Below are 57,437 nucleotides of genomic sequence, written 5' to 3'. Positions count from 1 at the left end.
AAGTATACCATTCAACAAAGATGACTAAATCAGAATGCATATTTAACGGAGGAAGATTGATACATTATCTTTGTCCGCATTGCGGTGCGATTTTTGGGGCCTCTTAAAGTATTAAAATATGAGCCAGCCTTAATTGGATCTGGAATATAGACAGTTTTTCTTTACTTAAAGCTAAGGTTCTCTTGAATGAGTTTTACACTTAAATCAACGAACTTTGGAAAGAACCGATAAATTTACTATGTAATCATACTTGCGTAGATTCCAATGTATTGCTATAGTTATCTTGAGGTGGTAATGGTGAAATTGGCTGATATCAAGGATCAGGAGTATGATTTAGTTGTTAGTCTTGGTTCGAATTGTCAAGTTACACATCAAATTAAGCGTGCTGGCTTGAGAACTTTCTCTGGACCATTGGATTGGTTCGTTTTTGGGGATATTCATGATCTGAATAAGGCAATAGCTAATAAATTTAATGATTTTATGCAATTAGAAAACCTTATTTTACAAGGAAGGCATGATTTCACATTTCTAGTCACTGATATTAAATACAACTGTCTCTCAGTTCATGATTTTCCATTAACTGCGGAAGACGATGAATGGTTGTCCTCTTACCCTGAATTCAATTCTAAGTTAAAACATCGCATAGATACTTTTTTTCAAAAGATAAAGGAAAGTAAATCAATTTTATTTGTTAGAAACGGAATAGACTATGAAGGAGTAGAAGAGCTAAAAAATATATTGAGTAATTGCACTAATGGTAATTTTAAGATTCTTGCGCTTAACTATGTTGAAGAATATTCTCGTCCTTTAGAGAAATATATAGATATAACAAATATCTGTTATGTTGAGATTGAAAATTTCAAGGAGCGCTGGGAAGGGCGAGATGAAGACTGGGATTATCTATTATCTGGAATAAAGTTAGCTAGGAGTAATGAGTTAATCTAGTATATAAATATAACCATGAGTAGATAGTATGCTCATGGTTATTTCGTAAGCGCTTAAAACAAAGTGCCTTATATAATAATCTGATCCATACGATAATAAACGTTAAACCTATTAAGTGTTTTAAATTAGACTCGAAAAACTCCAAGGAGGATAGTCTCGCTAAACAGAACCGCAAATCCAACATATTTTATCACGGTTGTATATCGAGCGAAGCGAAGGGAATGATCTATAAACATGAACAAAAAACTATTCACATCAGAATCCGTAACAGAAGGGCATCCCGATAAAATCTGTGACCAAATATCCGATGCTATCTTGGATGAAATTCTTAGACATGATCCCATGGCAAGGGTTGCTTGTGAAACCTCAGTAACTACCGGATTGGTTTTGGTAACCGGGGAGATTACGACGAATTGTTATGTAGACATTCCCAGTGTTGTGCGCAAGACGATCAAAGAGATTGGCTATACCAGAGCAAAGTATGGTTTTGACGCTGACACATGTGCCGTTTTAACGTCGGTCAGCGAGCAATCGGCCGATATTGCTCTTGGCGTGGACAAGTCTTTGGAAGCAAAAACTGGAGGAATGAGCGATGATGACATTGAGGCGATTGGGGCTGGAGACCAAGGAATGATGTTTGGTTATGCCACCAATGAGACTTCTAGCTTAATGCCCTTACCCATTGATTTGGCTCATCGATTGGCTCTCCAGCTAAGTTCGGTTCGTAAATCTGGACTTCTCGACTATCTTCGCCCGGATGGCAAGACTCAGGTTACTGTCGAGTATGTGGATGACAGACCTGTGCGGGTAGATACGATTGTGATCTCTACTCAGCATCATCCAGACGTAGCGCATGAACAGATTCGTAAGGATTTGCTTAAGCATGTGATCTATCCTGTGGTGGATTGTGAATTATTGGATGAGAAAACCCGATATTTTATTAACCCTACAGGTCGCTTTGTTATTGGTGGTCCCCAAGGGGATGCCGGTTTAACCGGGCGTAAAATCATCGTCGATACCTATGGTGGTATGGCTCGTCATGGGGGAGGGGCTTTCTCCGGAAAAGATGCGACAAAGGTTGACCGCTCAGGGGCCTATGCAGCGAGATATGTTGCCAAGAATATAGTGGCTGCTGGGATTGCTGACCGCTGTGAGATTCAATTAGCTTATGCTATCGGTGTAGCTCAGCCGATTTCGATTATGGTGGACACTTTTGGAACGGGGAAAATCCCCAATCATGATATTATTGCGTTGATCAGAGACCATTTTGATTTGCGGCCGGCAGGCATTATCAATAGTCTGGGCTTAAGGCGTCCCATCTATCGTCAAACAGCAGCCTATGGTCATTTTGGCCGGACAGATATTGAATTGCCTTGGGAAAATACAGATAAAGCGGAGGTGTTGTATGGAATCGTTAATTCGTGATATTTCTTTGGCTCCTAAGGGGCAAATGAAAATTGACTGGGTCGCGGCCCATATGCCGGTTTTAAATGCACTGAAAAAGGAGTTTGAAAGGGATCTGCCCTTTGCCAATCAACGGGTGGTCATTTGTTTGCATCTTGAAGCCAAGACAGCTTATTTGGCAAAGGTCATCCAAGCCGGAGGGGCTGAAGTAGCTGTGGTAGCCAGCAATCCTTTATCGACTCAGGATGATGTGGTAGCGGCTCTGGTTGCAGGTGGAATAAAGGCCTTTGCCTGGTATGGCGCCACGGATGAAGAATATCATCATCACCTGAATCAGGCACTGAATTTTGAACCGGACTTTATAATTGATGACGGTGGGGATCTTGTTTCGACCATTCACACTAAGCGCCGAGAATTATTAGGTAAGGTACGTGGTGGAGCAGAGGAGACAACCACTGGAATTTTACGCCTTCGGGCTATGGAAAGTGCTGGGGATTTAGGCTTTCCGATGATAGCTGTCAATGATGCTCAATGCAAATATTTGTTTGATAACCGCTATGGAACAGGGCAATCCGTATGGGATGGTATTATGCGGACCACTAATTTGGTGGTGGCAGGAAAGACCGTTGTGGTCGCGGGGTATGGCTGGTGCGGCAAAGGTGTAGCCATGCGTGCAAAAGGACTGGGAGCAAGAGTCATCGTTTGTGAGATTAATTCGATCAAGGCCAATGAAGCATGGATGGACGGATTTAAAGTGATGCCGATGGTCGAGGCAGCCCCTTATGGAGATGTTTTTATCACGGTAACTGGCAATAAAGATGTGATAGCAGAGGAACATTTTAAAGTGATGAAACCTGGGGCGATTATGTGTAATGCCGGTCACTTTGATGTGGAAATCAATAAAGTGCATCTGAACAGTTTGTCAAAGTCTGTCCAGGTCGTTCGGCCCAATATCGAGGAATTTACCTTAAAGGATGGGAAACGACTGTATTTGCTTGCCGAAGGAAGACTGGTTAACCTGGCGGCAGGGGATGGTCATCCGGCCGAGGTCATGGATATGACATTTGCTTTACAGGCCCTTTCGCTTAAATACGCAGCACAAAATGCGGACATATTGGAAAATGTCGTTCACAATGTTCCGGAAGAGATTGATCAAAGGGTAGCCGAGCTAAGGTTGGAATCCCTTGGACTTAAGATTGATCATTTATCTGAGGGGCAGAAGGCTTATTTGGAAGCTTGGTAGCATTAAATATCGGGTTAAGCTGACTGTTGGCTGCTTATGCTGGGAGACAGGGGAGTAACCCTTGTCTCCCCAAATTCGTTACAAGTTGGTTGGCTTAAAGTTTAAAATGATGCAAAATAGGGGCAGGAATTATCCTGGATTAGTCGAAGAGTATATAATAAATCAGCAAGTGACAAGAAAGCAAGGCATTTATCATATGATGTTAAGACAATAGAATATGAGGAGAGGTGCTATTGGTGTACAGGTTTATTGGAATTGAAGATTTAGCGGCCAATGCCTTGATTGAATTATTGGAAAAGGGCGATTGCCGGAGGGTGGACTTTGAAACGCTGGTGAAGTATGGACATGCAGTCATTAGTGTTTTGCGGGAAAATGGTGATGAAGCGACACTTTTGCTTTCGAAAGAATATAGGAATGAGCTAATCCGCAATTATTCTGATTTCTTCGAGATTATCCACAACGAACAAAAAAATGATGCCATTGTTTTAAGAGAAGGAAAGACGGTTGAAGACTTGCGGAATCGCTTCAGAGCCTTTTTGACTTTAGATTGTCTGCGTGCATTTACCAATAGTAAATCTCTTGCTGAATTGGGTGTTGCAGTTTGAGCTTTAAGCTTTTTAAGGATCCGATTTATGGATATGTTGAGATAGACTCTAAAATTGTGCGAAGTATTATTGATACAGCTTGCTTTCAGAGGTTAAGGAACATTCGGCAAACGAGTTATGCTCCTTTGTATCCGGCTTCATTTCATAACAGGTTTATTCATTCTATTGGTGTCTACCACTTAGGAAGAAAGGTGTTTAACACCGTACGTAATTCTGTAGATTGTCTTGAACAGATGTCTAATGAAGAGATGGATAATATTAAAAGGATTTTTGAACTGGCATGTTTACTTCATGATGTGGGACATGCGCCATTTTCACATACGGGAGAACGGTTTTTCTTAGAGGACGCGGCTAATTCGCCTGCAATCTATGCAAGTCTGAGAGAATTGGTTTCAGATGATGAGTTTAGCAATGATTTTGACTATTATTACAATAATGCGAAGGTTGCAGCTCCCCATGAAATTATGAGCTGTATCGTTGCCTTGAATGTTTTTAAGGGGCACTTTAAAGAGGCTTCTGAGCGAGCCTTTTTTTGCGATGTATAACGGGGTTTAAATATCGCAACATAGGGGAAAATTGTGATATTCTTAATTGCTTTATTGAGCTGCTTAACTCTCCAATTATTGATGTTGATAGGTTGGATTATATTATCAGGGATGCGAAAACTACAGGATTCCAAAGTGTATCTATTGATTATGAAAGACTTCTGGAAGGGGTCCGTATCATTGATAGTAATGGCTCCAAATGTTTAGCTTATCATAAAAGCGCTTTAAGTGTAATAGAAAATGTCGTTTATGCTCATGATGCCGAACGGAAATGGATTCAAAACCATCCGGTGATATTGTATGAGCATTTTTTGCTGCAGCATGCGATGCGAAATATAGATAGATATTTTGCTTTATCTAAAAATGGCTCAAGGTTTTTCGGTCTTGATTCATTGAGTCGGGATGGGGCGGATTTTGAAGATAAAGGAAAGATCTCTTTACTGTCTGATGAAGATGTGCTGTATGTAATGAAGAATGTTTATTCCGACGATTTGATAGATGAGTATTTTTTCAGAGGTTCCAGGCGTCATCCTCTTTGGAAGTCAGAGGCCGAGTATAGAGCGCTCTTTGATAACGAATTAGGCAAGAATAGGTTGGATGAATTTGAAATTGCGTTTAAGGATATGGAGAAATATATAATTGATAACTTTTCCATACCTGTTATTAACGAAAATGTTCTTGTAAGTATTGAAAGAAAAGAAAATGAAATCGAGGAAGAAAAGAATACGATTCCAGATAGAGATTATAAAAACTTAATGGATGGAATCAAAAAGATCAAGAAATGGATTAATTGCTTGAGCAAAATTGCCTTGGACAATGATATTCCCTTTGATTTTGTGATTATTGGTGCTAATAAGTTTAAAAGCGGGATTTTTGAAGGAGGACTTGGAAAACATCCTTATACTTTTTCCATCTTTACAATTGCGTCCTTCTATCAAAGAAGTATCGACGATTTTAACTGCCGAAAAGACAAGAGACAGCTTTTTCTATTTATTCTATAAAAATAAAGAAAGCGATGAAAGAGATAGAGAAGTGTCTATAAAGTCTATAGCTGAAGCGTTAGTGAGGGAACTATTTGTACCGTGAGAGGATAGTTTACCGAGTCATATTGACATGATTGAGAATCGATTGCAGGCAAGATTATGGTTGGCTTGCTTTAGGAAGGAGCGCAAAGCCGGGTAAGATTATCTTAACGGGCGGAGCATCCTTCCGGTTTATTTGTGCTGTAAATGATGAGCCTTGTTTAAATAAATTTATATCTCAATACAGAAGAGTACATATGAAGAATATACTAATTCAATACGTAAAGATGCACCGTTAGGGTTCTATAGGATGTCCGGCAAAAGCACCGATGATGTTTTTGTGTTCATCTAGGGTAACATTGAGAATGAACCTTAAGCCGGCCTGGCCGGCGGCATCCTCCATATCATTGTTAAAGATATTTCCGCCGATAATTCCGGATTGAGTATTGGGATGGTCGATGAAGTCTGCGGAATGGTTGACGAGAATTGTGTCCCGGCCGGAGATTCCAGGCATGATACTTTTGCGGCCACCGGAGTATCCAGCAAAGAAATGGGGTTCGATAAAGCCTTCGGCGATCAGCAGATCGGCTTCGACGGCCAGGCGATTGACCCAAAAAGGCGCTCCGGAAGGCAGGTCCTCAAGATGGACTAAGGTGGAATAGTCGTCAGCTTTGTGAATAACAAAGTTCTCCTGCTCCACAACATCGGCCCCGAATTTGGCGATCATCTCCTCAGGAGTAGGCGCATGATGCAGACCGGTGGCGACCAGAATTGTGATTTCGGTGGAAGGATTTCCTTGGTGGAGCTCTTTTAGGATGTAAGGTAGAGTGAGCTTACTGGGAAGAGGACGGGTATGGTCGCTGGTGACCACGACAATTTTTGGGCTGAACTTGCCAACTCATGAAGAGCAGAGCTGCCGATCGATTAGCCAGAGCAGCCTGAACAAGAGATATCCCATCTTTTCCAAGGCTAGAATACCAGCTAAGCGCTTCTCGGTCATGGCCGGATCATAGATGACTAAATCTGTCATGGCAATAGCTCCTGCCTTCTTAGAACTAATTCGACAACTTTCTACATGATAATGAATATAAAGGTGATATACTTGGCTTTATAAACAGCCAAGTTTTTTCAAAAGCCTTTTAAGCTGTACTAGTAAGCCTAATGAATAAAGGATAATATGTAATTATCTGCATGAAATAAGGAGGCGGGATTGGCAAATGGACTATTTTAATCTAAATTTTAAAAAAAAGCTAAGCGATTACCTTTTGACCAATTCTGCTCCTTTTCGAGCTATAAAGATATATGGGGATTTAGGCTGGGGTAAAACTTTCACTATAACCGAAGTATTACAAGAAAACAATCTAGCATACCAAACGATTGCTTTCTCGGAAGACAACGTATTCCCGTTCCACAAGCTTATAAAAAAGGAGTCAGAGGGCTCCGAAGAAGACCAAGTTTTAATAAGAGCATCAAAGCTCTTTCAAGAAGGATACATATTGTTTTTTCAGAACCTCGAAAAGTGTGGACAAGATCATTTACGTTTAATAGCTCGTCTTCTACAATACCATAAGCACTCAGGAGAAAAAGCAACAGCGATTTTGGAGTACAACACTATAAAAGAACCTTGCGATTGCTTGAGCATACTAGCGCAAGATTCCTTAATTGTAGAGCAGAACTCACACAAGGATTTCTTAGGCTATCTTTATGGTAATTTCGATAAAAATAAAAATAACGAACTACTCTTCAATAAGATACTAACAATTTCCAATAAGAATTTACAACTTTTTTTTATTACATTAAACATTCTCAAACAGGAAGAAATTATATGCGAGAAAAGCGGTAAGTTACATTATAATAAGCCGGAAGAACCTTTGCCAAATAATCTTCTTTCCCTTTATATCAGGATCTTTGATAAGTTAGATAGCTATATGCAACGTTCACTGCAAGCATCAGTTCCTTTTGCTCCTAATATTTATAGCGAGATATTAAAAATTATTATTCAGAATTACAGTAATTTCGAAAACTATCTTGATGAATTAAGTCGATTTGAGTCTCTAATAAAAATCAATAAAGATGGGAATGAGGACGAGACTAAACTCTTTCGCACCACATATGTTTTTACGACGAAGGCTGCCAGTGATGCTATATGTGACAAGCTATCTCCCAAAGATTTGGAAGACCTGATCAGAAGGTTTTATGACTACTTAGATAAAATCTACCACAATCGAAATGAATACGACCTTCTCCCCAAGTCTGATCAAATTCACCTCTTAATTAACTTGGCAAAAAACAGGAGGGGTTATCTTACTGTAAATCAAATTCCGTTGATCATAGATATCATGACCTATTACTCTTCTCATTTTATGTATTTTAGCGTAATAGAACATGGTGATAGGTTAATTAAAGCCGGTGTACTTAATCTAGGGCAAATAAACATGGAATTCCATAATTTTTTCTTGATTTACTTTCGCGCCCTTCTGTCTGTAGGTAATTATGATGACATAATTGCATATAAAAATCAGTTTTTGGATGAAGATCTGAATTATATAATAGCATTAGCCTTCTATAATGATGGGCAGCCTCATATTGCTTTGCAATTATTGGAAAATAGCAGGAAAGGCGGAAGGAAAAATAACTCCGGATACAAGGAGCTCTTAATGGCTTCCATCTATGATTGGATTGGCGATAGCAGTAAATCCTTTGAATATTTCAAACGCGCATTGAAAGCCTGCACAAATGAAAATCCTCTGAAATACCAGTTATATAAAAAATATAGTATGTATGTGGATTTCCGGTTACCAGAATGCAAATCCAAAATGAAGCAAGCTGTTGAGTTTTATGAACATCAAGATCTAAGGCAGTTTGCAGAATGTCTGCACAATTATGGAACTGGTTGTATAATGACGTTTGAATTTGAAGAAGCAAGAAAAAACCTTGAAAAAAGCAAAGGTATTCTAAGCAAAATCTGCAATGAAGAAGTATATTACCCCTTAAATTCCCTTGCTATTCTTTTTTGCTTTCAATTTCAAAATTTTGAGTCTGCCATTCAAATTTGGAATGCGGCATTGAGGCATTGTATTAAGATTGATTTTTGTATGCTTGCCCTTCGAAACAATCGCTTCAATGCCTATATCCATCAGAAAGACTGGTATTCAGCTCACAAGGAAAAAGTTGCTTTGGAGTTATTTTTTTACGAAATTTGCCCGACTGGGGACATAGCTGAAAAACTGAAAGAAGCACGTCCTGATTTACAGCATCAGCTTCGGCAATTTTATTACAATTGTGGAGTTTTTTATAAAGAAAAAAAGGACTACAAAGAATCCTTGAAATGTTTTCATAAAGCAAGAAAGTCCAGCAAATACAATTCAAGCATAATGTATACTATCTCACGAAATATAACGGAACTAGAAGATATTTTACGCCATAACAGCAGATGGATTCCTCGCTTAAAAAAGCCGCTTCCACAGCCAACCAAAATTGAAAAATTTATGTACGAGCATAATATGTACTTGTGCGAGGTTATGTTTTGGGGGTGACGATGTAATGCCTGAGTGGACTATGCAAGTAGTTTCGGCAGTGATTGCCGGTATGGCAATGGTTATTTCAGTTTTGTCTTACCTACTAAGTGAAAAAGTTAGAAAAGAGCAGGGACAGGCTTTTCTTGTTATTGATATGATGCAGATAGCATCTAGGTTGTATGTTGTGGTAAATAATACCGGGAGCACGGTTGCTTATGATGTTAAGATCCTGGTCTCAAAGCCATTTGTTAATCGTTTCTCTAACTTAAGGTTCATACAGTCCGGGGCGACGTACCGCTATCCTCTGCTTGATAGCCAAGAGGCTAGCCGTTATCCAGGGGAGGTTACTTTTTCAATTAGCTACCTTGATTGTTATTCGAAGGGAAGAGAGATTCAAAAAACATTCTGTTTTAAATTGGTAGACTATCTGAGCTATGATATAGTTTATAACCAGGAATTGGGTGGGTATGACATAAATAAAACATATTAACCATGCTGATGCTCTTTTTCCTGTTTAAACACTAGATTTGATACCTATCACGCGCAGCAGCTATAATCATTCCAATAACTTCATGATAATCCAACCCCATAGCCGCTCCACACTGCTCAAATGAACCTCCGCGGCATAGAGATGGCATAGAGTTGATCTCTAGGAAATAAATACTTCCATCTGAACGCACCCGGAAATCCATTCGGGAATAATCACGCAAATCAAAGAAACGATGTATATTGACGCTATACTCCATCAGCTTCTGTTTGATCTTGGCTCCAAACTTGAAATCCAATGTATTGATTACGTTATCCTCATACTTTAAAGAAGTATCATAGAGAGCTATGTTTGTTCCATCTTTGTTCAAAATTGAAACGACCCCTAAAGCTTGCGCGCGCTCTCGGTTGCCTATGATTGGAACAGTAACTTCAGTTCCATCGATATATTCTTCAGCTAACAAATCAAATCCTTGATCTTTAATGAGGGCAGTCGCATGTTTAATAAATTCTGTTTTAGTATGGATCAAAAATAGGCCCATACTCCCTCCTTCTGAATTTGGCTTTAGAATAAGCGGATACCCTATATGTTCGATATCATTAAGAACTGACTCGTCCAACTTTTCAAAATAGACTCCTCTAGGGACTGGAATTCCTTGAGATTGCACCAAAATTTTAGTATGGTGCTTGTTTAGATTGAGTGCCATTCCATAAGTATCCGAGGCTGTATGAGGTATCTTAAAAATCTCTAAAAGGCTCGGAATCCAAGCTTCTCTATTACGGGAACCGAATCCTTCGGCAATATTAAAAACAAGGTCGTAAGGGAAAATAGGGTTTTTTAGCATTTCTTTAAGCTTGTGGACATTTCCTATGTACTCTACTTCGTAACCGCAACGTTCCATTGCCTTACTAAGCTCAGAGATAGTATGAAGAGATACGAAATCTGTATATTCCAGGCTTTCTTCATCAATTCCATAATCGCTTTTTGTGTCGTAACATAATCCAATTTTCAATGTTATACCTCCCCCATAAATATAACCTTCCAAGCTGCTATTGGCTGATTATACATAAAGGATAATTACATATTATCCTTTATTGAGAGTAAACTTATTGCGGGGATGTTTAGTGGCCAAGATATCCTTTTGCTTAGCTGATGTGACATGGGTATAAATCTGGGTAGTGGTAATCGAACTGTGGCCCAATAGTTTTTGAATATATCGTATATCCACATCTTCTTCCAAGAGCAGGGTGGCAAAGGAGTGGCGGAACATATGTGGGGTGATATGCAGGGAGATCCCGGCTTTCTCCACATAGTTATTGATCATAAAGCGAACGGATTGCTCCGATAAGCGGCGTTTAAGCCTGTTAACAAAAAAGAAACCGCTTTGCTGTATTGGAGTAGAGAAGTTCCGGTAATAGGCTGTAAGAGCTGTCAGGACATCAGAGTTAACGATCTGTACAATCCTTTCCCTGGCTCCTTTTCCGGTAACACGGAGGGTTTGGTTAATCAGATCGATATCGTCTGCCTTTAATGAGCAGAGCTCCGACACTCTTAAGCCGGTTGCAAATAGCAGCTCCAGGACAGCGATATTGCGAAGAACTGCATTAAGCTTGTATTCAGTTAAAGATGTGAACGAGGCCTCTTGATAGGCACAGGATAAAACTTCTTGCAAGGTATTAATGGGTATGGTCCGGGGCAGCAAAAAGGGTTCTTGAAATCTGACATTGATCTTTTTAAAGGGATTTCCTTCAAGTACTTCCTCGTATTCTAGATAACTGAAAAAAGCTTTTAGGCAAGCGATTTTGCGCTTAATGCTTTTAGGTTTATACAGCTTGTGAAGTTGGGTGATATAGGCTGAAATGCCGGCTTTGCTAATTTCTAAGCTGTTTTCTTCCATGAAATAAATAAATTGGTTTAAGTCGATTGTGTAAGCTTTTATAGTTTTATAGTTCAAGTTTTTCTGGTAAGAGCAACACTCCAAATAGGCAGTCTTTAATTTTCTTATCTCTTCCATGATTATCCTCGCTCCTTAGATATAGTCTGAAGATAGTATGGATGATAGGTTGGTTAATGTCGAATGATGTTGTAAAAATAAAGAAAGATAGCTCACTTGCCAAAGCATCCAAAATGAGTTACCCTAAAAAGGACTCGAAACCCAGAAAAGGATGTGAGCAGCATTATGCTAAAAAAATTATCGATGGGCTTGATAATTCTTGCCTTGATTTTTGGGATTGGGGGATGCGGTGGCAAGACAAATGGTGAAAACCAACCTCAAAACCCCTCCACCGGGCAGACCCAGCAAGAGGAACCGGTGCAGCCGCAGTATCTGACACCGATTCCGGAAGGGACACCTCTTGGTGAAGCCAACATGAAGCTGTCGGAACAGATTATGGGTCAGAAAGATGTAAAGGGCACTCAAATCTACGAACAAATGGAAACTGTTTATGGGGATATTACCTTTAATGCCGGGGTGGACAAGGCTTATGCCAACCAGTTGATCAAAGAGCTTCTGGCTCAGATGAAGACCAATTATCCGGGAAGACCGCTTACAGCACAAGCCATCAGCGATGGTCAGGTCATAGATTCTGTCAGTTTTAAACCATAATATTAGACCATAATAATTATGCACAAAAATTACCCAGCCACCTTGTGGTTGGGTTTTGACTATTTTTTCTGAGGTGGAATATGAAAAAAATCCTAGTCTCAGGCGGTGCAGGGTATATCGGCAGCCATACGGTTCAGGCTTTATCTGAAGCAGGGTATGGGCCTGTGGTACTCGATAGCCTGATTACCGGACATAGAGAAGCTGTTCCCGGGGATATTCCTTTCTACCAGGGAGATATAGCTGATGAAGACCTTGTTACAGATATTATAATGAAGGAAAAGATTAGTGCAGTGATTCATTTTGCCGCGCGGAGCCTGGTGGGGGAATCGGTACAGAAGCCGGATCTCTATTTTAAAGAAAATACGGCGAAAACCAATCGCTTTGTGAGTACTGTGCTTCAATGCGGTGTGAGCAAAATCGTTTTTTCCTCGACAGCCGCCACTTATGGTAATCCTGAAGAGATTCCAATTCCGGAAGAGTCGCAAACAAAACCCATCAATCCTTATGGGGCTTCCAAGCTGATGATTGAGCAGTCTTTTTATTGGCTGGAGCAGGCTTATGGCTTAAAGTGGATTGCGCTGCGCTATTTTAATGCGGCAGGCGCGGCTTGGGACGGCGCTCTGGGGGAGGATCATGCAACAGAGACCCATCTGATTCCTCTGGTTCTCAAGACAGCCCTGGGGCAAAGAGAGGCGATCTCCATTTTCGGTACCGATTATAATACCCCTGATGGGACTTGTATCCGGGATTATATCCATGTCCTGGATCTGGCGGAGGCTCATATCCGTGCTTTGGAAGCCCTGGATCAAGGGATGGAGTGCGGTGCTTACAATGTGGGAACGGGAACAGGGTATTCCGTACGGGAAGTGATCGCCATAGCCAGGAAAGTGACCGGCATAGATATTCCCGTTCTGGAGGCTCCCCGAAGAGAGGGAGATCCGGATAGTCTGGTGGCCAAAGTAGAGAAGGCCCAAAAAATACTGGGGTGGCAGGCTCGCTACAGTGATCTGGAGACTATTATCAAGACAGCCTGGCAATGGCATCAAAAACATCCCCATGGATATGGGGATTGATCTGATTTGGGAGATAAATGGCAGATGAAGAATCAAATGCAAGATAGAAAAGGGAACCCTAGATTGATCTTTATCGTTTCATGGGCGGCAGTCTTCCTCTGGATGGGTATCATCTTTTATCTGTCGGCTCAAGTGGCCTCTCAGTCCGATGAACTGAGCCAGGGGATCGCTGAAAGGCTTTTTAGTGCTGTCGCTAAGGCTTTTCCAGGGTTGAATGTGGATTATATCCAATCAAATTTCATTGTCAGGAAATCCGCTCATTTCTTGACTTATTTGGTTCTTAGTCTATTGACCATGAATGCCTTAAGAAGGAGCGGCATCAAAGGAGTGCGGCAAATCGCTATAGCTATAGGGATATGTGTGCTCTATGCTATCAGTGATGAGGTGCATCAGCTCTTTGTTCCGGGGCGCAGCGGCCAGATTAAGGATGTGCTCCTCGATAGTGGAGGAGCTATTGTGGGCGCTGCCCTGCATAGGTTGTTCGAGAGGAGATGATAAGGCATGTTCTTCAACTGGGGGTTTATGAAAAAAACAGTGAAGGAATTAAGGAAAAATCAATATCTTACAGCCAGCGAGCTGGCTGATAAGCTTCATATTGATACCATTGATGTCTTTGGCATGGATGATAAGAGGCTCAAGGATATTGAGGAACCTCTTAAGTCGGAGCTGATTCCCATCCTCAGAGGGGACTATATGGATAGGCTGCCCAATTAAGATAAGCAGACTTTAGTTTTCTGCATTTGGCCTGAATTCATAGGAAATGTCCTCTCCCAGCACCGTCGTTTGCAGAGATTGGGCCGCGCTGATATAGCGCACACCGCGGTCAAGCTCGCTTTGATCTGCAGGACCAGGGAAGAGGACCCAAATATTCTTGCCGGTTGCTTCCCGGTAATTGGCCAGCGTATCTTTCAGCAGCTGTGCTTCTTTGGCATTGATGAAATCGGCCGGGCTGAGGGACATGACGAGAAAGACATGGGCGCTCTGGATTTCATCCAGGGCTGTGAACAGCCGGGTCCATTGCTGTGGGTCGCTTCTCCTCAGTCCGCCCTGGCTTACATCCAGCTGGAGGAAGGTGCTGTTTTGATAAGTAGTGGATTGATACCCTGAACCGGCGGCCAGTATAGGTGTTTGGGCGTTCCCGGCTTCCGCTTGAGTGATGGGAGCGATGTAAACGCCCGGTGCGGTGCCGCCGGGAAGAAAGGAAAACAGGAAATTATCGGGACCGGAGGTGAAAGCAACCTGCCGATTCGCTTCGTCTTTCGGTAGGGTATCTGCGGGGATGGTGTTGGGATCGATGGTCGGGCGCTTTTGGATCAGAGCCGACAATTCGTCAAAATAGATCTTCCCCCAAGGGTTGGCGGGATCGGTGTTTTCTATGTAGAGTCTGGTGAGATAAGCGGGTGAGCTGATCCCGGATAAGGACGCTGTGCTTTCTTTCCAGCCGGTCCAATTGAGGTCGAAGGCAAATTCGACGGGGTGTTTCACATTGGCGGAGTCTATGACTTCTCCCTTGATGCGATTCGAGTTGGGGTTGATATTATACAGCCACAGGGATAACCCGGCAGTTGCCGGATCAAGGGGGAGCCCCTGATCAGCAAAGAGGACAGAGATCTGGTCCTCAGAGTTACCGTATAAGAAATCATACACCAACTGTCCGGAAGACTTCCCTGCGTAGAATTGATCAGCGTTGAGCTCGAAATAACCCTGGCCTGTTTGCGGGTCGGTTTGGAAGCGGGGCTCATCCTCCGGGCCGGAGCTTTCGAAGGGATGCAGGAGTTCTATGGAATCCAAGGTGACGGCAACGGCGCTGTAAGCATGTGTGTTGCCGATGCCGGCCCTGATATAGCCGGTACCGATTGTGGCGGGGGTGAAGATGCCGGCCTCGCAAAGACCGATATCGCCATCAACGTTCCATTGAACATCCCGGCCTTCGATGACCGCAGAATAACCTTGCGGGTCGAGACCTTTTACCCGGATGGCTTTACTTTGATTCAAAGGCAGGTCGAATTTGGCCGGATTGAGGGTAAGCTGCACCGGGGCGTTTAAGACCCGGATGTCCAGTTCCGCCTCCAGCCCGCCGAGGGTGGCGGTTACTTTCCCTGTGCCTGGGGAAGCCGGAGAGAGGATATTGTCCTGAAAACTACCGGCGACCCCGCTGACATTCCACTGAACTTCCCGGGGGTCGATCTCCACCGGATTGGCATAGCGGTCGATGCCTTTAAGGGAAAAAGTTCTCGAAGTGCCGGAAAATATGTTGGTGTCTTCGGTCTCAATGATCAGGCGGTCCAGCCGGCCGGCGGGCGCTGCGGAGAAAATTCCGATGCCTGACGCCACATTTCTCAGGATGCCTTCGGAAGGAAGGTTGACCACCTCAGGGGAAAAGGCTCCGGGCTGTCGGGCGACCATGGTAGTCGATGCGCCGCCGTCAAACATAATGGCTTGATACGCCCCTAATTCCAGCATCAGCTCGGCGGATTCCTGCTGAGTAATCCCGACGCTGTTATCCTGCCTTCCGTCAACCGTAACCAGGATGAGCTCGCTCCCATCTTCGGTACTCCCGGCTATGGTCCGGGGGTTCCGTAGATTAAAGCTGGCGGTGCTGTAAGAAAAAGTGGCGGGAATTTCTCCGTCCTTGATAAGAAGCGAGGTTCCGGTGGTGGACATCTTCAGGTTGTTCCAGTCCGGAGAGGAGGCGACTTGGAATTGGAGCTGTTCTCCGGGGGCGGCCTGTTCCAGAAGCTTGGCCGCCTGCTCGCCCCGGGAGACGACGACGAAACCTTCCTCGGGAATCTCGGCGGCAGGCTGCCCCTCCCGGATCTCCAGGACTTTATTCCCGCTTACGACGATTTCAACCAGATCGGGGCAATTTTCGGAGGAGCCGATGGCCACAGGTCCCCACTTGCGATCCATGACCGTAAGGTCCTGGTAGTCCTGCCTGCTCGGCTGGTTGTACTGGGTAACGGCAAAGGCGGTATCATTTCCGGCGATGAGGGTAAGATCATTTTTCCAATAGTGAAAAAGCAGCTGATTGGCATAGTCAACTGAAAAGGAGGCCATTTCATTTTTGCTCCGGTTATACCAGGCGGAGGTGGACAAAAGATCGCCGGCCCGGACGGTGGGACCGTCTGCATAGCCTTTGCCGGCGGTGAACGGATTAAAGAAACTGCTGTTGACAGCGGCCACGGCCCCTTCCTTTTCGGCCAGGGCGGCAATGCTGACCAGGTCGTCGGTGATCGAGTCATTGCTTAGGGTGTCAATTTTCACATAAGGGTTACTCATATCTACACGCAGCACATTGATATTCAACCAGCCGCCTGTGGTAAAACGGGATATGTTCTCCAGAGTTACACCGTCCGTAACGGTCTGCGGGGAACGATCCTGGTAGAGGACGGGTAATTGGGCCATTGCTGTGTTCGGAAGCGCCGTCACACTTAAAAGGGCGGCAAGAAACAGGGCGGGAATTTTTCTTAATCTCTTCATAATTCTCTCCTCAATAAAATGCTTGATAAGACTTCATCAGATTCCTGAGTTAAAAGTGAACTCATCAAAAGGGACTGGATCTGAGAGTGTCTCTATCTTATATAAGACGTAATCTCTAGTTCGATTCTAACATTAATAAATAGAAGAGGGTAGAACGAGCAAACTCCCGGCAAGGCAAAAAAGAGGGCTGGTGCACGCTTTTTGTCACTAAAAAGTTTACCTATCCCAAATTGGATTCGTGCTCAAGTTGAGATAGGCAAACTAAGGGTGGCCAGAGCTGCGGTGACAAATTTGTCACCATTCGTAGGTGGAGTAGGGTTGAATACCCGTCATGTTGGATCCGGCAACAGGGGGCCAGTCTTTGAGCCGTTCCACCATATACGAAGCCAGTTGGCCGGCGTTCTGGCTGCATTTCTCCTTAGTCTGAGGGTCAAGCCTGGCGACCTGCGCCAGAGCGTTCAGCAGCTCCTGGAAGGTGTCGGCGATGGTTTGGCAGCAGGCGGTGGATTTTTTCTCATAGTTCGTGACGAGGGAGGGGGCGGGCGCTCTCAGTTCTTTGATAGCCTGACTCAATTGCCGGGTGGTCATAGAGCCAAGATCATGCTGCGCCATAAATTCTTCCCGTTCTTTCTCGGGGAAGCCGAGGAGCAGGACTGCCTTAGTGTAGGTTAAATTCCCAAGCGCTTGGGAATTTGGATGGTCATCTGCTAAGGAGAGAAGTTCAGGTCCATACGCTTTATATAGGTTCATCAGGTTTGCCGCCGTGCTCTTGGAAAAATTGACCGATTCCTTGAGCCATTTCAGCCATTCCCCATGGTTGAGCAATTCCTTGGCTTCTTTCAGGAGGCGGCCCATCTCGATGGCATTTTTCAGCAGCATTTTTCTGGACTCCCGGTTGATGGCATTGGTTTTCGTCCTTTCCTTTGTGGCTCTATTTATAAGGTATGCGGACGGGATGGGAATGGTGAGAATTGGCACATCACAACCTCAAGCCGCTATAAAGTAAAAGAACCCCGGCTGTTTCTGATAGAATGGCCAGGGTTCTTCTGTTTTGTGGCACCCCCTTTGGAGGGGTGGCATAGCACCGGGGTGAGAAATTTATCGCTATTCATAGGTGGAACGGGTACGGACACCTTTCATGTTGGTAGTGACGACAGGGGGCCATTCTTTGAGCCGTTTCACCATATATGAAGCCAGCTGGCCGGCGTTCTGGCTGCATTTCTCCTTAGTTTGAGGGTCAAGTCTGGCGAGTTGCATCAGAGCGTTCAGCAGCTCCTGGAAGGCGTCAGCGATGGTTTGACAACAGGCGGTGCATTTTTCCTCATAATCCGTGACGAGGGAGGGTTCGGTTGCGGGTGTAGGTGCAGACTCGTGTTTAGTACGGCTTTCCCGCTGGGGCTTGACGGTTCTGGTGACATATTGAATTTGGATATCCTCTGAATTTTGGGGCGTGGGCCGAACAGGGGATTCAGCTTGGAGCTCAGACTGGGGTTTTGCCTGAGGTTCTGCCTGAGATTGAGGCTGCTCTTTGGCAGGTGCGGGTGCCCTCTGTTCTTTGACAGTCTGACTCAATTGCCGGGTGGTCATATTGCTAAGATCATGCTGCGCGACAAATTCTTCCCGCTCTTCCTCGGGGAGGCCAAGAAGCAGGACCGCTTGAGTGTAGGTCAAATTCCCAAGCGCTTGGGAATTAAGGTCGTCGTCTGATAAGGGGAGAAGCTTTGTCCCATACTCTTCATATAGGTTCATCAGGTTTTCAGCCGTGCTCTTGGAATAGTTGACCGACTCCTTAAGCCATTTCAGCCATTCCCCATGGTTGAGCAATTCTTTGGCTTCTTTCAGACGCCGGCCCACCTCGATGGCATTCTTCAGCAGCATTTTTCTGGACTTCTGGTTAATAGCGTTGATTTCGGCCGCGATGACAAGGGGTGTGCGTTCAGTGCTTGAAGCATTCATGAGTCGGCCCGTCCTTTCCTTTATAAATCTACTTATAAGGTATGTGGACGGGGTGGGAATGGTGAGGAATTTCAGTTTGTCCATCTTTTAAAGCAGGAGAGACCATGATATACTTTTATCTATAGAAAAGAAGTCAGCAAACATTTGTATGTTGTAGGCCTGTTAAGGCAAAAGGAGGGAAAACCGGATGTCGGATGAGGAATTTAAGTCCTTTGTACGGAAGGAACTAAGCGATATTAGACGGGATATGGCTCAGATGCAGCAAATGACGGCAGACTTGATTCGGATTGTAGGCAATACCAACGGGATGTTGGAAGAAGTTCAGCAGGATGTCAATGTGATCAAGCAGGATATTGATGTAATGAAGCAAGATATCGAAGCAATCAAGCAGGAGCAGAAGAGGATTGGCGATATTCAGGAACAGCAGGGGAGAGTTTTGGAAATGCTGTCTTACCGTTCATTATCTCATGATGCGGATATCAGGGATTTGCGCAGGGTAAGGTAGATACCGAAATCCATAACCGCCTTATTCAAAAAGGACAATTTGGAACTTAACCTCCAAATTGTCCTTTTGCTCATTAAGAATCCTGTTTCACTAAGAGGAGATTAGCTGAAGTGTATAGAATATTCAGGCTTAGGAAATTTGTCAAATCTGACATAAACGCAGAATCGAAGGGAGTCTAGCAGCTTTGATCTTTATACTGGATAATTTTGATTCCTTCACCTTTAACCTGTACCAATATTTCGGGGAATTGGGAGAAGAGGTTTTGGCACTGCGCCGTGATCAGTGCACCATTGAAGAAATTGAAGAGCTCAGGCCGGAGCTGATCGTTATTTCTCCCGGACCCTGTGCACCCCGGGATGCGCAGTTTACTTTAATAGTGATTGATTACTTTAAGGGAAAGGTCCCTATCCTGGGAGTCTGTCTGGGGCATCAGGCTATTGGAGAGATTTTTGGGGGAGAGGTAATTCGGGCGAAAGCACCGGTTCATGGCAAAGTGTCTCAGATTCACCACGATGGACAAGGCGTGTTTTCCCAGCTTCCGAATCCTTTGACGGTCACCCGTTATCATTCCCTGGCTCTGCATCGGGAGAGCCTGCCTGAAGAACTCCTGATCACCGCAGAGACGGCTGATGGTGAGATCATGGGGATTCGCCATCGGGAGTTGCCCATTGAAGGAGTTCAATTCCATCCGGAGGCTATTCTGACGGAGAAGGGGCATGACCTTCTGGAAAACGCGGTCAAAAATGCCCGAACATGGTGGAAGACACAGAGTCAGTCTGGGCACAATTCACCATGGATCATTCAAGAGCTGGATATAGACCTTCAGCCTATTGAATTATTGGAGGCCTTTAAAGGAAGTGAGTACCCTTTTTTCCTGGATAGCGGGAAAAACTATGCCGGACTAGGGCGATATTCCTTTATGGGATCTTTTCCTTTCCTACAAGCCAGTGCCTGTGGGGATGCTGTAGAGGTGAAACGCTACGTGACCGAAGAGGGAGGCGGCAAGGAAGGCTCAAGCTCCCTTATTGGGCAGGAATGGCTGGCCTACCCTGAGGGAGAGTCCTTAAAGATTCTGGATGATTTGGTGGAACGCTATCATGTGTCCAATCCCACGGAATTTCCTTTTGTGGGGGGAGCGGTAGGCTTTTGGACCTATGATTTAAAGGATGAGTTGGAGAACATGCCCCAAAGCGGGGTTAATGATCTGGACCTGCCTTTGTGGCGGTTTAGCTGGTATGACGGGATATTGGCTTATGATCACGTGAGCCGTCGTTATACCTTACTTGCCTGCGGGATGACGGAGTCTGGAGAGTGCCGGAGGCCGGTAGCTCAGGCAAGGGTGGATCGGCTCTTTAGAGTGATTGAAGGATTCCTGGAAGAGCGTGAACGGTTGGAAGGCAAGGAGGAGGCTATAGGAACTTATCAAGGACATGATGGAAGCAAGGATATGGAGCAGCTGCATGATAGGGTTCATCACATGGTGTGTAAGGAACAGTATCTGCTGGATTTGCAGCGGGTTATCGATTATATTTATGCCGGAGATATTTATCAGGCCAACCTGACCCAGCGTTTCCAGATTTCATACACCAAGGAGCCCTTTGAATTATATAAAGCCCTCCATGCCCATAACCCCGCTCCCTTTGCGGCCTTTTTGCCCTATGAAGACTTCCAGATACTTAGCAGTTCCCCGGAGCGCTTTGTGCAGATTAACGCCCGGGGGGAGATTGAGACCCGCCCTATTAAAGGGACCCGTCCTCGGGGCAAGACTCCTGAAGAGGATGAAGCTTATGCCAGGGAACTCACAGAAAGCACCAAGGATCGGGCTGAGCTGACCATGATTATCGATCTCCAGCGCAATGATTTGGGCCGGATCTGCCGCTACGGTTCTGTAAAGGTTACGGATTTGATACGTCTGGAGCAATACCCTACGGTGTGGCATTTGGTCTCCACTATTGTGGGCAAGCTAAAGCCCAATCTGAAGGTCAGTGAGATTCTGAAAGCCATCTTCCCTGGAGGCTCCATCACCGGAGCACCGAAGATTCGGGCCATGGAGATCATTGAAGAGCTGGAGCCTTATAAACGGGGGCTTTATACAGGAAGCATCGGCTATATCGGTTTTGATGGGGCCTGGGATACCAATATCGTGATCCGGACGATTCTTTTGAAGGATGGTCAGGCTTACTTTAATGGCGGCGGGGGCATTGTAGCTGATTCCGTCCCGGAGGAGGAGTATGAGGAGTCCTTGCAAAAGGTCAAGGCTTTGATAAAGGTATTATCGGGAGGATGTTAACTTGCTGGATAAAGATGATCGGCTGGCTCTCTTTGGTTATGGTATTTTTGAAACCCTAAGGGTCGATGGCCCGCATATAGAAGTTCCCCGGCTCCATTACGAACGAATGAGCAGGGGAGCAGAACAGTTGGGGCTTAGTATGCCGGGTTATGAGGTTTGGCTGGCAGGGCTGGAGGAAAATGTGCAAAAGGATATTCCAATAGCCTACTCTGCCTTTGCTCTAAGAGTGACCTTGAGCGGGGGAGCAGGGCAGGAAGTGCCTCCTCGGTGGCTTTATCATACTCGTCCTCTTCCCTATACGGAAAGGGATTATGATGAAGGAATACCTATCACCATTTTGAGTCATCCCCGAAATGAATATTCCCCTCTGGTACAGCTTAAAAGCACCAATTATATGGAGAATATCCTGGCTAAGAAGGAAGCTGAGGACAAAGGAGCCAGAGAGGGGATTTGGCTTAATACCAAGGGTAACTTAGCGGAAGGGACCATGAGCAACTTGTTTTTCATCAGAGAAGGTACTCTCCACACCCCTTCTCCGGCTTGTGGCTGTTTGTCGGGGACTCGCCGCCAAATGATCCTGGAATGCGCTCTGACGCTGGGAATTCCATGTGTGGAGGGGGAGTTTCCTCTGGAGTTCCTAGAAGATGCTGAGGAGGTTTTTTTGACGAATGCCCTAATGGGAATAATGCCCGTCAATCAAGTGGACAAACGAAGGCTTCCCTTGAAAAATTCAGTTGAAGAATCCCTAAGAATGCGGATCGGCGAGTTCTACCAAGAGATAAGATATGAATACAGAGTGTAAAGCGAAGAGCTCCTCTTGTCGAAGAGGAGCTCTATTTTCATTTCCTTATTCGGAGGATCACATCAATCAGTTCATTTAACAATTCAGGAGTCAGTCCAGCCTCCTTGGCCTTCCGGAGAGTCTGCAGATAGGCAAGATCCCCTTCTTTGAAGTAGAGGGAGGATTCCTGATTGCCATGTTTGGCTGCGTATGACGTAGTGACAGGCGTCTCTGCCAAAAGCGAAGCGACAGGAACATCCAAGGCTTTGGCTAAGCGGTAAACGGTATCTATACTGGTAGATTGGCGCTTGCCGGATTCGAGCTGGCTGATCAGACTACGGGCGACACCGGATTGTTGGGACAACTCGGCAGCACTTAGGTTTTTGCTTTTTCGTATTTCTTTAAGTCTTTTTCCTAGTTCAAGCACAAGCTACCCCTCTTTAAATCACGGTAATGAGTAAAGATCAATGATACGCTTCCATTCTTGCTGACGGTTCAATATCCTCTTATTATTTACAAGATTGAACATAGTGTGCTATACTATTCGCAAGATTATACATCGTGGAGGAGATATCATTTATGCAGAGGGATAACAACTTGCGGGAATGGCGTTTAGTCAATGGTATGACGTTGAAGGATCTGGCGAAGAGAACCGGCCTTGATTATGGGTATTTAAGCCAACTGGAAAAGGGATTGCGTAAGGGGACCCCCAATACCTGGATTAAAATCGCGAATGAACTCAAGGTGCCTGCTAAAACCTTCTTTCCTGATGAAGTTAAGGAAGCTGGAGCTAAGTATTCCTGCTTTGGTTAATGAAGTTACTTTACTTAATTACGTTAATAAATTTCTATATATAGCTTTGAAGGATTTTGCTTAGATTTATAGAATAGAGACATAAGAACAAACGTATGTTTGGGGGATTCTTATGAAGACGTTTAGAGACCCTGTGCATAATATTGTTTCTATTGATAAGGAAAGTGAGAAGGTTTTACTTGATTTAATTGATACCAAAGAATTTCAAAGACTTAGGCATATTAGGCAGTTAGGGTTATCCTCATTTACTTACCCAGGTGCGGAACATACAAGATTTATTCATTCATTGGGAGTAGTTCATTTAACAAAGAGGTTTATAGATAAAATCTCTACTTTAAAAAATATCAATCAAAGATATATCGATGAACTTCATAATAATCGTATGCTTGCACTAGTTGCTGCTCTATTGCATGATATTGGGCATGGCCCGTTTTCTCATGCCCTCGAAAAGACAACAAAGATAAAGCACGAATCTTGGACGATTGAAATAATAACTGGGGATACAGAGGTTAAAGCTATTTTAGAAGCTCATAAGTCGGGTTTTTCTGGTGAAGTAGCGGAGGTTATTCGTAGAACACATCAATCAAAAGCAATAGTAAAACTACTATCCAGCCAACTTGATACGGATAGGATAGATTATCTTATCAGAGATTCTAAGTTTACTGGGGCAGGATACGGTGCCTTTGATTTAGAATGGCTGATTAATTGCTTAAGAATCGGTGAAGTAAATGGGGATACAGAATTTGGTTTGGACCTGAATAAAGGGCTTAGTATTGCTGAAGACTTTGTTATGGCTAGATACTACATGTATGTCAATGTTTATTTCCATCGAGCTACAAGAAGCGCAGAACTCATTATCGATAAAATCTTTCAGCGAGCGATCGAGTTAAAAAACCTAGGAAAGATCGGTTTGCCCGAAGATCTTGCTGAGATCATTAATAAGAGTTCGACGAGTGAAACATTGGCGAATTATTTGAGCCTTTCTGAAAGCACGATATGGCATTATATAGTTTTGTGGTCAAAGCATGAGGACAATATTATATCTGATTTATGTACTAGGCTATTAGATAGAAGATTATTTAAAGAGATTCAAATAGAAGGGAATTTGATAGATTTTACGGAAAAAGTGATCAATAGCCTTAAAGAACATGGACTACCCCGAGAATACTATTTATTAGCAGACGAAGCCACAAGCAGTTCTTATAAAGATCACTATATAACCCAAAAACCGAAGTCTGAAGGTAATGAAAACGAAAGAGAAGCATCTGAACAGATTTTCTTATTTGATAAAAATGGAGATGGAATAGAATTATCCAATAAGTCAAAAATTATAAACCAAATAAGAAATGAAGGTATTAAAATAAATAGGATGTTTATACCTGAACAGATTAGAAGATTATTTTAAAAGGAGGAAACTAATTATGTTTCTAGGCGCAAATTACCTACTGGAGATTTTTTCAAAAGGGGAAATAAGAGGTCGGAAGAAGTTGCAGAAAATTGTATATCTTTTAGAACATGACGGTATGGATGCGCCCTATAGATACAGTTATCATCACTACGGACCCTATTCAGCTCAGTTGCAAGAAGAGATTGAATTTTTGGTTCAACATAATTTTATTGAAGAAGCCTCCAGAAATGGAACCTATGAATATAGAATAACCGATGAAGGAGAAAGGTTCAGAAAGCAAATTGGTCAAAAGAATGTCTCTGTAAACAATGATTTGCTTATTAAGCTCAATGCAGAGAGTTCTCAGTTTTTAGAAATGCTAAGTACTTATATATTCTTGTTGGACTCAGGGTATGGTCAGAATGCTGCAAGAATTAAAGCAGCTGAGCTTAAGCCACATTTAAAGGATTTAATCCCTAAGGTCTGCGAGTATTATAACAACCATTTAAATTAGTAAAAATATGTTAAATTTAGAGTAAATGAAAAATAAGATTAAAAGAAAAGAATCCGACGACCTAGTGTATCGGATTCTTTCCTTTTAAAATATTGGCTTTATAGTATATTATACTTCCGCGTCCGCTTCACTTCCTGATCCACTTTCAGGTTCATGGGGTTCGGGTTGGGGAGGTGTTTCCGTTCCCTGCGGAGTCTCAGGTGCCGGCTGCTCCGGGGTTGGGTCCGGTTTAGGGTCCGGTTTAGGGTCTGGCTTAGGCTGTGCAGGCAGTGCCGGTCCTTTGACGATGATCTGGTTGGAGGGGATATAGGAACTTTTGCCCAGGCTTTGGGTTTCCACTACTTGTCCGTTGACCTTGACCGTGCGAGTAGCAGTAGCGATATAGCCATTCTGGCCGTTTTGCTTGATGATTTGGGTTCCGGGGGCCAGAGTCGGGTCCTGGATAATTTCGGTTTCAAAGGGAATCACTTTTTCCACTTGATTGGTGATGACGACTTCCTGCCCTGAGGTTTTTTTACCATAGAACTCAATGGTCACGGAGCCGTTGGTCAGTTTGGTTCGGAGGAGGAGATATCCGCCGGTATTATTCCTCATCTTTAGATCTATGGCCCCATAGACTACGGTGGCATCCTGGCCAAGGGGAACATAAGCCACAGCTAAACCATGGTTGACTCTTTCTTCGATCTTCAGATTAGCTAAAAGTCCAGTATTATAAAGAGTGCTGGAGACTTGGCAGATGCCGCCCCCCAAACCGGGGACGAATTCACCGTTGACCACGATAAGGGCGTCCTGATAGCCTTTATCCCCGGTTCGTTCTCCGACGATTTCGTTAAAGGATATGATTCCCCCGGGTTCTATAAGGGCTCCATCCAAAGCCTCAGCAGCAAGACGAACATTGGCGGTACGCTCGGTATTGGAGGCATCAAACCAGGTAGTATGGCTGGCAATAAGCCCATCGATTTTGTTAGCTTCCAGATCCGCTGCCCTGAGGGCAGGGGCCACTTCTTGAAGCTCTACTTTGATGGGTGCGGGATCTTGCAAGATTTCCAGCTCTTTAATCTGGTTTAAGATGACATCTGTCTGGACGGCCTGTCCTGGCTGCTCGGGCTGAATCTCCATGAGATTTTTTTCGTTAATTCTAAAGGAAGCGTCCACGGGTTCTTTATTGAATACGGCAAGGCTTCCGGAGATGGTTTCAGAGAGGGTTTGCTCATCCCATTGCAGCCCCAGTTCAAAGCGGGAACCCTGAGCAGCGTTTACCTTTTGAGTTCTGGCAAAAAGGGAAGCTTTTCGACCAATCTTGTAGGCTTCATCGAGTGGAGTGTCCAGATCTACCTTAGGGTTCAGAGCGGCCAGGGGAAGGGAAGTGACTTCTCCATCTACTTGGAACTCTAAGGGTTCTCCTAACCACCTTTCGACAGTATCATTGATCTTGTTCTGGGCCTGTTCTTTGGTGAGGTTGCCTACGTCGATCCCTGAGATAGTGATTCCTTCACTAAAACGGTGATCATCCTTGGCATAGAGCATAAAGTTAATACCGAAAGTAATGGCCAGGGTGAGGCTGATAAACAGCAGGGCTAATACTACATATTTCTTGGTTTTCAAGTTTTTTCCCCCAAATTAGTTATAATTACTCCTCTATAATAATTCCACGCAAAAAAAGAATTTCCTCCATGCAAGTAATTCATGGGCTGCCTATTTTTGTAATGAATCATTCTGAGTTTCCGCACTATTATACTACCATGCAAAAGAGGAGTGTCACCAGACTAGCTTTAAAAGCAGTTGGTGACACTCATTTTACCTTCGACGGGATCTCGATTTTCCATAAGCAAGATTTTTGCTGAGGGAGCTGTTATCCGAGGAGGACTCGGTTTGCTCTTCCTCAAGGGGATCTAAGGGCCTCAAAATATCATCCATGTCCATATCTGTTTCTGCTTCTTTGTCATGGCTTGCCGCAGCCGAGGCTTCTTCGGCGGCATGTGTGATTTGCTTTGCATCTTCTAAGAGGCGGCTTGTCCCAATGAACTGGGCCCCTTGGTCGATCTTGAGCTGCTTGCTGAAGATATTTCCTTTCATGCGGGCGCTGGAACAAAGTTCCAAGGTCTCCTGAGCTACGATATCTCCCCGGACCTCTCCTGAGATGCTGATAGCGCTGGCCTTTATATTGGCATCGATGACAGCACTGGGACCGATGATCAGGTCTCCGTTCAGGACAATGTGTCCCTCGATTTTTCCGTCGATGCGGGCATTTCCTTTTAAGGTCAGTTTGCCATTAAACTCTGCATCGGCGGCGATATAGGTGGTCTCACTTGAACTGGCTTGAAAAGTACTGGAACTGCGTTTCGGACTTTCTGGTTTACCCCACATGCGTTCATTGCTCCTTTGTAAAATCAGTAAATTGTAGAGGATCTACGGTCTTGCCATTGATCCGGGCACCATAATGAAGATGAGCGCCGGTGCTGCGACCGGAGTTTCCACTATAGGCGATAAGGTCGCCTTTTTCTACTTTTTCTCCCACTTTAAACAGCAAACGGGAGTTATGGCCATAGATGGTTTCGATTCCATCCCCGTGATCGATTTCGATTAAGTAACCGTAAACCCGATCATAACCGGACACTGAGACCACTCCGGAAGCCGTCGCATAGACCTCAGTACCGTAGTTACAGGGAAGATCCACCCCATTATGAAACTCTTTGGAATATCCGCCAAAAGGATTGCGGCGATAACCGAACTCTGAGGCTACGGCGGCTTCAATCTTTAAGGGAAAGATGCTGGGAGTGTGCTTGATTTCCTCTTGGTTGTCCAAGGCCAGGTTATAGTAATCCTGAAGCAGGCTCAATTCCCGGGAGATTTGTTCCGGATCACTGATGAAGGTCTGAGAAGCAAAAGGAGATGCCGTTCCCCGGCTTAATTCCGCGGATGCCGTAGTCTTCGTCCCGGTGGTGGAAAAGGAAGGGGTCTTACTGGGATCCAGATTCAAAATGGACATCAGCTTGAGCTCCAAATCTTGGATTCGGGAAATATCCTGAGTCACCTGGAGAGATTCCTCCTTAAGGCGGGCGATCTCTTGGTCCTTGGTCTTATTTTCTTGTTGTAACTGCTCCAGAGCGGCCAGTTGGGCTTGCTGGGACTGTACGGTATGGGAAAGGTAGAGATTATAGGAGAATAAGCCAACCATGAGCAGAGCAAAGGAGCACAATCCGGAGATGACGAGGCGTTTGCCCTTAAGGGTAATTTGAAATTGTCGAGCAGGGCCATGGTCTGGGGGTATCATTAAAAAGGTATACTTGTTCTTCACGAATACAGACTCCTCCATAACATGATAGTGAGACAAGGAACCTATCCTCTTGTCTCACCCTTGTTTCCTTGTCAACTCGGGGGAAGGGTTGTGTCTTCCCTGTCTGTGTGGATATTTTCTGAGGGGACCATATCCTTTGGTACGTTATGATCTTGAGGTTCGCTTTTGGCTTTGGCTTCTTCTTTAGCCTTGGCCTTAACTGTTCCTTTTAAGCGGAATTCACGCCAGATAGCCATGAAGAAGACGATGAGGGCCCCGGCTAAAGCCGACCCTAATATAATAAGTACTAAGGGAACCTCGGCTACATACCAAAATAAGTTTATGGCTACGGGGGCTGCATTCTGTACTGCAAAGATGGCGACCAATAAAGCAACCAGCAGGGTGAATATCAGGAAGATCATTTAAGCACCCCTTTCTTTAGTCTTATTCAGCATTCTATATAAAATTAAGAAACCATCCTTCATTTTCGACCTTATCCTTTGAGAATCCTGCCATAAGACGGAAAACCTGCAAATTTTTCTTCGATTCTGCTTAGTATGGCCTGGTTTTGACTAAGAAATCAACTTAATAATAATTTACGAAATATTTCCCATGTTTTAATAAAGTGTGCAGGAATAACTATAAATTAGCGAGAAGATATAAGGTCAATAGCTATAGCTGACTTTTAACATAGAAGGCAGCCCAGTAAGGGAACACCGTTGGCTGCCCCTACGCTGTCTACCGATAAAAACCAATAATTAATAACGTTATAGATAAGAAGTGGTACTGTGAGGAGTTTAGAGTGAAAGAGGAGAAGAAGCGAAGACCCTTGTCTTGGAACTGGACCTTGAATGTGATGGACTATGATGAATCCACCCGGCATATTTTTGCTCAAGTCTTTGAGTTTGCTCAGGAAGGTATTTGTATCACCAATCCTCAAGGAGATATCATCTACGTCAATCCTGCTTTTACGAAAACCACAGGCTACACCTTGGAGGAGGTTCTGGGGAATAATCCGCGAATACTCAAATCAGGACGTCATCCCCGCGAATTCTATACGGAGATGTGGAGGGATTTGACGGAGAAAGGTCAATGGCAAAGAGAGATTTGGAATAAGCGGAAGAATGGGGAGATCTACCCGGAATGGCTGAACATCCATGCGGTTCGCAATGACGAGGCTGTGCTCACCCACTATGTAGCTATTTTCCGGGATATCACCGAGGATATGCTTATTCGCAAAGAGGTTCAATTAGCGGGAAAGATTCAGAAAAACATTTTGAGGTCGGATTTCTCCAACGATAACCTTAAAATGAAGAGCATCTATCTCCCCTACCACCATCTGAGCGGAGATTATTACGATTATCGTTGGGATGAGAAGAACCAGATTCTTAAGGGGTTCCTCTTTGATGTCATGGGTCATGGAGTAGCCGCAGCGTTACAGGTGACCGCATTAAGAGTTCTCTTTCGCCAGGTGGTAGGACGCAAAATCCCTCTTGCAGAGAAGGTGGAATGGGTGAATCATGAGGCGAAAAGCATTCTCCCGGAAGATAGTTTTGCTGCTGCTATCTTTTTCGACATCGATATCGCTCAGGGTAAGCTCAGTTATGTCATGGCCGGGATCAATCATCTGCTATATTATTCTTCGGAGAATGGACAACCGGGTATCAGGGTTTTAAGTCAACCGGGCCTCTTCTTGGGAATTTCAGAGCATGCTGAGTTTGAAGAGCATGTGTGTCCCCTTAAGATAGGGGATGGAGTGATTTTTCTTACGGATGGTTTTTATGATTTGGTTCAAGAGAAAGAATGCCCTCTTCAAGTGATGACCATAGAAAGCACCATGCATTGGCTGGATTCCTTATCCTTAAGAAATGAACTTAACGACGATGCCACTGCCTTAGGGTTTATGGTTAATGCCGAGTGCTGTCATGAAGCATAAAGAAGATAAAAGGTGGGTGAGGGATATGCGGCATAAGCTTATGCGCAAGACCTTTCATTCAGAGCAGGAGTTTCGCCATTATCGGGGACAGTTGCATCAATGTTTGGAAGAGGCCTTAGGGTGTAGGGGTGAAAGGGCAACACTGTCTGAAAATGAAATAACCATGCTGGAGGTTGCACTGAATGAAGCAGTGAACAATGGGTTTAAGTACGCCCTGGACAAAGTCTCTGCCCCTGCAGTAACCCTAAGCATCTATGTGCTCCACTCCAAATTTCTTGTCATTCGGGTCAAGGATAATGGGAGCGGGTTCCGAGCGGATCAAGTGATGGCTAAAGTCTGGGCCTTAGAGGAAAATGAGGAAGAAGAATGGGAATGGGGAGAGTCCGGCCGGGGGATTTTTATCATGGAAGCGGTTATGGATAAAGTTCGTTATAATGCCAAGGGCAACTCAGTCATGCTTTTAAAAACACTGGCTTAAATGGGGAGGAAGGATCATGTCAATAGATATCCGGGTGGATAAGCAAGAGGTTTTTGTGGAACTAGAAGGTAAGATTTATGTAGAAGACGCTGCCGTCATGAGAGAGAAGCTTCTCCCCCTGATTGAACAGGGGAAGTCTCATTTTGTCTTTGACACTCACAGGCTGAACTATATTGACAGTTCAGGTCTGGGTGTATTGGTGGCAATTCATAAGCGGGCTATTGAGCGCGGCGGCGGGATTATTGTTCAAGGACTCCAAGGTGCAGTTAAGGAGCTTTTTCATTTAACCCGCCTGAATAAGGTGTTTGAGATACGCTAAGGGGTATAATGGCAGAATGAGGTGATAGCATGAAAATTGGGGTCCGGTTTCGCGTTTTGGGAGCATTTATTGGAATTATCTCCATCTTTTTAATATCCATCGTGATCACCAATTATTTGCAGATTAAGGTGAATGACGAGGTGGATGATATCTTCGGCCATACCACGTTGATGATCTCAGCTCAATCCATGAAGACTGAGGTCAGCCGTGCCCGGAATGAAAGTGAATTCATGGCTGCCAAGACATGGCTTGAAAAGATGAGGGAGAACGAGCATTTATCTACTGAGGATCAGCAGGATTTAGAGAGAATCGAAGCCATGCTGCTTACCTATGAGATCACACCTCTTACCCAAGCTTTGGATACCTTGATCGAGAGACAAGCGGAAGTTTTGAACACGAATGAAGCATTGATTCATAAGAATATGAATACGATGACTTTGGTAAGCTGGGGCGGGACCCTGGTTGCAGTCCTGGCGGCTTTGTTCCTGGCCTACTTAATAACTCGCTACATTTTAAGGTCGATTAACGAATTGCAAGAGACCATGAGTAAGGCAGGATTAGGAGATTTGACAGTTTTTGCTCCTGTGCACTCCAGTGATGAATTCGGGGATTTGAGTGCAGCCTTTAATGTGATGATTACCCGCCTATCCGATGTGGTGAAGAATGTCCGGGAACTGGCGGAGAACCTAGCGGCGACCTCAGAGGAATTAGCTGCCACCAGCGAAGAGGCGACGGTAGCCGTAGCTGAAGTCAGTGAAAGCATGCAAAGTGTCGCCGATGAATCCGATACGGGGGCTAAGTCCATCGTGGAAGCCTCTCAGGTACTGTTAGAGCTTTCATCCCTGACCCAGATCGCCAAAACCCAAAGTCAATCTGCGGCAGTGAATTCCCAGCAGACTATGGATACAGCTGAGCAGGGCAAAAGCACGGTGGATGATGCAATAAGCCGGATGCATACCATTCATTCCAAGACCTCGGAGACGGAAGAATTAATGCAACAACTCAGTGAACTTTCCAAACAGATCGATTCCATTACGGTAACCATTACTGGGCTTGCGGATCAGACCAATCTGCTGGCTTTAAATGCAGCTATCGAGGCTGCCCGGGCAGGGGAGTCCGGTCGTGGCTTTGCCGTGGTGGCGGAGGAGGTCCGGAAACTCGCCGAGCAGTCCACTCAAGGAGCCAAAGATGTGGCAGGTTTAGTCCAAAAGGTCCTGGTTGGAGTGGGTGATGTGGTCCAGGCTACAAATTTGACCCGCCAAGAGGTAGAAAATGGGGTTCAGATTATGAATCAAGCCGGTGATGCCCTGAATGATATCTATGGCGCCGTCCAAAAGACTGCTGCGGATGTTCACTCCAGTGTGGAAGTTACGGATTCTGAAGTGGCCAGCTCGGAAAGAATCGTGGCTTTGATTAACTCGGTGGCAACCGTTATTGAGAATACATCCTCTCATGCCCAACAAGTAGCCGCATCTTCTGAAGAGATTAATGCTTCACTGGAGACGGTGGCCACAAGTATCCAGGGTACCGCTTATATGGCTCAGGATTTGAATCAGAAGGTGGAACATTTTAAGCTGGCTGATTCCAACCTAACCACGGTGGAGATCTTGGAAAAAGCCAAAACCGACCACTTGCTGTGGAAATCCCGGATTGTCAACATGCTTAAAGGAATTGAAGAGGTGGCTCCTGAAGAGGTTACCTCTCATCAGCATTGTCGATTAGGGAAATGGTATTTCAAAGAGGACAATGCTCTAAAGGATTATCCGGAATTTAAGGCCTTAGATGAACCTCATCATCAAGTACATAAAATGGCCCAGGAGGCGGCTAAGGCCTACCATGAAGGCGACCTTAAGCTGGCTCAAGCCTGTCTGAAGAAGCTGGATAAGCACTCTGACAAGGTGATCAAATGCATCAATAGCCTGATTGAAAAGGAAAAAGCCAAAGGAAAATAAGGCCGTGCAAATGAGACAAGGAAAAAGTGCCTTGTCTCATTTTGATGAATAAGATAGGCTCATTTAGAAAAGGCTCAAGTGTGAAAGATAAAGTCGGAATTTTGAGCAATCATCCCCTGACGAGTCTTCTCTAAGCTTATTAATCTACAAATATCCTACGAATTGCGGCCTAATAACCGATAATCAGTGATTAGACATCGACAATATTTTCGATATTTATTTTCATATTTGGATTAAAATAGGTTTCAGCACTTGCGACTCCGCTCCAGGAAAAGGGATTCGCTCATAGGATAGGATTAAGAATTTGCCAATGCCAGTGTGACGAAAATTACTCTCATAATATGCATTGCATCAACATTCGTGCTTCTCCTATCTTGTAAACTGATTGTAAGAGAAAGGAGTGGTTCAGGTATGATGGCCAAAATAATTAGAGAGAGATGCATTGGTTGCGGAGCTTGTGCAAGTGTATGCCCCAAGGTTTTTGATATGGACGACGAAGGGTTGGCTATTGTCATAGCGACTCCTGTCCCTGAGGATGAGGAGATCAGCGCACAAGAAGCAGCAGATAGGTGTCCCGTAGAAGCTATTACCATCGGGTAGAAAGTGGTCGAATGCTATGGAACATACAAACTTACTCAATGAAATTGAAGATCTCAGACGTCAACTTTATGCCTTATCCTACGATAAGGAGCTGGCGGACCCTGCGGTGGTCCGGATGAGCCAGGAATTGGACGGTTTATTAAATCTATATTATCGTACCTGCCTTTCACGAGACTATCGGAAAGTTGGATGAAGGAATGATTGACTAGCCCCAGAGCATCGTGTGCTTTGGGGTTTTTTGTTTGCCTGATTGATTTTTGTAACAAGATACTTTTGATTTCCATATAGGTGAAAGAAGGATTGTTTCGGTTTTCCTAGAACTATCTAGTATTTTACTGTGAAGAATAAGGAGACGATGAAGTATGTCAGATTATCCGGGAATCGCTTGGGTGAATGGTAAATTTTCCAGCTTGCAAGAGGCACAAATCCCCTTTTTGGATCGCGGGTATTTTTTTGGTGATGGAGTCTATGAGGCGGTCAAGGTCTGTGAGGGTAAGCTCTTTGCTTTAAAGGAGCATTTGGAGCGTTTCGAAAGGAGCATGAAAGAGATTCGTATCACCCCCCCTAAGACTACTGAGGAATTCGCGGCCCTAGTCTTAGAGAGTGTGGAAAAGGCAGGAATCCTCAATGCCATGGTGTATCTGCAAGTTACGCGAGGAGTGGGACCCAGAATACATGCTTTTTTGCCGGAAAGTGAGCCCATGGTTACCTTATTTGTGGCCCCTATGGCCTCTGCCGAAGAAAAGGTCCGTGAGGATGGAGTAAGCTGCATTATAGTACCTGATGAGCGATGGGCTCGTCCTCATATTAAAACCCTTAACCTTCTGCCCAATGTATTGGCCAAGCAGGCCGCTGCAGAGCAGGGTGCTTATGAAGCGATTTTAGTGCTGGGAACAGAACCGGGCGGAGGGCTGATTACTGAGGCCTCCAGCAGCAATGTGGCTGCAGTCATCGGGGGTAAGGTTGTGACACCACCTCTTAATGGGCGGATCCTACCCGGGGTAAGTCGGGCGATTATGCTCGAGACTGCCCGTGAAGCTGGAATCGAAGTGGAGGAAAGGGAGATTACTCTTGAAGAATTGCGTGGTGCTGAAGAGATTATGCTCACAAGCACCGGGTGTGAGGTCTTAGGGGTAGGGAAATTGGATGGTGTGACAGTAGGGAAAGGAGGAGCCGGTCCTATAACCAGAAGATTATACGAGATCTTTATGGCTGGATGGGAGAAAAGATTAACTTAAGAAAATGCCACCATTGATGTAAAGAGCCGTGAGAAGGGCACAACCTTTAGGGTTGTTTTTTCATCAAACAAGCTATAGACTAGGTCCCGGGGGTTAACCCTCGGGATTTCTTTTTGAAAATAGAATGACAAAGAAGAGGGGATAGAGTGAGTGGAATAAACTCTTCAAAGCTGATCCAATGGTTCAATCAAGTCAAGAGGGATTTGCCTTGGCGGAAGACAAAAGAGCCCTATGCTATTTGGGTATCTGAGGTAATGCTCCAGCAGACTCAGGTAATTACAGTTATTCCATACTACTTACGGTTTATGAAACGGTTTCCCGATCTTTTTGCTCTGGCTGAAGCAGAGCAGGAGGAGGTGCTGGAGCTATGGCGGGGTTTGGGGTACTATTCACGGGCCAGACGCTTGTGGGAGGGCGCCCGCTATGTGGTGCAAATGACGGAGGGAAGAATGCCCGAGAACTATGATGCGCTCCTCACGATTAAAGGTGTAGGTGAGTATACCGCGGCAGCCATTGCCAGCATTGCTTATGAAGAGCGGGTTCCGGTGATGGATGGGAATGTAAAGCGAGTGCTGAGCCGCATTCTCCGTTGGGAGGAAGATGTGGAGAAGGCTAGGTCAAGGCGCTTTTTTCTTGAATATCTTAAGGAAGTGATACCCGGAGATTGTCCAGGAGATTTTAATCAAGGAATGATGGAGTTGGGAGCAACGGTATGCACTCCTAAGAATCCACGATGTGAGCAATGTCCCCTCCAAGAGGATTGTGAGAGCTTTGCCCTGGGTGACCCTCAAGTGTACCCTGTGAAAAAAAGCAAAGAGAAACCTACGGAAGCTTTTCGTCCCACCCTAATCCTTCTTCACCGAGGGCAGGTTCTTCTGAAAAAGAGGCCCACCACAGGGCTTTTGGCCAATCTATGGGAGTTCCCTGGAGAAGAGATGATGATACCCTCACTGGAAAAATTCAGAGAAGGTAAGGAATGGTATGGACTTTATAAAAATCAGATATCTGATCCAACCTATGATGTGATCGTCAAAGAACTGCTTAGCCGTAACCCAAGCGTGAAAGGTCCTTTAGTTCATACCTTCAGTCATCGACGCTGGCAGATGGTTTGGGTGGTTCTCGATCTTGACGATGTAATAGATAAGTCATCAGAGGTCAGGGCGGGTAAGGATTCCCAGCTGAAGGAAGATGGCTTGTGTTGGATGGATGTAAAGGAACTGGATAGAATCGCCTTACCCGTGGCTTTTCAAAAAATCTGGACTAAACTACAGGAAAGATGATGTGGAGGATATTTTTAGAGGAGACCCTCTTAGCTGACAGGATTCACAGAAGGTACGTCGAATTCTAGTTGAGATAAGGGGGATAAAGTGATGACTAAATTCAATATCTTTTGCAGCAAATTGAGTCAATCCAAAGCCAAAGTACGGAGAATGCTTACAGCTTCCGCTTTGGCGCTGATCTTAAGTATATCTGCTCCGGCTGTAGCTTTGGGGAGCCCTATAGATGATGTGCGCTACTTATTGGAGAATCAGTATGTTGATCCGGTGGATCCCTGGGTGCTCAACGCCACCAGTATTGAAGAGATGCTTAAGCGCTTAGATGATCCTCATACGGTCTTTTTTACGCAAAAGGAATACCAAAAATTCCTTGATTCCATGGAATTGAGTTTTACGGGGATCGGAGTATATATTCAGCTGGAGCCAAGGGGTTTGGAGATTGTCGGTGTCATTGAGGGATCACCGGCTAAGGAAGCCAGGCTCAAAACAGGGGATATTATTGTTGAAGCAGGAGGACAGAATCTAGCAGGACTTTCTCAGGATGCGGCTACCGGTTTTATCCGGGGGCCAGAGGGGAGTACTGTGGATATCGTGGTACTGCGGGGAGAAGAGCGCCTTAGTTTAAAGGTAGCCCGCAGGGCGGTTGAAGTCCCTACCGTGAGCGGAGAGATGCTCGGTGAGGATATCGGCTATGTGGCCATAGAGTCCTTCGGCGAGTCCACGGAGGTACTATTCGGACAGGTTGTCAAGGAACTGGATAAGCAAGGGGCGGATGCCTGGGTCGTGGATCTGCGCAATAATCCGGGAGGGTATTTGGACTCAGCCTTAAGTCTGGCAGGGTATTTTATTGGTGAGCAGACAGCCTTGCAGACGAAGGATCGCTCCCAGGAGTTTACTCCTTACAAGGCTGAAAAGCATGAATTTATCTTTACTGAACCGGTGATCTTTTTAACCGATGAGAATAGTGCCAGCGCCTCAGAGATATTAACGGCAGTAGTTAAGGACTACCAAAAGGCAGCGGTAGTAGGAACCAATACCTATGGTAAGGGTTCTGTACAGACGTTGTATCAGCTCTCCAATGGAGATGTTCTCAAGATCACGGTGGCTAAATTCTATTCTCCTTATGGAAAGGAAATCAATGGGGTAGGAATTCGTCCTGATGTGGAGATTCAGGAAAATGAGCCCCTGAAGATGGCGGTATTGATGTTGGACGGAGCTACCCAAGTGGATGCAGAAGGAAAGCAAGTTACGGACCTTATTCAATTCACTGCCGGGGGCAAGGATTGGAACCTCTCCCTCGAGCAAGCAAGAGAGCCTGAATACTGGTCAACTTATCGGGAGTTCATCCAAAACAACGCTTTCCCCGGAGGGTTTTCCTGGCGGAATAGCTCAGTGTGGACAACTTTTTCCCAAGGTGAACAGGATGCCTTATGGCCTTTATTTTATCCAGACTATCAGGGGATGAATGAACTTAAGGATCTTTCCGTGGATAAGACCTTTACTGTGCGGTTTACCGCTCCCCTAGATTTTAAGAGTGTGACCAAGAATGCCTTCGAACTGATTGAGAGCGAAAGCGGCAAGCGTATTCCCGTGAAATTCGAGAAAGTGGATGAACGCTCGGTTAAAGTGATTCCGGAAGGCCTTCTCGAACCTGAAAAAACCTACTGGCTTCTTACTCATCAGGGAATTGCCGCTCAGGATGGCTCCATTCTGAAAGAAGGAGTACTAACCGTCGGAACCACTGGAAAGGCTCATTAGGTTCCGGGTTATTGGTTATGATCGACAGGTGTGTTAACGGAGGAGTGAGTGGATGGAAAAGAGTCGTGGTAACGCAGGGGTGTGCAGCTCAAAAACGGTGACCTTACCCCGTTTAAACCGACTTAACCCCTCTTTAGAAAGTACGGCTCTGAAGATTATGGAGGAGTCGGGAGAACTGGCTCAGGCCATTGGGAAGTTTCGCGGACTCAATGGAGAGCGGTTGAGGGTCGAGGAGACTGAGGCGATGCATATGGTCGCTCAGGAGCTTATCGATGTGGCCCAGACGGCGGTAACGATGATGTTTGTTTTAGAGGAACAGTACGCTATTGATATTGAAAAGATTTTAAAAGAGCATGTGGAAAAGTTAAAGCAAAAAGGCTATTGTGATTAAAAAAAGAAACCGGATATCCTGACTACTGGTAGGTAACAGGAACATCCGGTTTCTTTTATTTTTAGCAGTGTTTTTGAGGTTTTTGGGCTGGTGTTATAAAAAACGTCCTTCTTGGGAAAGACTAGAAATAATTCATGAACTCAAGAGGTGATTTTGTTTGCCACACCGAAGATGCCGAAAAACCACGGCAATTTTCCTATGCTGGGTAATGACATTATTCTGGTGTCAGGGAATGGTGTATCCAGTCAATGGAGAATTAGGTACGAATACTTTTGAAATAGTCGATATTGAAGTTTTGGATGCGGCCCAAAAGGACATTGTGACAGTGCATTCCGGGGAGGAAGATAGTAAGGTTCAAAGCATTGATTTTCAAAGGGTTGGTGTCAACCAAGACGAAGCAAAAAATACTACGTTAGAAAATAATGATAGTCCAGCAATTGAAGAAACTGTAACAGCTCAGGAGACAACTGCTTCCAGTGATGAGTCAGCTCTCCAGGGAGATGCTCAGGTAATCGTAGTACAGAGTGGAGAGACGTTATCAGGAGTCGCTCATAGGTATGAGACAACGATTGCCGAGATCATGAAACTCAACGAGATCAGTGAACCCAATAGTATTATCGCAGGTCAAAAATTGCTGATTCCCGTCAAGGGAGGTGCAATTGCCAACATAACCACGGAACCATCCCGTGGGAAAACTCAAGTCACTCAAGAAGAGCTGGAGCTTCTTGCTCGTGTGATTCATGCTGAGGCAAGGGGGGAGGATTTTGAGGGTCAAGTGGCAGTAGGAGCAGTGGTGCTCAATCGTGTTAAAGATCATCGTTTCCCCAATACGATTCACGATGTGGTGTACCAGCCGGGTGCCTTTACAGCTGTCATTGATAAGCAAATCCATCTTACCCCCAACCAAAGTGCTTATCTTGCAGCAGAGGCCGCTTTAAATGGCGAGGATCCGACGGAGGGCGCGATTTATTATTATAACCCCAGGACAGCCACGGACCGTTGGATTAAGACCAGACCTGTGGTGAAAACCATCGGTAACCATACATTTAGTATCTAGGCGAGTAAAACAAAGGGTCATATACCTTGTCTCAATGGTTTAAAGTTAATGCAATCAAAAAAGACACTGTTGCAGAGAGGGTGTCGCAAAACTACTTTATTTTAAAGTAGCAGGCGACGCCCTCTTTTTATGTGTATTCGGGAATGGGGATTTTATATCTAACACCAAATATCAAGGTGGAACATATTCTAAAGGGAGAAGTTTGTCGTCGGGAGGGAGAAATGTGAGATTTACCTGGGATCAGGGAAATGGATCTTATGGACAGACAGACCCCAGAGTACCCCGTCGGCTTGATACCTATCAGGGAATGCCTATGGGAGGGATGCCCGGACAGAGTTCAGGCTGGGGCCGAGGCGTTAGTCCAACAACTACGGCTGGGGGAGGGTATAATTATGGGGCGGCCCCGAGTGGGATGACTCCAGGTGGAATCGCTCCCAGGGGAATGCCTTCTGCCGGGATGCCTGGGGGAATCCCGCCGATGGGTATGCCGTCTGCTGGGATGCAAGGTATTGGTCCAATGGGTCCTGCGCCGGGAGGAAGCATTCGCAATAATTTGGGGGCGGGGTTAAAACAACGGGGCTTTTTCCAAAAGGATGGCCAAATCAATAACTTACGTGGAGGATTTTTTGGTGCCAAACCTTACAAACCAGTGACACAATCCCAAGGAGGAGGAAATATGGCAGGTCCTTTTGCATTCTTAGGCAGTGGGAATGGAGCAGGGGCTTCCGGGCAGCATCGGCAACTGGTTTTGGAGGCTGCCCAGGCGGGAATGAACGCCAATGGCATTGCTTCTATTTCGAGCGATAATGTATTTTCGTGTATAGCCAATTTGCCTTCGCCAAATGACTTGGTAGGACGCGGCGGCACGTATGCAGCGTATCTCGTGGATAACAAAGGCCAAACTGGATTCCTGGCCGGTGTCTTAAGACCCGTGGGCAATGGAGTATATCAAGCCCAGTTTCGCAGTCAAGTCCCTCTCCATCACTATAGCCGGGTCATTATTACGGCGGAAAACTCTCAGCAACTAGGCCATGTTCCGCAAGGGCCCATTGTCTTGCAGGTAAGACAAGCACCGGGACCGGTCCGTTTCCTGGCCCCGATTAAGAAAGCAGGAGGGTCCGTATGGAATAAGGTTACCGGGTTGGTTCAGAGGCGTTCCGCAGCTCCGGGGATTGTGGAGGGGGGTATCTCTCAAGGAGAAATGACTTCTTCCGGGGCAGAGTTTTCCGCCGGCATTCCGGAAGCCATTGGCGGAGGCAGTCCATTAGGAGATTCCATCATAGAACCCCTGCAGTAACGGGCAGCAAGATTAAAAGCTTATGTAGGATACCGCGGAGATGTAATTCCTGGCTTTTGGGTTAGTGGGGAGCTCGGTTATGCCTGAGCTCCTTTTTTGCGTATATGAACAAATCATAGGAAAAATGAGATCATAATGATCATGAGCAGAAAACCTATACTGCTTAAGCTGATGATTATCCCTAAAGTTCTAAAACTAGTTGAGGATAATATGGGGTTTGCGGAAAAAATAATGAGAAAAAAGAGGGAAAAGGCAATAAAGCTGGCTCCCGCTGCCGGTGTGTTGAAAACAAGACGAAGATTTCCTCCATTACTCATAAACTTTCCCCTCTATTGTTATTGATATTGGCTTGTTCGGTTAAGAACTGGGCTATTATAGTGATGAGAGCGATGATTAAATTACCTGGGACCCCGGGGATTTCAAATAAAGGAACGTTGAATACCGAATCCGGTGTGCCCTCGAAGTTTCCGAAAGGACCGCTTATGGAAAGGGAAAAGCTCAAATTGTCGGGGAAAAGGGGCTCACCCACCCCGGACGCCGCCGGGGGGGAGACTTGAGAGGCGTCACCGGGACGTATAACCTGACCTTGAGATGTCTTCTGGACGAGATCTGCCAGCTGTGCCAGAGTCAGGGTGATGGTATGGGACTCTTCCGGCGCCTTATGGGGGGAGGGGGGGTTAACCAAGGAACGCTTAACCAGGAAATTCATAAGAATATCTAAGCCTGCTACTACCAAACCAGCATAGGGCAGCCTTACTCTGCCTAGGGGGAAAAGGGCAGCGGTGATTGGAAGAAAGGGGAGATTTCTCTGTATAGGGCTAGTGACGAGCAGGGAGAAGGAGAGGGGAGTGACAGGCAAGGGGCGGATGGATTCATTTCCTAAGGCCAAATCACTCACCTCCTTTTCATGAATTGAGAGCTTAGAAGAACCAGGTGTTGAGGATAAGAAACCCCCCGAGGGCTATGACAATCAAAAATGCTAGGAGGGTGATGGGATGAACGATCTGGATTTCGAATTTGGGACCGCAATAATCTGGAGGCCGCATAAGTGAGGTCCCCTATTATTATTCGGACAGACCGGGAATTTTTAGTCCCGGGGGAAGCTTTAACCCTGGAGGCAGCTTCATATCCTTGGGAATTTCCAAGGTCTTGGACTGCTTACCCCCCCCTATGGATTCCAAGACCTTTTGAGCCATGTTCTTGATTTCGTCAGGTAGGGGGAGCTGATCAGCACTGGGCATACCATGGATGGTCGTGGTTATGGTGAGATTAACCATGGCCATAACCCGTTCAAAGCTTTGTTGGGCTTGGAAATAGGTGCGAATCAGGGAGTGTTTGTTCATGAGGCGGACTTTGAGGTCGATAAGGGCCAGGGCATCTTTTTCTGGAATTACTTTACTTATCATCTGAGTCGTAACGATTTGGCTTTCTTTTTCTTGATATTGGATAAATGCTTCGTTGGCTTCAGGGTCAGCTTTGATGGCTGCTTCTGCAGCGAGAATAGCTTGTACTTCGGGGGTTTGTTTGAGTGCTTCTCCAAGTTCCCTAGCCTTGTCAATGTAGCTCATTAATAGGGCACCTCCTTCGATTCCTTATACTAAAGTATGCTTTATAGGGAGTGAAGGTGAGAAGGAAGAATTTATCAACTAATTCGTGAAAAAACTCTTTATTACATATTGACAGATCAAAAGGAATCATATAAACTGAGCTCAGTGGTAACACCACATACAACATACCACCGAGACGAGTGGTAAAAAGTAAAAAGGAGGAAACGTGATGAGCAGCCATAAATTCTTATTGCATGAGGCTCAAGACGATGTTGGCGTCGCCGTGCAGGATATTAAGGCCGGCGAGGAAGTCATGGGTGTGGACATTCATAGTGGGAAAGAATGTCATGTCAAAGCAAACCATGACATCCAACTAGGACACAAGATTGCCCTAAAGGGCAAGAAACAGGGTGAAAGCTTAATAAAGTATGGTGAAAATGTGGGCAAAGTAACCCAGGATATTAAGGTAGGGGATTGGGTACATACCCATAACTTAAAGACTGCGAGGTGGGATTATGGAAACTAAGATCTTAGGCTATCGTCGGGACAATGGGCGTATCGGTATTCGTAACTATGTTCTTATTCTACCGGTCGATGATTTGTCCAATGCTGCTTGTGAAGCAGTTGCCAACAATATTGCCGGAACCCTGGCACTTCCTCATCCCTATGGCCGTATTCAATTCGGAGCCGACCTTGAGCTGCATTTCAAAACCATTATCGGAGCGGGACGTAATCCCAACGTGGCGGCTGTCGTCGTCATTGGTATTGAGCAAAATTGGGCGAAACGAGTCGCCGATGGCATTGCCGAAACCGGTAAACCCGTAACATACTTCGGTATTGAGGGTCATGGTGACTTAAAAACCATCGAAATGGCTTCCCGTAAGGCCCATGAATATGTAAAATACGCTACATCCTTGGAAAAAGTAGAGTGTGAATTGAAAGATCTGGTGGTGAGCTTCAAGTGTGGTGAATCCGATACCACAACCGGTCTCGCTGGAAACCCAACGGCAGGTGTAGTGGGTGATCGTTTGGTAGAAATGGGCGGAACGGTTATCTTTGGTGAAACGCCTGAAACAACGGGAGGAGAGCATATTCTTGCCAAGCATTTCGCAACACCTGAACTTGCTCAGGAATTTTTAAGAGTCCATAAGGATTATCTGGATATGATCGAATCCAAAGGAGCCGATCTTTTAGGAACACAGCCAACCCAAGGGAATATTGCCGGGGGTTTGACAACGATCGAAGAAAAAGCCATGGGCAATATCCAAAAGGCCGGCAAGGCCCCGATTATCGGTCTTTTGGAAATGGCAGAAGAGCCGACAAAACCAGGGCGTTATTTCATGAATACATCAGCAGCGGCAGCTGAATGTGTCACACTCATGATGGCGGCAGGAGCAACCCTCCATATTTTCATAACGGGTCAGGGCAATATTGTGGGCAACCCGATTGAGCCTGTGGTTAAAATGTCAGCAAATCCTAAGACTTGTGAATTTATGTCCGAGCATATCGATGTGAATATCAGTGGAGTGCTCAGCAGAGAGCTGACTCTGGATCAAGCGGCAGATAAAGTGATGGAATGTGTAGTGAAAACGGCACGTGGCTGCTTAACTGATGCCGAAGTGCTCAATCACAAGGAGTTTGTGCTTACCCGTCTCTATCCCAGCGCTTAAAAATATGGGTCATTTGTTCGAGAATGGAAAAGGGGAAATTTAACTCTGAGTGAGGCAGGGGTGAAAGTGTGAAAACAATTGAATTGCCTTATGGGCATGGGACACAATCTTGCTCGATACCGGATGATATTGACTGTGTCTATGGTAGATTAAAATCGGTAGAGCCTAGTGTTGAAGCCGGCGAACAGATTTCTGCAGCTTTACTAAATTTAATAGGAGATATCAATTTTGATAAACTAAGAAACGCGAAGTCAGTGGCTATCGCTGTGAGTGATATGACACGTCCTGTGCCCTCTCGCCTCATTGTGGAGAAGCTGTTACCCTGGTTAGCCGAATTTGGAATCTATGAAGACCAAATTACGGTGCTTGTGGGTGGCGGATTGCATCATCCTGCAACTCAGGAAGAGATGAATTATATATTGGGTGAGGAATTGTCAAAAAGAGTGGGGCAGGTTCTTCCTCACGATGCAGATGATAGGGCCGGTCTAACTTTTTTGGGCACATCTCCCTTAGGAACTCCTGTATATGTCAATAAACATTTTGCTCAGGCGGATTTTAAAATTGTTACCGGTATGGTTGATGCCCATCAATTTATGGGATTCACAGCAGGTGTTAAAGGTGCGGTCATTGGCTTAGGCGGGAGAGAGACGATTACAGGAAATCATGTCCGGCTTTTTCAACCCGGTGCTGAACTGGGGGAAATGAAAGGAAATCCTGCGCGAATCGATTTAGAGGATTGTGGCCGGATTATTGGTGTTGATATGATTGTCAATGTCGTACTCAATACTCAAAAAAAGGTCGTTAAAGCTGTCGCCGGTCATCCAAGAGCAGGCCATGGTGTTGCAGTTGAATTTGCTAAGAGTATTTTTGGTGTATCGATGAGTTCAGCTGACATTGTCATTGCATCCCCGGGAGGGTTTCCGAAAGATATCAATGCCTACCAGGCTCAGAAAGCCTTAACGCCTGCCTTACAGCTGGTTAAGCAGGGAGGAACCATCATATTAGTGGCTCAATGTATTGAAGGGGCTGGAGAAGAAAGCTTTGAAAAGACCATGTCCTTATATGATGATCCGTCAGACCTTGTGACCTCCTTTAAAGAAAAAGAGTTTGTTATTGGTCCCCATAAAGCCTATCTTTGGTCCAGAACGTTCCTAAAAGCGAAAACAATCCTGGTATCTGACAAAGTATCCCCGGAATTAGCCAAAACGCTCATGGTGAAGGTTACTAAGAGCCTGCAAGAGGCCATTGATGATGTTATCCCGGATTATACAGCTGATTTGAAAATAACGGTATTACCGAATGCCAACTCTGTCATTCCTATAAAGGCATGAGGTTTCATAGACTAAGTGCTTCATTCGGAGAAGCACTTAGTACCTAAACTGTGGGCACTTTGTTTTAAGGAACGTGAAAGATAGTATTAGAACAAGTGCCTAAATAGGTAAGACTTAAAGGAGGAAGGGAATGGGTGAGAATAGTATCGCCGAATTTGACGACAAGAAGATGACTGGAAAGATTTCGTTTGCCAAAAAGACAGATTTTAAAGTAGGAATTACTTTTCTGATTTTATCAATCTTTATTATTGTCCAAGCGAGACAAATGCCTAAGAGCATGCCGGGTGTGGATTTCGGACCGGGGATCCTCCCCCTGGGGTTAGGTGTTGTTCTTACCGTTCTTAGCATTATCTTGCTTATTCAGTCCTTTGGTGAGAAGAATACGACAACTTCAGTGCTTCGGCGGAAGGATGTGCTTCCTGTTGCAGGATTGTTTTTGGTCTTGGTTCTTTACCTGGGGTTGATGGAGATCCTTGGATTTGGTATAGCTACATTTTTGCTTGTCACGTATCTGGCACATAAACTTGGCAAATATGCTTTATGGAAATGTGCCCTATTGGGTGCGCTTACAGGGATGCTTATCGTTTACCTGTTTCGGACTTTGCTGGACCTTCCTCTACCCATTGGCTTTTTAGGATTCTAAGGTTCAATCATAATAAAATGACTGCTTACGCGAATTTCACACAAGTGAGGTGAGTCTGTGGACTTTTCAATGTTAATCAATGGCTTTCTTACTGCTTTAACACCTGAAAACTTATTGTTTGGTTTCATAGGTTGCTTAGCCGGAACATTAATCGGGGTATTACCCGGGTTAGGTCCTACATCAGGAATTGCCATTTTGCTGCCGTTAACAACCATTTTGCCACCGATTCCTGCGATTATCATGTTATCAGGGATTTACTACGGGGCAATGTATGGAGGGTCTACGACAGCTATCCTGGTTAACATTCCCGGCGAGGTAGGTTCTGTGGCAACGGCCCTGGATGGTTACCAACTGGCTAAGCAAGGGAAGGCTGGTCCGGCCCTGGCGACCGCGGCAATTTCGTCTTTTGTTGCGGGAACACTCGGACTGGTTGGACTGACTTTTTTCGCACCGACTTTAGCAAATGTGGCTCTTCGATTTGGTCCTCCGGAGTATTTCGCGTTGATGATTCTGGCTTTGAGTGTGGTCATTAATCTTACCGGTAAATCGCTGGTTAAAGGCTTGATTTCGGCTTTAATCGGGTTCCTGATTGCTATGGTCGGCATGGAATCTGTGACTGGCTATTCGCGCTTCACTTTTGGCAATATCAACCTCATGTCGGGGATCGATTTTATAAGCGTGATCATTGGTTTGTTTGCGGTAGGAGAAATATTTTCTAACCTTGAGCATATCGGTGCTCCTGTCTACAATGCAAAGCTGCAAAAGCTCTACTTAACGGCAAAAGAGTTCCTTTATATTTTACCGACAATGATTCGTTCAGCGGTTGTTGGGTTTTTCTTGGGATTATTGCCGGGATGCAGTCCGGGGGTTACCTCTTTCATGTCCTATGACATTGAAAAACGTTTCTCGAAGCATCCGGAGACCTTTGGTAAAGGTGACCTGAGAGGGGTGGCAGCTCCCGAGGGGGCAAACAATGCGACAACCAGCGGTGGCTTTGTACCATTGCTATCCTTTGGCATTCCTTCCGGGCCGGCCTTGGCTGTTCTTTTAGGCGGGTTCATGATGTATGGACTGCAGCCGGGTCCCACGCTTTTCGAGAAGAATGCTGATCTGGTCTGGGCTGTCATTGCTTCTATGTATATCGGCAATGTTATCTTGATTATCCTGAATCTTCCCTTGGTCCCGTTATGGGCCAAGCTTGTCAAGGTACCCTATGGGATCTTAGCGCCGATGGTCTTGGTCTTCTCTTTTATTGGTGCTTACAGTGTAAGATTCAAGCTGTTTGATGTCGGTGTGGCCATCCTCTTCGGTCTGGTTGGCTGGTTATTTAAGAAAATAGAGATACCCACAACGCCTTTGATTCTATGTTTGATTTTAGGAACGATTTTTGAAACCTCCCTTCGTCAATCGTTGAACATGTCTCATGGCAGCCTGGCGATCTTTTTCACGAGACCTATTTCTCTGGCTCTGCTTGCTGTTGCTGCGGTTTTACTGGCAGCCTCATTGTATACTCGCATTAAAAACCCGGAGGCCGTTCAAGACGCTTTGGCTGAGGAGTCTGAGTAATCATTATGCGGTTAAATAAATTAAGATATGGGGGTAAAAAGATGAAAAGATGGACCAAGTTGACAGCTGCCCTGATTACAATCGGTGCCTTGCTTCTATCAGGTTGCGGAGGTGGTACCCCGGTAACAACTACTGAAGAGAAGAAAGCAGACTTTCCCAAGAAACCTGTAAACATGATTATTGCCTTTACAGCTGGTGGCTCAAGTGATGTCCAGGCTCGCATCGTCGACAAGTATTGGAAAGAAAATTTCAATAATCAGCCCTTAACCTTCGATTATCAGGTGGGTGCCGGTGGACAAGTTGGTTTCACAGCGATTACGAAAGGGAGGCCGGATGGATACACCATTGGCGGGATCAATGTTCCCCACATCAATTTGCAGGCGTTAAGTCCTCAAGGCACCTATAAGATTGAAGACTTCGCCTTCATTTGCCAAGTTGTTAATGATCCGAATCTTTTGGTTGTTCAAGCCAATAGCCCGATGAATACTATTGCCGATTTCGTAGCTGAAGCCAAGAAAAAGGATGGCAAAATGACCATTGGAGTGGTGGGAACCTTTACCGCGCACCATATTGCAGCATTGCAGCTCATGGATTTGCTCGACATCAAATTAACCCTTGTTCCTTTCACCGGCGCTGCTGATGAGAATGTAGCGCTGATGGGCGGCCATGTGGACGCTATGATCGGAAACCTCAATGATGTGATGAGAGATGTGAGCAAGTATAAATTCTTGGCCATTGCCTCCGAAGAACGTCATCCATGGCTGAAAGATGTTGCCACTTTCAAAGAACAGGATGTTGACTTCATTTCCGATATTCGCCGTGGCTTTGCAGCACCGAAAGATATCGATCCGGCCGTATTAAAGGTGCTACGAGATGGTTTTGAAAAAATCTGTACGAACCCGGAATACATTGCAGAAATGGAGAAAATCGGACAACCCCATGAGTATCTGAATGGTGACGAATTCGCAGAAATTGTCAATACCTATACGGAGACAGTCACACCTCTTGTAGAAAAATATGGACTTAAATAAAAGCAATTAAACAATTATTGTTAATGAGAATGGATTATTGGGCAAAAATCCATTCTCATTCCTTTTGATCGTTACCCATGAAGTACGGCATTATTGAGAATTTAACCGTAAAGAATGGTTTAATGCTACTGTAATTTGGAAAAGAAAGTGGGATTAGTAGAGATGGGATGGTTTATTAATTTAAAAACAAGTAGAAAACTTTTTATCTGCTTTTTACTTATGGCCCTATTAATCCTGACTGTTGGCATAACCGGGCTGATTAACCTGGGTAAAGTCAACGATAACCTCAAAAGAATTACCCAGGATGGCATCCAGCCTATTCTCATTTTGGAAGACTTGAATAAGAGCTTTGCCAAAGGGGCTGCGGAGATGGTCAGCGTAGTCTGGGAGGGCCAGGTTTCGGAAGATCCTGTAGTGATCGGCGATTCCCGAAGGGTTATTGCCCAGTCCATCGAAGATAACGAACATAACGACCTGTTGATCCAGCAGTATCAAATGCTTAACTTAACCGAAGAAGAAAAAGAACTGTTAGCGGAATTCAAAAGTGAGGTAACTGTTTACCGGGACTTGAGAGAAAAGGCGATGACAGCAGTTGAACTGAAAAACTATGCCTTAGCCGGTGACTTTAATCAGCAAGCCGGTCTGCAGCAGGCTAAGGTGGAAGAAATCATCGAAAGCATGATTCGCTGTTCCTTGGCATACAACGAAGATCTTCAGCGTACTTCGGAACAGGACTTTGCTGAAGCGATCATGATTATTATGATACTGACGGCTTGCGGTTTTGCTTTGGCCTTGTTGCTCAGCCTGATCCTAGGCAGGATGATCAGCCGTCCGATTTTAGCTGCCGTTGAGCAAGCCAAATTATTTGCTCAAGGTGATTTTTCTACGGATCAACAAAAAAGTTTAATCAGGAGGAAGGATGAAATTGGCCGATTAGCCCGAGCCTATGATGATATTGACAGTAACATGAGCCGCCTCCTGGAACATGTTAAGGAAGCTGCTGAAGACCTCAAGACAGTCGGAGCGGAATTATCGGTTTCGGCTGAGGAACTGAACGCTCAGGGACAAAACATCAATGCCGGGGCGGAACAGATTGCGGCAGGAATGGAGGAGACGGCTGCCTCTGCGGAAGAAATGCTGGCCTCGGGGACGGAGATCAGCAAAGGTGCCGGTATGCTTGCCGGGAAAGCCTCTGAGGGCAGCAGAATCGTCCAGGAAATCGAGAAGAAGGCCCAGATGATGCGTAAAAATGCTGAAGCTTCAAGAGGAGCGACCCTGAGTATTTATCAGCAAAAACAAGCAGAAATCATCGCAGCGATTAAAAACGGTGAAGTGGTTCAGGAAATCAGGATCATGGCTGAAACCATCGAAGGTATTGCTGAGCAGACCAATCTCCTGGCTTTGAACGCCGCTATTGAAGCAGCCCGGGCCGGAGAGCAGGGAAGGGGCTTTGCGGTTGTCGCAGAGGAGGTACGGAAGCTGGCTGAACAATCAGCACAGACTGTGGCTGGAATTCATGCAGTGATCAGTAAAGTAACCGAAGCATTTGGCCATCTTTCCCGAAATTCCTCGGAAGTTTTAAAGTTTATTGAGGAAAAGGTCATTCCTGATTATGAGATGCTTGTGGAGGCGGAAGGGCAGCACGCTAAAGATGCCCATAAGGTAGGAACGCTGGTGGAAGACTTTGCTGCGACTTCAGAACAAATGCTTACCGCCATCGAACAAATGAGTAACGCCATCCAAACTGTTTCGGCTTCAGTCCAGGAAGCCACCGGCAGTTCCCAGGAAATCGCTCAAAATATGGGCCAGATGGCCAAAGTTATGGAGCACGTGGCCAAGGCCGCCCAGATTCAGGCCGAACACGCTATAAACTTGAATACCATGGTGGAGAAGTTCAAAATTTAATAATCTATTATGTCCATCATGGCCCAATAAAGCCCCTCGTTTGATTGATAGCTATAGCTTATCAATCCTCCTTAATCGTTAACTATCACATCAGATTAACTATAGTATATAATTTTTTTAAAATAGAAATGAAGGGGCAATAAACTCAAAAGTAAATCGTTTATTGCCCTTTTGTTGCGGGAAGTGGTATTATATATTACCAGAGAGTATTGTAAGGGTGGTATAGGTAGTGTTTGAACCAGTTAAAACACATGGTAATTTATCCGAGGAAATTGTGAAACAAGTTGTCCAGAGTATCAGTAATGGTGAACTTAAGCCAGGGGATAAGCTGCCTGCTGAACGCGAAATGTGCAATGTGTTTTCAGTAAGCAGAACAGTAGTTCGTGATGCCTTGAAAACTTTGGCAGGGCTGGGAATGGTTACGATCCGTCATGGCTTAGGGGCTTATGTTAATGAGGTGGACGAACAAGTCGAAGATGTATCACGGTTAGCAGCACTGCTTCAGATAACCCAGGGTACCTTTGATGAGATTTTTCAGGTTCGGGTAATATTGGAAGGGTATGCAGCGTTATGGTGTGCTCAAAATGCTGATGACAAGGATATCGAAGAGCTTGGGAAAATTGTCAAGAGGGGAAAAGAGCTGGGCTCTGCAAGTGGTGGCAAACTTGCTTTACTTGATGCAGAATTCCATCTTAAGATCGCTGAAGCATCGGGCAATAAAGTCCTCAAGCGTTTGATGATTAACATCCTAGACTTAACCGGAGAAATCAGAGACAGTAGCTTTAAGATTCCCGGACGTCAATATTTATCTGTTTTAGAGCATGAAACGATTTATGAGGCGATTAAACAGCGTAATCCGGATTTGGCGTTTCAGGAAATGATCAAACATATTGAAGCTGTAAAAGAAGATATCCATTCCAGCGCACAGATGAAGGAGAATGTCGGGAAGGAATAACAAGGATAGGATGATGGATCATGAGGCGGTTGCGGGAACTTAATGGGCTGGCTGAAAAATGGGGAATCTCTATACTAAAGTAACCCCTAAGGAACCCCCTCAACCGGAGGATAATTTGCTCACATGTACATGAGAGAAATTCTCTATGAATGGAGGGATTGGGGGAAGATTCGTAGAATACTGCCTTATTGAAACTTTAGTAAAGGGGGATGACCACACGGTATGCGGACGTATCGGATTGAAATTCGTTTAATTCAATTCTCGGTGTTTTTGAGTGTGCTTATTGTGATTGCCGGCTTTTTGGGATTATGGAACGGTAAGGCCAATGAGCAGGCTTCCACTCCCCCCCAGCAGGAAGAGCCGGCCCCTACTTTGGAGAATACTAAGATTGTGGCCATAGGAGATTCCTTTACCTTTGGTTATCCTGGTAATGCAGAAAGTGCTTGGCCGGTGGTTTTAGGCCAAGCACTGCAGGTTGAAGTGGTGAACAAGGGGAAAACAAATCAGACCGCCCAGGACCTCTACTCCCGTTTTGATGCGGATGTGCTCAATGAAAAGCCGGGCCGGGTGATCATTTTTGTGGGGAACGGCGATGCCCTTCGGGACATACCGCTTGAGACCTTCCAACAATATATTCAGGCCATGGTGGAAAAGGCTGAGAGCAATCACATTATTCCGATTCTCGCCTTGCCCTTACCTTATACAGGGGTTCAAAACACGATTAAGGAATTCAGAGAATGGGAATCAAGCTATGCCCGAGAGAAGGATATCCTCGTTTTAGATTTTGCCTCGGTACTCATGGATACCGATAATACTTACTTGGAAGGCTTATCTCAGGACGGCAAATACCCTACCAAAGAAGGATATAAGCGTATGGGAGAATACGCCTCGCGAGTACTCCATTAGGGGGAACGAGGGGATGGGTAATCGTCCCGCAAAGAAAAGCTTCCGTCAGCTAGAACTGATGGAAGCTTTTTTAGTGAAGAAAGCTTATCCCTGCAAAGAAGAGGTACCCCAGGACTCCTCCCAAAAGAGCGTAGCGGGGATGGCGTTCACGGGAAAGAGGCCAGAGCTCTGCAAAGACCAGGAAGGTCATAGCCCCTCCTGCCAAAGCGAGAAAAAAAGATATGGAATTTTGCACTCTGTCAATGGCCAACAAACCGATAAGAGCACCTAGAGGGGTGAAAAAAGCGATACCAAAATTCAAAAGGAGTATTTTCCAGCTTTTCATTTCAGCCATTTTTAGGGGAGCTGTGGTGGCCATGCCTTCCGGCAGGTTGTGTAAGGTAATGGCAATTGCAATGAGAAATCCCAATTCCCCTGTGGCCTCTTGCCCGATGGCGATGGCCATACCTTCGGGGAGATCGTGAAGGGCAATCCCTGCAGCTACTAAGAGTCCGATGCGCTTTAGCCGTTGGCGTCGCGAAAGGGGTAAGGAGGGGGAGGAAGAGTTAAGTTGTTTATCGGCCAGCTTCATAAAAGCTAAACCGATGATAAAGCCAAGAATGACTTGTCTTAGAGGACCAATTTGCCAGGCGGTAGGGAGAAGGTCTAAAGAAACGACAGCAAGCATCACACCTCCGGCCCCGGCAAGTAAAGTTGCCAATACCTGCTCTTTAGGGCGCCCGAACATTAACACCAGAAGGCTTCCTAAAGTTGTGGCAAGTCCGGCAATGGTACTGACCCAGAGAATAGGGAGCCAATCCTCCATGATCTATTCCTCCTAAAAAAGCAAGAACCTAAGTCTACTTTATGAAAAAAGGGATTAAACTATGTCTAAACCCATACTCACCTTGGACATAATGGACATTAGAAGGATTTTGTTTAAAGAGGAGCGAGGGTTTTGAGTGTGAAAGGTTTTAATCATGCTGATGATCCGAAAATGGTAGAAATACTACTTATTGTTTTCCTGGCGGTTCTTTTTCAGGTGGAGGTTTTTCAATCGTCCTTTGCCTATGCCCGATCTGTCGAACAGTCCAAGGATTTGCTGGAGATAGCTCAGATGGCAGGGAGTGGAGAAGACCTTATTCGTTTTCATGTGGTAGCAAACTCAGATTCAGAGGAAGACCAGGCTCTTAAGCGGGCAGTACGGGATGCGATTCTTAAGAAGATATCCCCGCAGCTTGCCCAATCCCAATCCCTGGAGCAATCCCGCCGGATCTTGACGGAATTGCGTCCGCTTATGGAAGAAATCAGCCGAAAGGTTATTGGCGCTTGGGGCAGGGATTATGCAGTAAAAACGGAATATGGAAATTTTATTTTTCCGACGAAGTCCTACGGTTCTTTGATTCTTCCCTCAGGTGAGTATGAGGCAGTACGAGTGGTCATAGGTGAAGGAAAAGGTTCCAATTGGTGGTGCGTGCTTTTTCCTCCTCTATGCTTTGTGGATATCGATCATTCGACAGCACAGCCAGTGGATGGGAAACCTGGGATACCTTATGAGGAGCCAAAGGTAAGGTTCTGGATCGTGGAAAAGCTTGGTCAGCTCTTCAAGTCTATAAGGTTCTAAAAAAGAGGGCTAATTTACGCGTGTTGGCGTAATTAGCCCTCTTTTCCGTGCATTCCAGGCTTCTATGCAGCTTGGTCTATTGCCCTGTCCTCCTGGCCCCTCAGAGGCCGAGAATTTCTTTGAGTTTGCGGGATTGGGTACGGCTGACGGGAACTTCGCTGCGCTCATGGTCGTCCACCACGATAGAGTAGGTTCCGTTAAAATAGGGGATGAGTTCTCGCATGCGTTTAATATTGACCAAGTAACAACGGTGGGTACGGAAAAACATATTCGGGTTAAGACGAGCTTCCAATTCTCTCAGGGTAAAACGGGTGAGATAGGATTCTTTTTGGGTTTTGGCAAAGACATTGTCTTTATCAGTATAGATATAAATAATTTCCTCAGGACGGAGGAGAATAGTTTTACCCCGTTGCTCGACCGGGATGACTTCCAGAGGACGGGTGGCGCTATTTTCTTGAAGATGTTTGGGAGGATGGTTGTTGGTGGCGGGTTCGTCAGGATCTGACAGGGGTGATGAAACAGATGTATTAGCAGTACCATGTTGAATGAACAGTTTTTTGATGGCTTGATCAAGGCGTTTGGGATTAATGGGTTTTAATAAGTAATCCAGGGCGTTTACACAGAAGGCATCTACGGCGAATTCTTCATGGGCTGTGATAAAGATGATGGCTGGGGAATTCTCTTTCTCTTTGAGCTGTCGGGCAAGGTCGATTCCTTTAAGTCCAGGCATATCAATATCTAGAAAAACTACCGAATACTCCAGGTTATTGATCAGTTCCAGAGCCTCGATGGCGTTGGCGGCTTCTCCGATAACCTGAAGCTCCGCATAGTCTTGGAGTAAATAACGGAGCTCTTTGCGGGCGGGGGATTCATCGTCGACAAGTAATGCACGTAACTTCAAGAGTCCCACTCCTTTCTGAGGTGGTATAGGTAAAAACAGTTCTTTCTTTTTCATACTATTCTGATAATATTTCGAGATTCCTTCTTTCACTATGAAAATTAAAATAGGAAATTTGCTGGATGACGTGTACTATTTTTTGGGACAAAGCATAGCATTAAGTAGAAGAAGCCTATATCTAGTGAGCGCCATAGGGATCCATGAAGTCAGATAGGAGGAAAAAGAATGAAAAAATATTTTCTCTACTTAGGAGTGCTTTTAATAACGGCTCTGCTTGGAGGGTGCGGAACCCTGCAAACTCTGGTAAAAGAAAACAGTGAAACCACTTCTTTTGCTGATTGGATTGGTAATACCAATGAAGAAGTAAATGTCCCGGCGACCAGTAATCTTGGGGATGGTAAAATGATCAGTCTTTATTTCCCTGATTCGACGGGCAAGCAACTTATTAAGGAAGAACGGAGTATTCCGAAAACCTTAAGTTTAGCCCGAGAAACGGTGAATCAATGGTTGATGGGACCTGCAGTTCAAGGAGAGGCTCAGGCAGCAGTGGATTCCGCCACAACCTTACTGGATATCGCCATAAAGGATGAAGTGGCCATCGTAGATTTGAGCCGGGAATTCACTCAAATCCACGGTAATGTCAATCAGGAGGTCGCGGTGTATGGCTTAGTGAATACTCTCACTCAATTTCCTACGGTTCGGGAGGTCACCTTCAGAATCGAAGGCAAATCCTTGACTCAGCTGGGCAGTCTTGATGTGACCCGATTATCTTACCGCGAGGGATTGGTCAAAGGCGGAGGAACTCTCTCGGGAAGCAGCAGTAATGTAGTATCTCCTGCACTACCCTCCAATACCGTAGATTCCCCCAGTGGGATCAATATTTTCTCTTCTCAGCTTAAGACCAGTTAAATACCTTTGAAGATGTTTCGGTATATAAAACCACGTTTCATTATTTGGGAAAAAAAGAAGAAATCGATAATTTAGTTTGAAAAATATTATAATACAAATTTTCCTTTTTGGGTAGTGCTAAAAGAAAATATTCTACTTATCCAGGCTTTAGGCGGCCTGGATTATTCTATATAGCCAATGATTTTTATAATCAGTAAAAGTGTAAAATTTCTTAAAAAGGGGCTTGGGGGCATGTTTTTTTTCTCCGATCTATGCTAGAATGAAGAAAATAAAAAGATTGAAAATTATAAATATTTGTACTAGGGGGTAGGGGAATGGAAGTTAATGAGGAGTTAAGTAGAGAACTTGAGGAGGCCATACGCCGTTCGAATACTGTCATCTATCGTAGAGGGCAAGCTCTTCTTGCCGAAATGGGAATTTCAAATCCTCAATTCAATACTTTGTTAGCCCTTTATGAATTTGGGCCATTAACCATGGGGGATTTGGGAAAGCATTTGTTTACTGCCTGTAGCACTGCCACGGATTTGGCTGATCGTTTAGAGCGGGATGGCTTAGTAGAAAGGATTCGCGATTCTAAGGATCGCCGTATTGTCAGGATGCATTTGCTTTCCAAGGGCAGAAAGATTGTTGAAGTGGTTATGAATGAACGCTATCGTTTCTTAGAAGAAGTATTAGCGGAATATGCCTTTGAGGAGCATCGCCTGATCCTTGCAAGCCTCAAACGCTTGATTGATAGGGTGGAAAGAACGGATAAGACCCATCCCGTAGAGCTTGAAGCTGTCCAGAATATGAAGAAAAAGTTAATTTTAAGTCCGTCCTAAAGGTTTTTTATAATTAGGTGTCGAATACTCCGATTCATGTAGTTTTCTCATGTAATTTTGAGATTGAACAACCATTTATTAAACAACCATTCGCAGAGAGCATCGTGTAACATACGGAGGAAATCGGCATGACAAGCTGGGACATCATCAAGTACATTGAATGGATTGAGAAGAAGGATCCTCTAACCTGCAGTCATTGCAATAAATCGGCTGAGTATGCAGTATTTCTGGGCAAGACCATAGCTCTCGCAGCTGATGAATTGGCGGTATTAAGTATTGCTGCACCCCTTCATGATTTAGGTAAGATTAAAGTCCCCGATGAAATTCTAGGGAAGCCGGCTTCTCTGACCCAGGAGGAATACAAGGTTATCCAATGTCATCCCCTTTGGGGCGCCGAGATGATCTTAGACAATGCAGGGAAGAATCTTGACTGGCTGCGTGTGGCTGAAGTTATCCTTAATCATCATGAACGATTTGATGGATGTGGATATCCGGCGGGTATAGGCGGAAAGCAGATTCCTTTTCTGGCTCAGATTGTTTCCATCGCCGATGCCTATGATGCGATGATATCAAATCGTCCCTATCGCAACGCCATGTCTGAGGAACAGGCTAAAAGGATTTTGCAGTATGAGAGCGGCAAACAGTTCCACCCCGACTTAGTGGAAGAATTTGTAAAGTTAATTGCATGAATTGAGTGAAAGCGAGGATGTAATCCTCGTTTTTATTTCGCTATCAGACTTTTATGCAGTGGTTTTTTAGATAAAAAGAGAGTAGCATATTAATGGAAGTTAAGCAGATAATTAGAATGAGACCAAGGGGAGGAATTGAATTGGGACAGCGTATGATTGGGATGTTTGATTCGGGAGTGGGCGGCTTGACGGTCATGAAGGAGATATTGG

At 45.0% G+C, this 57,437-nt stretch carries 60 protein-coding genes (1 of these 60 running past the window's edge); 44 read left to right on the top strand and 16 right to left on the bottom strand.

The features are described 5' to 3' along the window. Nucleotides 1–303 precede the first annotated feature (303 nt). The 6 genes from DESPCE1_RS0118825 to DESPCE1_RS22145 all read left to right on the top strand — a co-directional run bounded on the left by DESPCE1_RS0118825 (nt 304) and on the right by DESPCE1_RS22145 (nt 5,743). A complete protein-coding gene (locus tag DESPCE1_RS0118825) occupies nt 304–945 on the top strand; it encodes a DUF1796 family putative cysteine peptidase (RefSeq protein ID WP_172637631.1) in 642 nt (213 codons plus the stop codon). Between the two features lie 234 nt (nt 946–1,179). Beyond that, complete coding sequence (gene metK, locus DESPCE1_RS0118820) at nt 1,180–2,370, top strand: methionine adenosyltransferase (protein ID WP_019851332.1); 1,191 nt, start codon at nt 1,180–1,182, stop codon at nt 2,368–2,370. Then, the gene (locus tag DESPCE1_RS0118815) at nt 2,351–3,592 is read left to right on the top strand and encodes an adenosylhomocysteinase (RefSeq protein ID WP_019851331.1); all 1,242 of its coding nucleotides are present in this window, start codon (nt 2,351–2,353) and stop codon (nt 3,590–3,592) included. Before metK ends, DESPCE1_RS0118815 begins: the two co-directional genes overlap by 20 nt. A 236-nt stretch (nt 3,593–3,828) precedes the next feature. Beyond that, entirely contained in the window at nt 3,829–4,197 is a 369-nt protein-coding gene (locus tag DESPCE1_RS0118805) for a hypothetical protein (RefSeq protein ID WP_156831333.1), read from the top strand. A gap of 56 nt (nt 4,198–4,253) precedes the next feature. After that, the gene (locus tag DESPCE1_RS23895) at nt 4,254–4,742 is read left to right on the top strand and encodes an HD domain-containing protein (protein ID WP_256379875.1); all 489 of its coding nucleotides are present in this window, start codon (nt 4,254–4,256) and stop codon (nt 4,740–4,742) included. A 92-nt stretch (nt 4,743–4,834) separates the two neighbouring features. Continuing rightward, complete coding sequence (locus tag DESPCE1_RS22145; RefSeq protein ID WP_156831332.1) at nt 4,835–5,743, top strand: hypothetical protein; 909 nt, start codon at nt 4,835–4,837, stop codon at nt 5,741–5,743. A gap of 316 nt (nt 5,744–6,059) precedes the next feature. On the opposite strand, the gene DESPCE1_RS21990 is transcribed toward DESPCE1_RS22145, so the two are convergent. Beyond that, the gene (locus tag DESPCE1_RS21990; RefSeq protein ID WP_019851328.1) at nt 6,060–6,635 is read right to left on the bottom strand and encodes a lactate racemase domain-containing protein; all 576 of its coding nucleotides are present in this window, start codon (nt 6,633–6,635) and stop codon (nt 6,060–6,062) included. Between the two features lie 27 nt (nt 6,636–6,662). Continuing rightward, on the bottom strand, nt 6,663–6,794 hold the full coding sequence (locus DESPCE1_RS24055; protein WP_019851327.1) for a hypothetical protein: 132 nt from the start codon (nt 6,792–6,794) through the stop codon (nt 6,663–6,665). Between the two features lie 187 nt (nt 6,795–6,981). Between DESPCE1_RS24055 and DESPCE1_RS0118785 the strand changes: the two genes are divergently transcribed. Both DESPCE1_RS0118785 and DESPCE1_RS0118780 read left to right on the top strand, forming a co-directional pair. After that, complete coding sequence (locus DESPCE1_RS0118785) at nt 6,982–9,300, top strand: hypothetical protein (protein ID WP_019851326.1); 2,319 nt, start codon at nt 6,982–6,984, stop codon at nt 9,298–9,300. A gap of 7 nt (nt 9,301–9,307) precedes the next feature. Beyond that, nucleotides 9,308–9,772, top strand: a complete 465-nt coding sequence (locus tag DESPCE1_RS0118780; RefSeq protein ID WP_019851325.1) for a hypothetical protein — start codon at nt 9,308–9,310, stop codon at nt 9,770–9,772. A 31-nt stretch (nt 9,773–9,803) separates the two neighbouring features. Here the strand turns inward: DESPCE1_RS0118780 and DESPCE1_RS0118775 are convergent, their stop codons facing one another. Both DESPCE1_RS0118775 and DESPCE1_RS0118770 read right to left on the bottom strand, forming a co-directional pair. Further along, nucleotides 9,804–10,781 carry an ATP-grasp domain-containing protein gene (locus DESPCE1_RS0118775; RefSeq protein WP_019851324.1) on the bottom strand — a complete coding sequence of 326 codons (978 nt, stop codon included), beginning with the start codon at nt 10,779–10,781 and terminating at the stop codon, nt 9,804–9,806. 72 nt (nt 10,782–10,853) lie between these two features. Beyond that, complete coding sequence (locus tag DESPCE1_RS0118770) at nt 10,854–11,783, bottom strand: tyrosine-type recombinase/integrase (RefSeq protein ID WP_019851323.1); 930 nt, start codon at nt 11,781–11,783, stop codon at nt 10,854–10,856. Between the two features lie 165 nt (nt 11,784–11,948). On the opposite strand from DESPCE1_RS0118770, the gene DESPCE1_RS0118765 reads away from it, so the two are divergent. From DESPCE1_RS0118765 to DESPCE1_RS0118750, 4 genes are all read left to right on the top strand, one after another. Next, nucleotides 11,949–12,374, top strand: coding sequence for a hypothetical protein (locus DESPCE1_RS0118765; protein ID WP_019851322.1), 426 nt, complete (start codon nt 11,949–11,951; stop codon nt 12,372–12,374). 80 nt (nt 12,375–12,454) lie between these two features. Further along, entirely contained in the window at nt 12,455–13,447 is a 993-nt protein-coding gene (gene galE, locus DESPCE1_RS0118760) for a UDP-glucose 4-epimerase GalE (protein ID WP_019851321.1), read from the top strand. Nucleotides 13,448–13,471: 24 nt separating this feature from the next. After that, nucleotides 13,472–13,942 carry a VanZ family protein gene (locus tag DESPCE1_RS0118755; RefSeq protein WP_019851320.1) on the top strand — a complete coding sequence of 157 codons (471 nt, stop codon included), beginning with the start codon at nt 13,472–13,474 and terminating at the stop codon, nt 13,940–13,942. A gap of 6 nt (nt 13,943–13,948) precedes the next feature. Further along, nucleotides 13,949–14,161: a hypothetical protein gene (locus tag DESPCE1_RS0118750; protein ID WP_019851319.1), complete on the top strand. Its 213-nt coding sequence runs from the start codon at nt 13,949–13,951 to the stop codon at nt 14,159–14,161. A gap of 12 nt (nt 14,162–14,173) precedes the next feature. Here the strand turns inward: DESPCE1_RS0118750 and DESPCE1_RS0118745 are convergent, their stop codons facing one another. The 3 genes from DESPCE1_RS0118745 to DESPCE1_RS0118735 form a co-directional block, all read right to left on the bottom strand. Then, nucleotides 14,174–16,927, bottom strand: a complete 2,754-nt coding sequence (locus DESPCE1_RS0118745; protein WP_019851318.1) for a phosphodiester glycosidase family protein — start codon at nt 16,925–16,927, stop codon at nt 14,174–14,176. 294 nt (nt 16,928–17,221) lie between these two features. Beyond that, a complete protein-coding gene (locus DESPCE1_RS0118740; protein ID WP_028305631.1) occupies nt 17,222–17,866 on the bottom strand; it encodes a DUF3102 domain-containing protein in 645 nt (214 codons plus the stop codon). A gap of 165 nt (nt 17,867–18,031) precedes the next feature. Beyond that, on the bottom strand, nt 18,032–18,883 hold the full coding sequence (locus tag DESPCE1_RS0118735) for a DUF3102 domain-containing protein (RefSeq protein ID WP_019851315.1): 852 nt from the start codon (nt 18,881–18,883) through the stop codon (nt 18,032–18,034). A 187-nt stretch (nt 18,884–19,070) separates the two neighbouring features. Between DESPCE1_RS0118735 and DESPCE1_RS0118730 the strand changes: the two genes are divergently transcribed. The 3 genes from DESPCE1_RS0118730 (at nt 19,071) to DESPCE1_RS0118720 (ending at nt 22,480) form a co-directional block, all read left to right on the top strand. Then, nucleotides 19,071–19,388, top strand: a complete 318-nt coding sequence (locus DESPCE1_RS0118730; RefSeq protein WP_019851314.1) for a hypothetical protein — start codon at nt 19,071–19,073, stop codon at nt 19,386–19,388. Nucleotides 19,389–19,572: 184 nt separating this feature from the next. Further along, nucleotides 19,573–21,678, top strand: a complete 2,106-nt coding sequence (gene pabB / locus DESPCE1_RS0118725) for an aminodeoxychorismate synthase component I (protein WP_019851313.1) — start codon at nt 19,573–19,575, stop codon at nt 21,676–21,678. Nucleotide 21,679: 1 nt separating this feature from the next. Further along, on the top strand, nt 21,680–22,480 hold the full coding sequence (locus DESPCE1_RS0118720; RefSeq protein WP_019851312.1) for an aminotransferase class IV: 801 nt from the start codon (nt 21,680–21,682) through the stop codon (nt 22,478–22,480). 37 nt (nt 22,481–22,517) lie between these two features. On the opposite strand, the gene DESPCE1_RS0118715 is transcribed toward DESPCE1_RS0118720, so the two are convergent. Beyond that, nucleotides 22,518–22,886 carry a helix-turn-helix domain-containing protein gene (locus DESPCE1_RS0118715; RefSeq protein ID WP_014795560.1) on the bottom strand — a complete coding sequence of 123 codons (369 nt, stop codon included), beginning with the start codon at nt 22,884–22,886 and terminating at the stop codon, nt 22,518–22,520. A 152-nt stretch (nt 22,887–23,038) separates the two neighbouring features. Between DESPCE1_RS0118715 and DESPCE1_RS0118710 the strand changes: the two genes are divergently transcribed. From DESPCE1_RS0118710 to DESPCE1_RS0118700, 3 genes are all read left to right on the top strand, one after another. Beyond that, nucleotides 23,039–23,272 (top strand): helix-turn-helix domain-containing protein, encoded by a 234-nt coding sequence (locus DESPCE1_RS0118710; protein ID WP_019851311.1) that lies wholly within the window; start codon nt 23,039–23,041, stop codon nt 23,270–23,272. 112 nt (nt 23,273–23,384) lie between these two features. Then, on the top strand, nt 23,385–24,677 hold the full coding sequence (locus DESPCE1_RS0118705; protein WP_019851310.1) for an HD domain-containing protein: 1,293 nt from the start codon (nt 23,385–23,387) through the stop codon (nt 24,675–24,677). Nucleotides 24,678–24,693: 16 nt separating this feature from the next. Next, nucleotides 24,694–25,173 (top strand): YwgA family protein, encoded by a 480-nt coding sequence (locus DESPCE1_RS0118700; protein ID WP_019851309.1) that lies wholly within the window; start codon nt 24,694–24,696, stop codon nt 25,171–25,173. A 108-nt stretch (nt 25,174–25,281) separates the two neighbouring features. Here the strand turns inward: DESPCE1_RS0118700 and DESPCE1_RS0118695 are convergent, their stop codons facing one another. From DESPCE1_RS0118695 to DESPCE1_RS0118680, 4 genes are all read right to left on the bottom strand, one after another. Further along, entirely contained in the window at nt 25,282–26,778 is a 1,497-nt protein-coding gene (locus DESPCE1_RS0118695) for a VanW family protein (protein ID WP_019851308.1), read from the bottom strand. A 192-nt stretch (nt 26,779–26,970) separates the two neighbouring features. Further along, on the bottom strand, nt 26,971–27,540 hold the full coding sequence (locus DESPCE1_RS0118690; protein WP_019851307.1) for a polymer-forming cytoskeletal protein: 570 nt from the start codon (nt 27,538–27,540) through the stop codon (nt 26,971–26,973). Nucleotides 27,541–27,544: 4 nt separating this feature from the next. Beyond that, the gene (locus DESPCE1_RS0118685) at nt 27,545–28,471 is read right to left on the bottom strand and encodes a M23 family metallopeptidase (protein ID WP_014795556.1); all 927 of its coding nucleotides are present in this window, start codon (nt 28,469–28,471) and stop codon (nt 27,545–27,547) included. A gap of 71 nt (nt 28,472–28,542) precedes the next feature. Beyond that, nucleotides 28,543–28,872 (bottom strand): lipopolysaccharide assembly LapA domain-containing protein, encoded by a 330-nt coding sequence (locus tag DESPCE1_RS0118680; protein WP_014795555.1) that lies wholly within the window; start codon nt 28,870–28,872, stop codon nt 28,543–28,545. 434 nt (nt 28,873–29,306) lie between these two features. Between DESPCE1_RS0118680 and DESPCE1_RS0118675 the strand changes: the two genes are divergently transcribed. From DESPCE1_RS0118675 to DESPCE1_RS0118620, 12 genes are all read left to right on the top strand, one after another. Then, on the top strand, nt 29,307–30,386 hold the full coding sequence (locus tag DESPCE1_RS0118675) for a SpoIIE family protein phosphatase (protein ID WP_033422478.1): 1,080 nt from the start codon (nt 29,307–29,309) through the stop codon (nt 30,384–30,386). 25 nt (nt 30,387–30,411) lie between these two features. Then, nucleotides 30,412–30,864, top strand: coding sequence for an ATP-binding protein (locus DESPCE1_RS0118670; protein ID WP_014795553.1), 453 nt, complete (start codon nt 30,412–30,414; stop codon nt 30,862–30,864). Nucleotides 30,865–30,880: 16 nt separating this feature from the next. Beyond that, entirely contained in the window at nt 30,881–31,183 is a 303-nt protein-coding gene (locus DESPCE1_RS0118665) for an STAS domain-containing protein (protein WP_014795552.1), read from the top strand. A gap of 29 nt (nt 31,184–31,212) precedes the next feature. Beyond that, the gene (locus DESPCE1_RS0118660) at nt 31,213–33,135 is read left to right on the top strand and encodes a methyl-accepting chemotaxis protein (RefSeq protein ID WP_019851305.1); all 1,923 of its coding nucleotides are present in this window, start codon (nt 31,213–31,215) and stop codon (nt 33,133–33,135) included. 411 nt (nt 33,136–33,546) lie between these two features. Next, nucleotides 33,547–33,735 carry a ferredoxin gene (locus DESPCE1_RS0118655; RefSeq protein ID WP_014795550.1) on the top strand — a complete coding sequence of 63 codons (189 nt, stop codon included), beginning with the start codon at nt 33,547–33,549 and terminating at the stop codon, nt 33,733–33,735. Nucleotides 33,736–33,751: 16 nt separating this feature from the next. Then, nucleotides 33,752–33,928 (top strand): aspartyl-phosphate phosphatase Spo0E family protein, encoded by a 177-nt coding sequence (locus tag DESPCE1_RS0118650; protein ID WP_014795549.1) that lies wholly within the window; start codon nt 33,752–33,754, stop codon nt 33,926–33,928. Nucleotides 33,929–34,097: 169 nt separating this feature from the next. Beyond that, on the top strand, nt 34,098–34,973 hold the full coding sequence (locus DESPCE1_RS0118645; protein WP_019851304.1) for a D-amino acid aminotransferase: 876 nt from the start codon (nt 34,098–34,100) through the stop codon (nt 34,971–34,973). Nucleotides 34,974–35,119: 146 nt separating this feature from the next. After that, nucleotides 35,120–36,253, top strand: a complete 1,134-nt coding sequence (gene mutY / locus DESPCE1_RS0118640) for an A/G-specific adenine glycosylase (RefSeq protein WP_019851303.1) — start codon at nt 35,120–35,122, stop codon at nt 36,251–36,253. Nucleotides 36,254–36,343: 90 nt separating this feature from the next. Further along, nucleotides 36,344–38,008, top strand: a complete 1,665-nt coding sequence (locus DESPCE1_RS0118635) for a S41 family peptidase (RefSeq protein WP_014795546.1) — start codon at nt 36,344–36,346, stop codon at nt 38,006–38,008. Between the two features lie 52 nt (nt 38,009–38,060). Further along, entirely contained in the window at nt 38,061–38,399 is a 339-nt protein-coding gene (locus DESPCE1_RS0118630; RefSeq protein ID WP_014795545.1) for a MazG-like family protein, read from the top strand. Between the two features lie 157 nt (nt 38,400–38,556). Continuing rightward, entirely contained in the window at nt 38,557–39,456 is a 900-nt protein-coding gene (locus DESPCE1_RS0118625; protein ID WP_028305629.1) for a cell wall hydrolase, read from the top strand. A gap of 223 nt (nt 39,457–39,679) precedes the next feature. Beyond that, nucleotides 39,680–40,753, top strand: a complete 1,074-nt coding sequence (locus DESPCE1_RS0118620; protein ID WP_019851301.1) for a hypothetical protein — start codon at nt 39,680–39,682, stop codon at nt 40,751–40,753. Nucleotides 40,754–41,066: 313 nt separating this feature from the next. On the opposite strand, the gene DESPCE1_RS0118610 is transcribed toward DESPCE1_RS0118620, so the two are convergent. Beyond that, a complete protein-coding gene (locus DESPCE1_RS0118610; RefSeq protein WP_172637630.1) occupies nt 41,067–41,651 on the bottom strand; it encodes a hypothetical protein in 585 nt (194 codons plus the stop codon). 166 nt (nt 41,652–41,817) lie between these two features. Then, complete coding sequence (locus DESPCE1_RS0118600; RefSeq protein ID WP_014795540.1) at nt 41,818–42,321, bottom strand: YlbF family regulator; 504 nt, start codon at nt 42,319–42,321, stop codon at nt 41,818–41,820. A gap of 208 nt (nt 42,322–42,529) precedes the next feature. Between DESPCE1_RS0118600 and DESPCE1_RS0118595 the strand changes: the two genes are divergently transcribed. The 9 genes from DESPCE1_RS0118595 (at nt 42,530) to DESPCE1_RS0118555 (ending at nt 52,307) form a co-directional block, all read left to right on the top strand. Continuing rightward, the gene (locus DESPCE1_RS0118595; protein ID WP_014795539.1) at nt 42,530–42,826 is read left to right on the top strand and encodes a UxaA family hydrolase; all 297 of its coding nucleotides are present in this window, start codon (nt 42,530–42,532) and stop codon (nt 42,824–42,826) included. Further along, complete coding sequence (locus DESPCE1_RS0118590; protein ID WP_014795538.1) at nt 42,816–43,970, top strand: UxaA family hydrolase; 1,155 nt, start codon at nt 42,816–42,818, stop codon at nt 43,968–43,970. Before DESPCE1_RS0118595 ends, DESPCE1_RS0118590 begins: the two co-directional genes overlap by 11 nt. A gap of 68 nt (nt 43,971–44,038) precedes the next feature. Beyond that, complete coding sequence (larA, locus tag DESPCE1_RS0118585; protein WP_019851299.1) at nt 44,039–45,301, top strand: nickel-dependent lactate racemase; 1,263 nt, start codon at nt 44,039–44,041, stop codon at nt 45,299–45,301. A gap of 130 nt (nt 45,302–45,431) precedes the next feature. Beyond that, a complete protein-coding gene (locus tag DESPCE1_RS0118580; protein ID WP_019851298.1) occupies nt 45,432–45,944 on the top strand; it encodes a tripartite tricarboxylate transporter TctB family protein in 513 nt (170 codons plus the stop codon). A 69-nt stretch (nt 45,945–46,013) separates the two neighbouring features. Beyond that, nucleotides 46,014–47,510, top strand: coding sequence for a tripartite tricarboxylate transporter permease (locus tag DESPCE1_RS0118575; protein WP_019851297.1), 1,497 nt, complete (start codon nt 46,014–46,016; stop codon nt 47,508–47,510). 41 nt (nt 47,511–47,551) lie between these two features. Next, complete coding sequence (locus tag DESPCE1_RS0118570; RefSeq protein ID WP_019851296.1) at nt 47,552–48,541, top strand: tripartite tricarboxylate transporter substrate binding protein; 990 nt, start codon at nt 47,552–47,554, stop codon at nt 48,539–48,541. 162 nt (nt 48,542–48,703) lie between these two features. After that, nucleotides 48,704–50,446, top strand: a complete 1,743-nt coding sequence (locus DESPCE1_RS0118565; RefSeq protein ID WP_019851295.1) for a methyl-accepting chemotaxis protein — start codon at nt 48,704–48,706, stop codon at nt 50,444–50,446. Nucleotides 50,447–50,675: 229 nt separating this feature from the next. Beyond that, a complete protein-coding gene (locus DESPCE1_RS0118560; protein WP_014795532.1) occupies nt 50,676–51,401 on the top strand; it encodes a FadR/GntR family transcriptional regulator in 726 nt (241 codons plus the stop codon). A 222-nt stretch (nt 51,402–51,623) separates the two neighbouring features. Further along, a complete protein-coding gene (locus tag DESPCE1_RS0118555) occupies nt 51,624–52,307 on the top strand; it encodes an SGNH/GDSL hydrolase family protein (protein WP_014795531.1) in 684 nt (227 codons plus the stop codon). A 70-nt stretch (nt 52,308–52,377) separates the two neighbouring features. Here DESPCE1_RS0118555 and DESPCE1_RS0118550 read toward each other — a convergent pair whose 3' ends face one another. After that, nucleotides 52,378–53,112, bottom strand: coding sequence for a ZIP family metal transporter (locus DESPCE1_RS0118550; protein ID WP_019851294.1), 735 nt, complete (start codon nt 53,110–53,112; stop codon nt 52,378–52,380). A 138-nt stretch (nt 53,113–53,250) separates the two neighbouring features. Between DESPCE1_RS0118550 and spoIIR the strand changes: the two genes are divergently transcribed. After that, nucleotides 53,251–53,910 (top strand): stage II sporulation protein R, encoded by a 660-nt coding sequence (gene spoIIR, locus DESPCE1_RS0118545; protein WP_028305628.1) that lies wholly within the window; start codon nt 53,251–53,253, stop codon nt 53,908–53,910. Between the two features lie 100 nt (nt 53,911–54,010). Here the strand turns inward: spoIIR and DESPCE1_RS0118540 are convergent, their stop codons facing one another. Further along, nucleotides 54,011–54,811, bottom strand: a complete 801-nt coding sequence (locus DESPCE1_RS0118540; RefSeq protein ID WP_014795528.1) for a LytTR family DNA-binding domain-containing protein — start codon at nt 54,809–54,811, stop codon at nt 54,011–54,013. A 222-nt stretch (nt 54,812–55,033) separates the two neighbouring features. On the opposite strand from DESPCE1_RS0118540, the gene DESPCE1_RS0118535 reads away from it, so the two are divergent. From DESPCE1_RS0118535 to murI, 4 genes are all read left to right on the top strand, one after another. Then, a complete protein-coding gene (locus DESPCE1_RS0118535; RefSeq protein ID WP_019851291.1) occupies nt 55,034–55,717 on the top strand; it encodes a GerMN domain-containing protein in 684 nt (227 codons plus the stop codon). A gap of 314 nt (nt 55,718–56,031) precedes the next feature. Continuing rightward, nucleotides 56,032–56,538 (top strand): MarR family winged helix-turn-helix transcriptional regulator, encoded by a 507-nt coding sequence (locus DESPCE1_RS0118530; RefSeq protein ID WP_014795526.1) that lies wholly within the window; start codon nt 56,032–56,034, stop codon nt 56,536–56,538. Between the two features lie 128 nt (nt 56,539–56,666). After that, on the top strand, nt 56,667–57,227 hold the full coding sequence (locus DESPCE1_RS0118525; protein ID WP_014795525.1) for an HD-GYP domain-containing protein: 561 nt from the start codon (nt 56,667–56,669) through the stop codon (nt 57,225–57,227). A gap of 116 nt (nt 57,228–57,343) precedes the next feature. Continuing rightward, on the top strand, nt 57,344–57,437 hold the start of the coding sequence (murI, locus tag DESPCE1_RS0118520) for a glutamate racemase (RefSeq protein ID WP_371200597.1). The gene runs 809 nt beyond the window's last position; only the first 94 of its 903 coding nucleotides appear in the window; it begins with the start codon at nt 57,344–57,346; the stop codon falls past the right edge of the window.

Origin of the sequence: Desulfitobacterium sp. PCE1 (genome assembly GCF_000384015.1) — a bacterium.
Lineage (GTDB): Bacteria > Bacillota > Desulfitobacteriia > Desulfitobacteriales > Desulfitobacteriaceae > Desulfitobacterium > Desulfitobacterium dehalogenans.
The sequence above is the reverse complement of the archived record's forward strand: the minus strand, read 5'-3'. Positions and strand labels throughout refer to the sequence as shown.

Excerpts from the sequence above, each read along its gene's own strand:
- metK (WP_019851332.1), top strand. The coding sequence starts at position 1,180 with ATGAACAAAAAACTATTCACATCAGAATCCGTAACAGAAGGGCATCCC.
- DESPCE1_RS0118815 (WP_019851331.1), top strand. The coding sequence starts at position 2,351 with ATGGAATCGTTAATTCGTGATATTTCTTTGGCTCCTAAGGGGCAAATG.
- DESPCE1_RS24055 (WP_019851327.1), bottom strand. The coding sequence starts at position 6,794 with ATGACAGATTTAGTCATCTATGATCCGGCCATGACCGAGAAGCGCTTA.
- DESPCE1_RS0118785 (WP_019851326.1), top strand. The coding sequence starts at position 6,982 with ATGGACTATTTTAATCTAAATTTTAAAAAAAAGCTAAGCGATTACCTT.
- DESPCE1_RS0118780 (WP_019851325.1), top strand. The coding sequence starts at position 9,308 with ATGCCTGAGTGGACTATGCAAGTAGTTTCGGCAGTGATTGCCGGTATG.
- DESPCE1_RS0118770 (WP_019851323.1), bottom strand. The coding sequence starts at position 11,783 with ATGGAAGAGATAAGAAAATTAAAGACTGCCTATTTGGAGTGTTGCTCT.
- DESPCE1_RS0118765 (WP_019851322.1), top strand. The coding sequence starts at position 11,949 with ATGCTAAAAAAATTATCGATGGGCTTGATAATTCTTGCCTTGATTTTT.
- galE (WP_019851321.1), top strand. The coding sequence starts at position 12,455 with ATGAAAAAAATCCTAGTCTCAGGCGGTGCAGGGTATATCGGCAGCCAT.
- DESPCE1_RS0118755 (WP_019851320.1), top strand. The coding sequence starts at position 13,472 with ATGAAGAATCAAATGCAAGATAGAAAAGGGAACCCTAGATTGATCTTT.
- DESPCE1_RS0118750 (WP_019851319.1), top strand. The coding sequence starts at position 13,949 with ATGTTCTTCAACTGGGGGTTTATGAAAAAAACAGTGAAGGAATTAAGG.
- DESPCE1_RS0118745 (WP_019851318.1), bottom strand. The coding sequence starts at position 16,927 with ATGAAGAGATTAAGAAAAATTCCCGCCCTGTTTCTTGCCGCCCTTTTA.
- DESPCE1_RS0118735 (WP_019851315.1), bottom strand. The coding sequence starts at position 18,883 with ATGAATGCTTCAAGCACTGAACGCACACCCCTTGTCATCGCGGCCGAA.
- DESPCE1_RS0118730 (WP_019851314.1), top strand. The coding sequence starts at position 19,071 with ATGTCGGATGAGGAATTTAAGTCCTTTGTACGGAAGGAACTAAGCGAT.
- DESPCE1_RS0118710 (WP_019851311.1), top strand. The coding sequence starts at position 23,039 with ATGCAGAGGGATAACAACTTGCGGGAATGGCGTTTAGTCAATGGTATG.
- DESPCE1_RS0118705 (WP_019851310.1), top strand. The coding sequence starts at position 23,385 with ATGAAGACGTTTAGAGACCCTGTGCATAATATTGTTTCTATTGATAAG.
- DESPCE1_RS0118700 (WP_019851309.1), top strand. The coding sequence starts at position 24,694 with ATGTTTCTAGGCGCAAATTACCTACTGGAGATTTTTTCAAAAGGGGAA.
- DESPCE1_RS0118690 (WP_019851307.1), bottom strand. The coding sequence starts at position 27,540 with ATGTGGGGTAAACCAGAAAGTCCGAAACGCAGTTCCAGTACTTTTCAA.
- DESPCE1_RS0118680 (WP_014795555.1), bottom strand. The coding sequence starts at position 28,872 with ATGATCTTCCTGATATTCACCCTGCTGGTTGCTTTATTGGTCGCCATC.
- DESPCE1_RS0118675 (WP_033422478.1), top strand. The coding sequence starts at position 29,307 with ATGGACTATGATGAATCCACCCGGCATATTTTTGCTCAAGTCTTTGAG.
- DESPCE1_RS0118670 (WP_014795553.1), top strand. The coding sequence starts at position 30,412 with ATGCGGCATAAGCTTATGCGCAAGACCTTTCATTCAGAGCAGGAGTTT.
- DESPCE1_RS0118665 (WP_014795552.1), top strand. The coding sequence starts at position 30,881 with ATGTCAATAGATATCCGGGTGGATAAGCAAGAGGTTTTTGTGGAACTA.
- DESPCE1_RS0118660 (WP_019851305.1), top strand. The coding sequence starts at position 31,213 with ATGAAAATTGGGGTCCGGTTTCGCGTTTTGGGAGCATTTATTGGAATT.
- DESPCE1_RS0118655 (WP_014795550.1), top strand. The coding sequence starts at position 33,547 with ATGATGGCCAAAATAATTAGAGAGAGATGCATTGGTTGCGGAGCTTGT.
- DESPCE1_RS0118650 (WP_014795549.1), top strand. The coding sequence starts at position 33,752 with ATGGAACATACAAACTTACTCAATGAAATTGAAGATCTCAGACGTCAA.
- DESPCE1_RS0118645 (WP_019851304.1), top strand. The coding sequence starts at position 34,098 with ATGTCAGATTATCCGGGAATCGCTTGGGTGAATGGTAAATTTTCCAGC.
- DESPCE1_RS0118635 (WP_014795546.1), top strand. The coding sequence starts at position 36,344 with ATGACTAAATTCAATATCTTTTGCAGCAAATTGAGTCAATCCAAAGCC.
- DESPCE1_RS0118630 (WP_014795545.1), top strand. The coding sequence starts at position 38,061 with ATGGAAAAGAGTCGTGGTAACGCAGGGGTGTGCAGCTCAAAAACGGTG.
- DESPCE1_RS0118600 (WP_014795540.1), bottom strand. The coding sequence starts at position 42,321 with ATGAGCTACATTGACAAGGCTAGGGAACTTGGAGAAGCACTCAAACAA.
- DESPCE1_RS0118595 (WP_014795539.1), top strand. The coding sequence starts at position 42,530 with ATGAGCAGCCATAAATTCTTATTGCATGAGGCTCAAGACGATGTTGGC.
- DESPCE1_RS0118590 (WP_014795538.1), top strand. The coding sequence starts at position 42,816 with ATGGAAACTAAGATCTTAGGCTATCGTCGGGACAATGGGCGTATCGGT.
- DESPCE1_RS0118580 (WP_019851298.1), top strand. The coding sequence starts at position 45,432 with ATGGGTGAGAATAGTATCGCCGAATTTGACGACAAGAAGATGACTGGA.
- DESPCE1_RS0118575 (WP_019851297.1), top strand. The coding sequence starts at position 46,014 with ATGTTAATCAATGGCTTTCTTACTGCTTTAACACCTGAAAACTTATTG.
- DESPCE1_RS0118570 (WP_019851296.1), top strand. The coding sequence starts at position 47,552 with ATGAAAAGATGGACCAAGTTGACAGCTGCCCTGATTACAATCGGTGCC.
- DESPCE1_RS0118565 (WP_019851295.1), top strand. The coding sequence starts at position 48,704 with ATGGGATGGTTTATTAATTTAAAAACAAGTAGAAAACTTTTTATCTGC.
- DESPCE1_RS0118555 (WP_014795531.1), top strand. The coding sequence starts at position 51,624 with ATGCGGACGTATCGGATTGAAATTCGTTTAATTCAATTCTCGGTGTTT.
- DESPCE1_RS0118550 (WP_019851294.1), bottom strand. The coding sequence starts at position 53,112 with ATGGAGGATTGGCTCCCTATTCTCTGGGTCAGTACCATTGCCGGACTT.
- DESPCE1_RS0118535 (WP_019851291.1), top strand. The coding sequence starts at position 55,034 with ATGAAAAAATATTTTCTCTACTTAGGAGTGCTTTTAATAACGGCTCTG.
- DESPCE1_RS0118530 (WP_014795526.1), top strand. The coding sequence starts at position 56,032 with ATGGAAGTTAATGAGGAGTTAAGTAGAGAACTTGAGGAGGCCATACGC.
- DESPCE1_RS0118525 (WP_014795525.1), top strand. The coding sequence starts at position 56,667 with ATGACAAGCTGGGACATCATCAAGTACATTGAATGGATTGAGAAGAAG.